At 39.8% G+C, this 57,157-nt stretch carries 61 protein-coding genes and 1 pseudogene (1 of these 62 only partly in view); 23 read left to right on the forward strand and 39 right to left on the reverse strand.

The annotated features are described in order from the left end of the window. From HMPREF0013_RS24320 to HMPREF0013_RS08390, 3 genes and pseudogenes are all read right to left on the reverse strand, one after another. Positions 1 to 172: pseudogene (locus HMPREF0013_RS24320) on the reverse strand (alkyl hydroperoxide reductase); the annotation flags it as partial. A 175-nt stretch (positions 173 to 347) separates the two neighbouring features. Further along, entirely contained in the window at positions 348 to 869 is a 522-nt protein-coding gene (locus tag HMPREF0013_RS08385; RefSeq protein WP_002114296.1) for a chromate transporter, read from the reverse strand. After that, positions 869 to 1,429, reverse strand: coding sequence for a chromate transporter (locus HMPREF0013_RS08390; protein WP_001017026.1), 561 nt, complete (start codon positions 1,427 to 1,429; stop codon positions 869 to 871). Before HMPREF0013_RS08390 ends, HMPREF0013_RS08385 begins: the two co-directional genes overlap by 1 nt. Before the next feature lie 101 nt (positions 1,430 to 1,530). Between HMPREF0013_RS08390 and HMPREF0013_RS08395 the strand changes: the two genes are divergently transcribed. Further along, on the forward strand, positions 1,531 to 2,448 hold the full coding sequence (locus HMPREF0013_RS08395) for a LysR family transcriptional regulator (RefSeq protein ID WP_002114463.1): 918 nt from the start codon (positions 1,531 to 1,533) through the stop codon (positions 2,446 to 2,448). 40 nt (positions 2,449 to 2,488) lie between these two features. Here the strand turns inward: HMPREF0013_RS08395 and arsH are convergent, their stop codons facing one another. Genes arsH through HMPREF0013_RS08415 form a run of 4 tightly spaced genes read right to left on the reverse strand, consistent with a single transcriptional unit; the run spans position 2,489 to position 5,053 of the window. Continuing rightward, complete coding sequence (arsH, locus tag HMPREF0013_RS08400; protein ID WP_002114162.1) at positions 2,489 to 3,202, reverse strand: arsenical resistance protein ArsH; 714 nt, start codon at positions 3,200 to 3,202, stop codon at positions 2,489 to 2,491. Further along, positions 3,189 to 4,235 (reverse strand): ACR3 family arsenite efflux transporter, encoded by a 1,047-nt coding sequence (gene arsB / locus HMPREF0013_RS08405; protein WP_002114266.1) that lies wholly within the window; start codon positions 4,233 to 4,235, stop codon positions 3,189 to 3,191. Before arsB ends, arsH begins: the two co-directional genes overlap by 14 nt. A gap of 10 nt (positions 4,236 to 4,245) precedes the next feature. After that, entirely contained in the window at positions 4,246 to 4,719 is a 474-nt protein-coding gene (locus HMPREF0013_RS08410) for an arsenate reductase ArsC (protein WP_002114427.1), read from the reverse strand. 4 nt (positions 4,720 to 4,723) lie between these two features. Beyond that, positions 4,724 to 5,053, reverse strand: coding sequence for a metalloregulator ArsR/SmtB family transcription factor (locus HMPREF0013_RS08415; protein ID WP_002114199.1), 330 nt, complete (start codon positions 5,051 to 5,053; stop codon positions 4,724 to 4,726). Between the two features lie 84 nt (positions 5,054 to 5,137). Here HMPREF0013_RS08415 and arsC point away from each other — a divergent pair, with 84 nt between their 5' ends. Beyond that, positions 5,138 to 5,566, forward strand: a complete 429-nt coding sequence (gene arsC, locus HMPREF0013_RS08420) for an arsenate reductase (glutaredoxin) (protein WP_002114534.1) — start codon at positions 5,138 to 5,140, stop codon at positions 5,564 to 5,566. A 69-nt stretch (positions 5,567 to 5,635) separates the two neighbouring features. On the opposite strand, the gene HMPREF0013_RS08425 is transcribed toward arsC, so the two are convergent. From HMPREF0013_RS08425 to HMPREF0013_RS08435, 3 genes are all read right to left on the reverse strand, one after another. Then, positions 5,636 to 5,797, reverse strand: a complete 162-nt coding sequence (locus tag HMPREF0013_RS08425; RefSeq protein WP_000784879.1) for a DUF1427 family protein — start codon at positions 5,795 to 5,797, stop codon at positions 5,636 to 5,638. A 56-nt stretch (positions 5,798 to 5,853) separates the two neighbouring features. Further along, positions 5,854 to 7,728: an amidohydrolase gene (locus HMPREF0013_RS08430; protein WP_002114254.1), complete on the reverse strand. Its 1,875-nt coding sequence runs from the start codon at positions 7,726 to 7,728 to the stop codon at positions 5,854 to 5,856. 109 nt (positions 7,729 to 7,837) lie between these two features. Continuing rightward, a complete protein-coding gene (locus tag HMPREF0013_RS08435; protein WP_001043290.1) occupies positions 7,838 to 8,524 on the reverse strand; it encodes a hydrolase in 687 nt (228 codons plus the stop codon). Positions 8,525 to 8,720: 196 nt separating this feature from the next. Here HMPREF0013_RS08435 and HMPREF0013_RS08440 point away from each other — a divergent pair, with 196 nt between their 5' ends. After that, positions 8,721 to 9,611, forward strand: a complete 891-nt coding sequence (locus HMPREF0013_RS08440; RefSeq protein ID WP_005802433.1) for a LysR family transcriptional regulator — start codon at positions 8,721 to 8,723, stop codon at positions 9,609 to 9,611. Positions 9,612 to 9,661: 50 nt separating this feature from the next. Here HMPREF0013_RS08440 and HMPREF0013_RS08445 read toward each other — a convergent pair whose 3' ends face one another. After that, the gene (locus HMPREF0013_RS08445; protein WP_002114346.1) at positions 9,662 to 10,402 is read right to left on the reverse strand and encodes a GntR family transcriptional regulator; all 741 of its coding nucleotides are present in this window, start codon (positions 10,400 to 10,402) and stop codon (positions 9,662 to 9,664) included. A gap of 401 nt (positions 10,403 to 10,803) precedes the next feature. Here HMPREF0013_RS08445 and HMPREF0013_RS08450 point away from each other — a divergent pair, with 401 nt between their 5' ends. Both HMPREF0013_RS08450 and HMPREF0013_RS08455 read left to right on the forward strand, forming a co-directional pair. Continuing rightward, positions 10,804 to 12,273: an NCS1 family nucleobase:cation symporter-1 gene (locus HMPREF0013_RS08450; RefSeq protein WP_002114512.1), complete on the forward strand. Its 1,470-nt coding sequence runs from the start codon at positions 10,804 to 10,806 to the stop codon at positions 12,271 to 12,273. Then, entirely contained in the window at positions 12,270 to 13,004 is a 735-nt protein-coding gene (locus tag HMPREF0013_RS08455; protein ID WP_002114327.1) for an aspartate/glutamate racemase family protein, read from the forward strand. Before HMPREF0013_RS08450 ends, HMPREF0013_RS08455 begins: the two co-directional genes overlap by 4 nt. A gap of 69 nt (positions 13,005 to 13,073) precedes the next feature. On the opposite strand, the gene tauD is transcribed toward HMPREF0013_RS08455, so the two are convergent. Genes tauD through tauA form a run of 4 tightly spaced genes read right to left on the reverse strand, consistent with a single transcriptional unit; the run spans position 13,074 to position 16,674 of the window. After that, entirely contained in the window at positions 13,074 to 13,955 is an 882-nt protein-coding gene (gene tauD / locus HMPREF0013_RS08460; RefSeq protein ID WP_002114263.1) for a taurine dioxygenase, read from the reverse strand. A gap of 8 nt (positions 13,956 to 13,963) precedes the next feature. Next, entirely contained in the window at positions 13,964 to 14,833 is an 870-nt protein-coding gene (gene tauC / locus HMPREF0013_RS08465) for a taurine ABC transporter permease TauC (RefSeq protein WP_002114284.1), read from the reverse strand. Then, positions 14,830 to 15,624 carry a taurine ABC transporter ATP-binding protein gene (locus HMPREF0013_RS08470; RefSeq protein ID WP_002114189.1) on the reverse strand — a complete coding sequence of 265 codons (795 nt, stop codon included), beginning with the start codon at positions 15,622 to 15,624 and terminating at the stop codon, positions 14,830 to 14,832. Before HMPREF0013_RS08470 ends, tauC begins: the two co-directional genes overlap by 4 nt. A 9-nt stretch (positions 15,625 to 15,633) precedes the next feature. After that, a complete protein-coding gene (gene tauA / locus HMPREF0013_RS08475; RefSeq protein ID WP_019767837.1) occupies positions 15,634 to 16,674 on the reverse strand; it encodes a taurine ABC transporter substrate-binding protein in 1,041 nt (346 codons plus the stop codon). 441 nt (positions 16,675 to 17,115) lie between these two features. On the opposite strand from tauA, the gene HMPREF0013_RS08480 reads away from it, so the two are divergent. Beyond that, a complete protein-coding gene (locus HMPREF0013_RS08480; RefSeq protein WP_002114368.1) occupies positions 17,116 to 18,300 on the forward strand; it encodes a hypothetical protein in 1,185 nt (394 codons plus the stop codon). A 61-nt stretch (positions 18,301 to 18,361) separates the two neighbouring features. Here the strand turns inward: HMPREF0013_RS08480 and HMPREF0013_RS08485 are convergent, their stop codons facing one another. From HMPREF0013_RS08485 to HMPREF0013_RS08500, 4 genes are all read right to left on the reverse strand, one after another. Beyond that, positions 18,362 to 19,828, reverse strand: coding sequence for an MFS transporter (locus HMPREF0013_RS08485; RefSeq protein ID WP_002114231.1), 1,467 nt, complete (start codon positions 19,826 to 19,828; stop codon positions 18,362 to 18,364). Between the two features lie 194 nt (positions 19,829 to 20,022). Then, entirely contained in the window at positions 20,023 to 21,414 is a 1,392-nt protein-coding gene (locus HMPREF0013_RS08490) for an LLM class flavin-dependent oxidoreductase (protein ID WP_002114461.1), read from the reverse strand. 173 nt (positions 21,415 to 21,587) lie between these two features. Beyond that, entirely contained in the window at positions 21,588 to 22,883 is a 1,296-nt protein-coding gene (locus tag HMPREF0013_RS08495; RefSeq protein ID WP_002114418.1) for an acyl-CoA dehydrogenase family protein, read from the reverse strand. Between the two features lie 134 nt (positions 22,884 to 23,017). Next, entirely contained in the window at positions 23,018 to 23,836 is an 819-nt protein-coding gene (locus HMPREF0013_RS08500; RefSeq protein ID WP_002114561.1) for a hypothetical protein, read from the reverse strand. A 643-nt stretch (positions 23,837 to 24,479) separates the two neighbouring features. Here HMPREF0013_RS08500 and HMPREF0013_RS08505 point away from each other — a divergent pair. The 5 genes from HMPREF0013_RS08505 to HMPREF0013_RS08520 all read left to right on the forward strand — a co-directional run bounded on the left by HMPREF0013_RS08505 (position 24,480) and on the right by HMPREF0013_RS08520 (position 29,609). After that, the gene (locus HMPREF0013_RS08505) at positions 24,480 to 25,925 is read left to right on the forward strand and encodes a cytochrome ubiquinol oxidase subunit I (protein ID WP_005802444.1); all 1,446 of its coding nucleotides are present in this window, start codon (positions 24,480 to 24,482) and stop codon (positions 25,923 to 25,925) included. Then, entirely contained in the window at positions 25,918 to 26,925 is a 1,008-nt protein-coding gene (cydB, locus tag HMPREF0013_RS08510) for a cytochrome d ubiquinol oxidase subunit II (RefSeq protein ID WP_025464095.1), read from the forward strand. Before HMPREF0013_RS08505 ends, cydB begins: the two co-directional genes overlap by 8 nt. A gap of 14 nt (positions 26,926 to 26,939) precedes the next feature. After that, a complete protein-coding gene (locus tag HMPREF0013_RS0105115; RefSeq protein WP_005076466.1) occupies positions 26,940 to 27,074 on the forward strand; it encodes a hypothetical protein in 135 nt (44 codons plus the stop codon). A gap of 98 nt (positions 27,075 to 27,172) precedes the next feature. After that, positions 27,173 to 28,591 carry a PLP-dependent aminotransferase family protein gene (locus tag HMPREF0013_RS08515; RefSeq protein ID WP_002114425.1) on the forward strand — a complete coding sequence of 473 codons (1,419 nt, stop codon included), beginning with the start codon at positions 27,173 to 27,175 and terminating at the stop codon, positions 28,589 to 28,591. 100 nt (positions 28,592 to 28,691) lie between these two features. Beyond that, entirely contained in the window at positions 28,692 to 29,609 is a 918-nt protein-coding gene (locus HMPREF0013_RS08520; RefSeq protein WP_002114202.1) for a LysR family transcriptional regulator, read from the forward strand. A 54-nt stretch (positions 29,610 to 29,663) separates the two neighbouring features. On the opposite strand, the gene madM is transcribed toward HMPREF0013_RS08520, so the two are convergent. The 11 genes from madM to HMPREF0013_RS08575 form a co-directional block, all read right to left on the reverse strand. Then, a complete protein-coding gene (gene madM, locus HMPREF0013_RS08525; RefSeq protein WP_002114328.1) occupies positions 29,664 to 30,425 on the reverse strand; it encodes a malonate transporter subunit MadM in 762 nt (253 codons plus the stop codon). Between the two features lie 43 nt (positions 30,426 to 30,468). Next, complete coding sequence (madL, locus tag HMPREF0013_RS08530) at positions 30,469 to 30,870, reverse strand: malonate transporter subunit MadL (RefSeq protein ID WP_002114391.1); 402 nt, start codon at positions 30,868 to 30,870, stop codon at positions 30,469 to 30,471. A gap of 53 nt (positions 30,871 to 30,923) precedes the next feature. After that, positions 30,924 to 31,856, reverse strand: a complete 933-nt coding sequence (gene mdcH, locus HMPREF0013_RS08535) for a malonate decarboxylase subunit epsilon (protein WP_002114337.1) — start codon at positions 31,854 to 31,856, stop codon at positions 30,924 to 30,926. Between the two features lie 12 nt (positions 31,857 to 31,868). Beyond that, positions 31,869 to 32,477, reverse strand: coding sequence for a malonate decarboxylase holo-ACP synthase (locus HMPREF0013_RS08540; RefSeq protein WP_002114470.1), 609 nt, complete (start codon positions 32,475 to 32,477; stop codon positions 31,869 to 31,871). After that, positions 32,468 to 33,295 (reverse strand): biotin-independent malonate decarboxylase subunit gamma, encoded by an 828-nt coding sequence (gene mdcE / locus HMPREF0013_RS08545; RefSeq protein WP_002114453.1) that lies wholly within the window; start codon positions 33,293 to 33,295, stop codon positions 32,468 to 32,470. Before mdcE ends, HMPREF0013_RS08540 begins: the two co-directional genes overlap by 10 nt. Beyond that, positions 33,292 to 34,143: a biotin-independent malonate decarboxylase subunit beta gene (locus tag HMPREF0013_RS08550; protein ID WP_002114329.1), complete on the reverse strand. Its 852-nt coding sequence runs from the start codon at positions 34,141 to 34,143 to the stop codon at positions 33,292 to 33,294. Before HMPREF0013_RS08550 ends, mdcE begins: the two co-directional genes overlap by 4 nt. Further along, positions 34,136 to 34,435 (reverse strand): malonate decarboxylase subunit delta, encoded by a 300-nt coding sequence (locus tag HMPREF0013_RS08555; protein WP_002114504.1) that lies wholly within the window; start codon positions 34,433 to 34,435, stop codon positions 34,136 to 34,138. The genes HMPREF0013_RS08550 and HMPREF0013_RS08555 overlap by 8 nt, the downstream gene beginning before the upstream one ends. 2 nt (positions 34,436 to 34,437) lie before the next feature. Then, positions 34,438 to 35,322, reverse strand: coding sequence for a triphosphoribosyl-dephospho-CoA synthase (locus HMPREF0013_RS08560; protein ID WP_002114265.1), 885 nt, complete (start codon positions 35,320 to 35,322; stop codon positions 34,438 to 34,440). After that, positions 35,322 to 37,001, reverse strand: coding sequence for a malonate decarboxylase subunit alpha (gene mdcA, locus HMPREF0013_RS08565; protein ID WP_002114334.1), 1,680 nt, complete (start codon positions 36,999 to 37,001; stop codon positions 35,322 to 35,324). Before mdcA ends, HMPREF0013_RS08560 begins: the two co-directional genes overlap by 1 nt. Before the next feature lie 166 nt (positions 37,002 to 37,167). Next, entirely contained in the window at positions 37,168 to 37,761 is a 594-nt protein-coding gene (locus HMPREF0013_RS08570; RefSeq protein WP_002114164.1) for a GNAT family N-acetyltransferase, read from the reverse strand. A gap of 42 nt (positions 37,762 to 37,803) precedes the next feature. Beyond that, positions 37,804 to 38,439, reverse strand: a complete 636-nt coding sequence (locus HMPREF0013_RS08575) for an FMN-binding negative transcriptional regulator (RefSeq protein ID WP_002114412.1) — start codon at positions 38,437 to 38,439, stop codon at positions 37,804 to 37,806. Between the two features lie 114 nt (positions 38,440 to 38,553). On the opposite strand from HMPREF0013_RS08575, the gene HMPREF0013_RS08580 reads away from it, so the two are divergent. Further along, positions 38,554 to 40,044: a PLP-dependent aminotransferase family protein gene (locus HMPREF0013_RS08580; protein ID WP_005076496.1), complete on the forward strand. Its 1,491-nt coding sequence runs from the start codon at positions 38,554 to 38,556 to the stop codon at positions 40,042 to 40,044. A 7-nt stretch (positions 40,045 to 40,051) separates the two neighbouring features. On the opposite strand, the gene HMPREF0013_RS08585 is transcribed toward HMPREF0013_RS08580, so the two are convergent. Both HMPREF0013_RS08585 and HMPREF0013_RS08590 read right to left on the reverse strand, forming a co-directional pair. Further along, entirely contained in the window at positions 40,052 to 40,741 is a 690-nt protein-coding gene (locus tag HMPREF0013_RS08585) for an LrgB family protein (protein ID WP_002114481.1), read from the reverse strand. A gap of 12 nt (positions 40,742 to 40,753) precedes the next feature. Further along, complete coding sequence (locus HMPREF0013_RS08590; protein ID WP_002114274.1) at positions 40,754 to 41,185, reverse strand: CidA/LrgA family protein; 432 nt, start codon at positions 41,183 to 41,185, stop codon at positions 40,754 to 40,756. A 110-nt stretch (positions 41,186 to 41,295) separates the two neighbouring features. Between HMPREF0013_RS08590 and HMPREF0013_RS08595 the strand changes: the two genes are divergently transcribed. The 3 genes from HMPREF0013_RS08595 (at position 41,296) to yghU (ending at position 43,823) form a co-directional block, all read left to right on the forward strand. Beyond that, positions 41,296 to 42,201, forward strand: a complete 906-nt coding sequence (locus tag HMPREF0013_RS08595; protein WP_002114497.1) for a LysR family transcriptional regulator — start codon at positions 41,296 to 41,298, stop codon at positions 42,199 to 42,201. 113 nt (positions 42,202 to 42,314) lie between these two features. After that, on the forward strand, positions 42,315 to 42,941 hold the full coding sequence (yfcF, locus tag HMPREF0013_RS08600) for a glutathione transferase (protein ID WP_002114315.1): 627 nt from the start codon (positions 42,315 to 42,317) through the stop codon (positions 42,939 to 42,941). A 33-nt stretch (positions 42,942 to 42,974) separates the two neighbouring features. Beyond that, positions 42,975 to 43,823 (forward strand): glutathione-dependent disulfide-bond oxidoreductase, encoded by an 849-nt coding sequence (yghU, locus tag HMPREF0013_RS08605; RefSeq protein WP_005802452.1) that lies wholly within the window; start codon positions 42,975 to 42,977, stop codon positions 43,821 to 43,823. Positions 43,824 to 43,890: 67 nt separating this feature from the next. Here yghU and HMPREF0013_RS08610 read toward each other — a convergent pair whose 3' ends face one another. Continuing rightward, entirely contained in the window at positions 43,891 to 44,298 is a 408-nt protein-coding gene (locus tag HMPREF0013_RS08610; RefSeq protein ID WP_000460598.1) for a DUF2000 domain-containing protein, read from the reverse strand. Positions 44,299 to 44,453: 155 nt separating this feature from the next. On the opposite strand from HMPREF0013_RS08610, the gene HMPREF0013_RS08615 reads away from it, so the two are divergent. Then, positions 44,454 to 45,056: a LysE family translocator gene (locus HMPREF0013_RS08615; protein ID WP_002114301.1), complete on the forward strand. Its 603-nt coding sequence runs from the start codon at positions 44,454 to 44,456 to the stop codon at positions 45,054 to 45,056. A 38-nt stretch (positions 45,057 to 45,094) separates the two neighbouring features. Here HMPREF0013_RS08615 and HMPREF0013_RS08620 read toward each other — a convergent pair whose 3' ends face one another. Further along, positions 45,095 to 45,913 (reverse strand): AraC family transcriptional regulator, encoded by an 819-nt coding sequence (locus HMPREF0013_RS08620; protein WP_002114483.1) that lies wholly within the window; start codon positions 45,911 to 45,913, stop codon positions 45,095 to 45,097. A 59-nt stretch (positions 45,914 to 45,972) separates the two neighbouring features. After that, the gene (locus HMPREF0013_RS08625) at positions 45,973 to 46,875 is read right to left on the reverse strand and encodes a LysR family transcriptional regulator (RefSeq protein ID WP_002114210.1); all 903 of its coding nucleotides are present in this window, start codon (positions 46,873 to 46,875) and stop codon (positions 45,973 to 45,975) included. Positions 46,876 to 47,000: 125 nt separating this feature from the next. Between HMPREF0013_RS08625 and HMPREF0013_RS08630 the strand changes: the two genes are divergently transcribed. From HMPREF0013_RS08630 to HMPREF0013_RS08650, 5 genes are all read left to right on the forward strand, one after another. Beyond that, on the forward strand, positions 47,001 to 47,738 hold the full coding sequence (locus HMPREF0013_RS08630) for an SDR family oxidoreductase (RefSeq protein ID WP_002114398.1): 738 nt from the start codon (positions 47,001 to 47,003) through the stop codon (positions 47,736 to 47,738). A gap of 238 nt (positions 47,739 to 47,976) precedes the next feature. Next, positions 47,977 to 48,486, forward strand: a complete 510-nt coding sequence (locus HMPREF0013_RS08635; protein ID WP_002114262.1) for a rhodanese-like domain-containing protein — start codon at positions 47,977 to 47,979, stop codon at positions 48,484 to 48,486. An 18-nt stretch (positions 48,487 to 48,504) separates the two neighbouring features. Next, positions 48,505 to 49,446, forward strand: a complete 942-nt coding sequence (gene epsC, locus HMPREF0013_RS08640; RefSeq protein WP_016803288.1) for a serine O-acetyltransferase EpsC — start codon at positions 48,505 to 48,507, stop codon at positions 49,444 to 49,446. Between the two features lie 240 nt (positions 49,447 to 49,686). Continuing rightward, complete coding sequence (locus HMPREF0013_RS08645; protein ID WP_002114358.1) at positions 49,687 to 50,619, forward strand: family 2A encapsulin nanocompartment shell protein; 933 nt, start codon at positions 49,687 to 49,689, stop codon at positions 50,617 to 50,619. Further along, entirely contained in the window at positions 50,594 to 52,555 is a 1,962-nt protein-coding gene (locus HMPREF0013_RS08650; protein WP_002114417.1) for a family 2A encapsulin nanocompartment cargo protein cysteine desulfurase, read from the forward strand. The genes HMPREF0013_RS08645 and HMPREF0013_RS08650 overlap by 26 nt, the downstream gene beginning before the upstream one ends. 629 nt (positions 52,556 to 53,184) lie before the next feature. Here the strand turns inward: HMPREF0013_RS08650 and HMPREF0013_RS08655 are convergent. Then, on the reverse strand, positions 53,185 to 53,823 hold the full coding sequence (locus HMPREF0013_RS08655; RefSeq protein WP_002114256.1) for a LysE family translocator: 639 nt from the start codon (positions 53,821 to 53,823) through the stop codon (positions 53,185 to 53,187). A gap of 91 nt (positions 53,824 to 53,914) precedes the next feature. Between HMPREF0013_RS08655 and HMPREF0013_RS08660 the strand changes: the two genes are divergently transcribed. After that, the gene (locus HMPREF0013_RS08660) at positions 53,915 to 54,850 is read left to right on the forward strand and encodes a LysR family transcriptional regulator (RefSeq protein WP_002114422.1); all 936 of its coding nucleotides are present in this window, start codon (positions 53,915 to 53,917) and stop codon (positions 54,848 to 54,850) included. A gap of 76 nt (positions 54,851 to 54,926) precedes the next feature. Beyond that, the gene (locus HMPREF0013_RS24330; protein WP_002114211.1) at positions 54,927 to 55,046 is read left to right on the forward strand and encodes a hypothetical protein; all 120 of its coding nucleotides are present in this window, start codon (positions 54,927 to 54,929) and stop codon (positions 55,044 to 55,046) included. Between the two features lie 50 nt (positions 55,047 to 55,096). On the opposite strand, the gene HMPREF0013_RS08665 is transcribed toward HMPREF0013_RS24330, so the two are convergent. The 3 genes from HMPREF0013_RS08665 to HMPREF0013_RS08675 form a co-directional block, all read right to left on the reverse strand. Then, the gene (locus tag HMPREF0013_RS08665; protein ID WP_002114386.1) at positions 55,097 to 55,963 is read right to left on the reverse strand and encodes a cysteine ABC transporter substrate-binding protein; all 867 of its coding nucleotides are present in this window, start codon (positions 55,961 to 55,963) and stop codon (positions 55,097 to 55,099) included. An 83-nt stretch (positions 55,964 to 56,046) separates the two neighbouring features. Continuing rightward, on the reverse strand, positions 56,047 to 56,907 hold the full coding sequence (locus tag HMPREF0013_RS08670) for a transporter substrate-binding domain-containing protein (protein ID WP_002114178.1): 861 nt from the start codon (positions 56,905 to 56,907) through the stop codon (positions 56,047 to 56,049). Positions 56,908 to 56,937: 30 nt separating this feature from the next. Then, positions 56,938 to 57,157, reverse strand: partial view of an amino acid ABC transporter ATP-binding protein gene (locus tag HMPREF0013_RS08675; protein WP_002114432.1) — the end only. It continues 512 nt past the right edge of the window; 220 of the gene's 732 nt are visible here — the last part of the coding sequence; its start codon lies off the right edge, out of view; the stop codon is at positions 56,938 to 56,940.

Consider the following 57,157-nt stretch of genomic DNA (forward strand, 5'->3'; position numbering starts at 1 on the left):
TGTTTCCGTCAAAACGGGCAGTGACTTGGTCAGATAGTTCAGCAATTTCTGTCACTAACTCTTTAATTTGAGCCGCTTTATCTGATTCATCTAAAGCAGCAACTAATTCGATTGGACTTTCTAGACGTTCTAAGTAAGCTTTTAATTGAGTTTTAATGTTTTGATCTAACATCTGTTTTTACTCCAATGCATCCAAATTCTTTCAATAGATGCATAGTACGTGAAAACACAAAATAGGTAAAACAGTATGTTTTTATAGATTTGATCGGTTTTTTAGATTTTATTATTTCCGCAATTAAAAAAAGCCGACCTGAACTCATCCAGCGCAGGTCGGCAAACTGGTTAAACTAGAGTAAGACCACACCAAATACAGCCCCAGCAATCAAAACATGCAAGGGATGAACTTTTTTAATTAAAGATAATAAAGTTGCAATGACTACCATAATAATGAGTAAAGTATTTATTGCCGCTGCCTCAGAGATAATCCAAGCACTGGCAAGCACCGTTCCAACAGTGACAGGTTGTAAAGCAAGCTGTAAAACACGGCGCCATTTCTTATCTTTAAATTTCGACCAACCTCTCATTACAAACACAGTAATAATCGATGAAGGTAAAAATTTAGCGGTAGAAGTCACAAGTAGACCTGACAACCCTGCTACATGCCATCCCACCAAAGGTACAATCATCATGTTCGGACCAGGGGCAGCTTGAGCCATGGCGAACAATGCACTGAATTCTTGTGCCGTCATCCAGTGATGAATATCAACTACTTGGCGTTGCATCTCAGGCAAAATTGTATTCCCGCCACCAAATGCAATAAGAGACAATTGAGTAAAAATAATCGCTAAAGTAAGTAGAACTGCACCCATTACACACGTCTCCAAATGATAGCTGAATAAAATGCCAACAAAATCAGCATCGTCACTAGTAAAGAGATTTTTAGAAAAGCAATACTGATAATTGCAGCAACAACTACGCAAATCGCTAATGGATTACGTAATAATGGCTTAAGCATTTTCAAACCTGTTGCAACCAGAAGTCCTGCTGCTGCTGCCGCTAAACCTTCGAAAAGATGCTTAACCATTAAATTATCTTGGAACTGCTCATAGACATAATGTAAAAGTACAACAATTATCGTAGGTGCAAGGATCAGACCAATGAGTGAGCTCACTGCCCCACGAACACCGCGAAACTCCATGCCAATCGCAACCGATAAATTAATAATATTGCCGCCTGGTAAAAATTGACACAGACCAAGTAACTCAGTGAATTTTTCAGGGCTTAGCCACTGTCTCTGCTCTACAATAACTTTACGGGCTAAAGGCAGCACGCCACCGAATCCAATTAAACCTAATGTTAAAAAACCTAAAAATAACTCTGTGCAGGTCGGGACACTCTCCTTCTGCACGGCAATCTCAACATGGTTCATTTTCGTTACTTTTCACTTTATCTGACCAAGATAGAATGATACTTTTGTGGTATATCTACAAATGCTTTTATTTTCATTAACCATACCATAAAGGTATTCCTATGCTCGATTTACATAAGCTCCATGCCTTTGTTGTGGTAATTGAAGAAAGGAATATTACGCATGCCGCAAACCGGTTATTTATTCAACAGCCGCCTCTAACGCGTTTACTTAAAAAACTCGAAGAAGAACTTGGTACACAATTACTTATTCGCCAGCCTCGAGGAATTGAACCAACTGAGGCTGGTTTAGCCTTATTTAAAGAAGCACAGTTTTTATTAGAACATGCGCGCCATATTCCAAAATTAGTCCAAGATGTTAGCCAAGGTAAAACTGGACAACTCAATATTGGTTTTACAAGTTCCGCAGGTTTGCATCCGCTTATTTCACTAGTATTGCGCTCATATCGAGAAATATATCCAAAGGTACAAACCAAACTTGAAGAAGCAGGCAGCCAAAAACAATTAGATCGATTAATCTCCGAGAAACTTGATATTGCTTTTTTAAGAGCACCGATCAGCCGTGATATTGGGTTAAAACATCACCATATTTTAGATGAGCCAATGATGGTGGCATTGCCTATAGGCCATCCACTTACACAAAAAGAAAAAATTAGTTCAAATGACTTATCAAATGAAAATTTTGTTTTATACCGTCGTTCTTCAGGACAAGGTTTATATGACAATATTTTATATAGTTGCTACCAAGCAGGTTTTAGTCCACGCATTATTCAAGAAGCGCCTCGACCTACCGCTACATTAAATTTAGTCGCTGCTGGAATTGGTATAACGATTGTGCCAGCCTCAATGCATAATTTTTGGGAACATGAAATTGTGTATCGCGATTTTGATGATTCAATAAAAATGAATGCGCCTATTTACTTGATTACACGAGAAAATGAGAGCTCTGCCAAAGTTTCAAACTTTATTGAACTATTGCAAAAACTTTTACCCAATGGCCTGAGTGTAAAAGCAAAGTAATAAAAAGTGCCCCGAATGGAGCACTTTTTTATGAAACTGTTTATTTTTGATTTACTCGTTTTGACAGCTCTTCTGCCGATTCTTTGCGCTCAGAATAGCGATCTGTCAAGTATTGTTTTTGCCCACGTGTTAATAAAGTGAACTTATACAACTCCTCCATTACATCAACGATTCGATCATAGTAAGAGGATGGTTTCATACTGCCATCTTCTTCAAACTCTAAAAAAGCTTTAGCAACTGAAGACTGATTTGGGATGGTAATCATGCGCATCCAACGCCCTAAAATACGCATTTGATTGACCGCATTAAACGACTGCGAACCACCACTAACTTGCATGACTGCTAAGGTTTTACCTTGAGTTGCACGGATTGCTCCAGCTGCCAAAGGAATCCAGTCAATTTGGGCTTTTAAAATTGAACTCATCGCGCCATGACGTTCAGGTGAGCACCACACCATACCTTCTGCCCAAGCCAAAAGCGCGTGTAATTCTTGAACTTTCGGATGATCTGTTTCTGCATCCTCAGGTAAAGGTAAACCTTTAGGATGAAAGATTTTGACTTCAGCACCTAAGTATTCAAGAATTTGCCCAGCAGTCAGCACAGCAAAACGACTATAAGAACGTTCGCGATTAGAACCATATAGCAATAAAATGCGAGGTGGATGCTCAAGCTGCTGCGCTTGCACTTGCTCAAATGTAGGTTTATCTAGAAGATCTAATGCTACATTTGATAAATCATTATCAAGACTGTTCATCTGAGAAATACTTTTTCTTTAACCAAAGAGAAACGGTAACGAGTGAAATTAAAACGGGAACTTCAACTAATGGTCCAATCACTGTGGTAAATGCCACAGGTGATGCCAGACCAAATGTTGCAATGGCAACCGCTAAAGCTAACTCAAAATTGTTACCAGCCGCAGTAAACGAAATAGCAGTGGTACGTGGATAATTATTTCCCATACGTTTACTCATAAAGAAGCTAATGAAGAACATCACCACAAAGTAAATCGTGAGTGGAATTGCAATACGCAATACATCTAAAGGTAAGCTCACTACATCACCACCTTTTAGGCTAAACATCGCCACGATGGTAAAAAGTAAAGCAAGTAAACTAATTGGGCTGATTTTTGGTAAAAATTTAGTTTGATACCATTCCACCCCTTTCGACTTGACTAAAACCAAGCGCGTCAAGAACCCCATTAAGAATGGAATACCTAAGTACACCAAAACCGCATGTGTGATAGTCCAAAAATTCACATCAATGACTTGCCCTGCCACACCAAAATACGGAGGTAAGAAGGTTAAGAAAAGCCAGGCGTAGGTACTAAAGAACAAAATTTGGAAAATACTGTTAAAGGCAACCAAAGCTGCAACGTATTGGTTATCACCACAAGCCAGACCATTCCACACCAAAACCATTGCAATACAACGTGCCAAACCAATCAAAATCAGACCTGTCATGTATTCCGGATAACTATGCAAGAAAACTATCGCAAGTACGAACATTAAAACTGGAGCAATAATCCAGTTCTGTACCAACGATAAAGTTAAGGTTTTCTTATCTTTAAATACTTCTGGTAGCGTAGCATAATCAACCTTTGCTAAAGGTGGATACATCATCAAAATTAAGCCGATTGCGATCGGAATATTAACGTTATCTACACTCATTCTGTTCAAAGAAACCGAGGCTTGAGGAAAGAACACCCCAATTGCCAAACCTAAAGCCATGGCAATAAAAATCCATAGCGTCAGGTTACGATCTAAAAAAGAAAGCTTTTGCTTAGTCATCTCGGCTCTCTTACTCAATATGAGAGATTTTATTAATCTCAGCAATCAAATGTGAACGGCTTAAGTTCGCAACATCAAGTGCAAACAATGCATCTAAACGACGGTTGATATGATCTACAGTCTCTTGGAATGCTTTAAGCTTTTCTTCTTTCGGCAAGTCTAAGTGAGATGGGTCACTTAAACCCCAATGTGCTTTGATTGCACCACCTAAATATAGTGGGCATGCTTCTTGTGCAGCAGAATCACATACTGTAATCACAACATCTGGTTGATACTGCTCGCAGTCATCAATCGTTTTACTCCATAGCCCATCTGTTGAAAGACATAAGTTTTCAAGTGTTTCAATGGTTAATGGATGTATCTGTCCTGATGGTTTACTACCAGCGCTATAAGCTTTCCAACCTTTTGGTGCACGGCTGTTAAATAAAACTTCTGACAAAATGCTACGGCAACTGTTTCCAGTGCATAAAAATAAAAATTTCATGGCCTCACCCACAATAGGTAGAAATAGAAGAAAACTGTGAAGATGATTGATTCACTAAATTTTCATCTTGGTTTGCTATAGTTTTCAAAACTTCAACAGCCCAATTGGGTAAATCTGGATTGACGCTGTAATACACCCATTGCCCCTGTCGTGCATCAAGTAAAATGCCATGAGTTCTTAATAAGGCTAAGTGTCTAGAGATTTTCGGTTGGCTCAACTCAAGCTGTTCAGTTAACTCACAGACACAAATATTTTGTTTGCTAAGAACTAGCTTAAGAATGTTTAACCGAGTTTGGTCAGATAGACATTTAAAGAAATCGACTTGGTTGATCATATCTTCAACAGAGCATATTCGTTATTGCAAATATACGGATATCCATATATAAATGCAATATCTTAATTTGATAATAAATTTACCATGACTGAGCTAGTAAAGATTTACCATAACCCTGCTTGCGGAACCTCACGCAATACATTAGCGCTTATTCGTCATGCTGGGTTTGAGCCTATCGTTATTGAATATTTGCAAACTCCACCTAGTAAAGATGAATTAATTCAACTCATTAAGGATTCAGGCTTAACTGTACGTGAAGCAATTCGTAAAAATGTTGATCCATATAAAGAGTTAGAGTTGGAACAAGACCATTGGACCGATGAACAGTTAATTGATTTTATGGTTCAGTACCCAATTTTAATTAATCGCCCATTTGTGGTTACACCAAAAGGCACGCGACTTTGCCGCCCTTCTGAGATTGTATTGGATATTTTAGATTCACAAAACTTAAGCTATTTTACAAAAGAAGATGGCGAAGTAATCATTGATGAACAAGGCCGCCGTATAAAGTAATTGAAGATATTTATTAATATAAAAAGCTAAATGGCATGGCGCCATTTAGCTTTTTCTGAATGAAACGGATTAAAAATAGGATTTGATAAAAGGAAGCAGTTGCTCTCCTATTACCATGCCTAATAAACCGACTAATGCAACAAGAGGTGGAGCTGGTGACTTAACATTTAAAACATAATATAAGACACCAACAAGCAACCCTACAGCCAAAGATAACAAGTACATTTTCATCGTACATACCTTAGAGAATCAAGCCATTTAATCAGCAGGTTCCCATACTGTTTTATTTAAAATGCAAAACACGAGCACCCAAGTGCGCCCCAGAAAGATTTTTTGTCCTTATCATTTACAGGAACATCAAGCATCCAAGCGTGGCTGTGTCCATGCATTCCACAGCTGCTAGCACATGCACACAATGCACTTTGTGACTGTAATGATTGATTGGAAGGAGCATTACGGTTTTCAGATAAACGCCACTGACCACCGAAGCGTTTTACCGGCGACCATGTTGGAGATGCTGGCGGTAACGGCGGATCGTCTTGCTTAAACTCTGCCCCTGCGTACACCACTTTGCCGCCTAAAACAGTGAGTACAGACTCAATCCACTGGATATCTTCTGCTTCAACTTTGAAGTAGTCATCTGACAACACAACTAAGTCGGCAAGTTCCCCTGCTGTTAGTGAACCTTTGACATCTTTTTCACCTGAGAACCAAGCTGAACCTTTAGTCCAGAGTTTAAGTGCTGTTTGACGGTCTAATAGATTTTTTTCATCATAGAGTGGTAAACCACCGACTGTTTTACCAGTACTTAGCCAATACAAACACACCCAAGGGTTATAGGATGCAACACGAGTCGCATCTGTTCCCGCACCCACAGGAACACCGAGTTCTAACATTTTCTTAACGGGTGGCGTTGCCTGAGCAGCCTCAGCACCGTAGCGTTTTACGAAAATCTCACCTTGATATGCCATACGGTGTTGAATGGCAATACCGCCCCCCAACGCACCAATACGTTCAATATTGCGCTCAGATACAGTTTCGGCATGGTCAATAATAAATCGTGTCGCAAATGGCTGTTTTGAATTGACGCGCTCAAATACATTGAGCAGCCGATTAATACTTTCATCATAAGTTGCATGAATACGGAATGGCCATTTCTTTTCAGCCAAGTGTTCTACAATGGCTTCGAGTTCGCCTTCCATTTTTTCTGGTAAATCTGGACGTGGCTCATAGAAATCTTCAAAGTCACCCGCTGACCACGTCAGGTTCTCACCTGCTCCATTCATTCTAAATAGCTCATCACCATCACCCGGAAATGTCATTTCTGTCCAGCGACGATAATCATCAAGCTCTTGGCCTGCCTTCTGAGCAAATAGGTTATAAGCAATACGTACGGTCATTTGATTTTGATCGTGTAATTGCTTAATCACATCATAATCTTCAGGATAGTTTTGACCGCCACCGCCCGCATCAATTGCTGAAGTAATACCTAATCGGTTCAACTCACGCATGAAATGTCGAGTTGAATTGACTTGGTCTTCAACTGGCAATTTTGGTGCTTTCCCTAAGGTCGAATATAAAATCATAGCGGATGGAGTTGCGAGCAAGAGACCTGTTGGCTCACCTTTTTCATTTCGTACAATCTTGCCACCAGGTGGGTCAGGTGTATCTTTGTTAAAGCCTAATACATCAAGTGCAGCTCGGTTCAACAAAGCACTGGCATATAGATGTAAAACGAATACAGGAGTATCTGGTGCAGCTTTATTAATTTCCTCTAAAGTCGGTAAACGCTTTTCGGCAAACTGGAATTCAGTCCAACCGCCTACTACACGAACCCATTGTGGAGCTGGCGTATTATCTGCTTGTTCTTTGAGTAAGCGTAATGCATCTGCAACAGATGGTACACCTTCCCAGCGCAGCTCCATATTGTAATTTAGGCCACCACGAATAATATGCAGATGACTGTCATTTAGACCCGGTATAACGCGACGGCCATTTAAATCTACAACTTTGCTTGTTGGTGTTGCGAGCTTCATAACCTCATCATTTGTACCCGTGCGTAATACTTTACCATCTGCAATCGCAATTGCTTGTACTTCTGGACTTTTGGGGTCTAATGTTGTGATTTTACCGTTTATGAGTATGAGGTTTATTTCGGTCATTCTGAACTCCATTCTTGTGAATTATCGTTCTAAAAAATAAAGGCATATCTGTATTAATATCACTTAAATATTGAATACTAGACATGCCTTTACCTAAATCAGTAGTGTTTTATTTTGCAGGAACTGGTGCAAGTACTTCATGTTTTGATGTTGTACGCTCAGGTGCCTTATGTACCATTGTATAGGCATAGTCCACACCCATACCGTAAGCACCAGAATGCTCACGTACAATTGCCATAACTGCATCATACGTATCACGGTGTGCCCAATCACGCTGCCATTCAAGTAATACTTGTTGCCAAGTTACTGGAACAACACCCGCTTGAATCATGCGTTGCATGGCATAGTCATGAGCCTCTTTCGATGTACCACCTGAAGCATCCGCGACCATATAAATCTCATAATCCCCTTCAAGCATCGCACCAAAAGCAAAGGTGTTGTTGCACACTTCAGTCCACAAACCTGAAACAATCACTTTTTTACGATTATTTTTTGCAAGCGAATCACGTACTTTTTGGTCATCCCACGAATTCATTGAAGTACGTTCTAGTAATGGAGCATCTGGAAATACATCTAAAAGTTCTGGATAGGTATGACCAGAGAAGCTTTCAGTTTCAACCGTTGTAATGGTGACAGGAATATTGAATGTTTTAGCTGCTTTTGCTAATCCTACAGTATTATTCTTTAATACTTGGCGATCTATTGACTGTACCCCAAAAGCCATTTGTGGCTGATGATCAATAAAAATAACCTGACAATTGGTTGGTGATAGTTGTTCTAAAAGTGATTTATTCATGGGTAAACTCCATTATTCCTTATGAGTAATGCATTAAAATTGCTTACTGGTTATTATGAAAACAGATAAAAATGTAAAAGCATAGACAGCAAATCAGCACGAATCTGTATTCTGTACGAATACAATCAAAACAATGATTGCTTTTTAATTTTTATAGTTTAATCATTGATATATATTTTTTACCTTTCGCTTATCCATGGATCGATTAGACTGTATTTCCACTTTTGTAAGTGTTGTAGAACATGGGAATTTTAGTAGCGCAGCCAGAGCACTCGATATTTCTCGCGACTTAGTTGCCAAACGTGTTTGCTACCTCGAAAATGACCTCAGAACCACACTTTTAACTCGAACAACAAGACAGATGAACCTCACCTCTTGTGGGGAAAAGTTTTATCAACATAGCAAAGTCATTTTAAGTGAGTTCGAATGGGCTGCATATGAAATTAGCTATAATCAGCAGTACCCTGAAGGCGAACTCAAGCTCAATACACCAATGTCTTTTAGCAACATTTTTCTTCAACATATCATTTCGGACTTTATAGAGAAATATCCCAGCATCAAAATTGATTTATTCATGACTGATCAGCTATTAGACATGAATAATAATAAATTTGATTTAACCATTCGTGTAGATGGCTCTCCTCCTAATTTGGCAAATAGTAAAATATTAAATACCTATCAACGATATTTGTATGCAACACCTGAGTATTTTAATCAGCATGGATTGCCAGATTCATTAGAAGAACTTAAAGAACATAAGTTTCTAATTTACTATCAAGATAGTCGACATAAGAAGTTGATCTTCCAAAAAGATCAAAAAGAAGTGTCCTTTAATTGCTTCCCTGTGATGACCTGTAATAATGGTGAACTATTATTAGATATGTGCTTGAAAGATCACGGTATTGTTTTTCTTCCAGAGTTTATTGCAGAGCCTTACTATAAAGAAGGCAAATTACAGAAATGTTTGGAGGACTACACCAGTCAGCCGCTTCACCTATATGTTACATGGCCAAACCGTAAGATTTTATCGAAGAAAGTAAAACTATTTATTGATTTTTTAACACGTCAAATCGTTCCCATAAAATAACTAATCTGGGCCTTTTCCAGAAGAATTGGCCCCATTATTTTTTAGTTAGTTTAAATGGATTCAATCTTCTTATTTTTAAATAAATTTAATAAATTTTGTTCTGCTGACGCTGTGCTGTCTTCTTCAATAAATGTCGTCGCGTAGTGTTCTAAATGCTCTTCCATCAATTGAGTTGCTCGTTTTTCATCGCCTTGTTCAATCGCATCTAAAATTGCACGGTGTTCATCTGCCGAACAATTATTATGTTTTGGAATTTCATATAAGCCAATTAATAATGAAGTCCTTGCAATAAGCGTCTGCAAATAACTGGTCATAATCGTATTTTGATTTGCTTCAATCAGCTTTAAATGAAATTGCCCCGATAGCTTAATCCACTCGGCCCAATTGCCAGCTAAACGCTCATGAGACTCTTGATCTACTAAGCCTCGAAGCTCACTAAAATCTAGGTTATGTGACTTTTGAGCGAGCTTTTTTACAGTGGCGATTTCAAGCATGCTGCGTGCTTCAAAGACCTCTTTTGTCTCATGAACGCTATGCTTTGCGATGAGTGCCCCACGATTGGGCTGAATTTCGATAACCTTATCATGGGCAAGTTTCACGAAAACACGTCTTAACACTCCTCGCGTTACCCCGAATGCTTCACACAAAGGTGCTTCAACTAAACGTGCGCCAGGGGCAAGTTGCCTATTTAAAATAGCATCTACAATAGCGTTATATATATGGTCATCAATTTCATCATTGCTCATTTCTAAGACTTTTTTTGGTGCATTCGATGGCATTGATTTCTCCATTTTTATTAACGCCTCCTCTTTTTAAAACTTTATCTAATAACTGTAGTGTAAGTTTAACTTAACTTTTTGGGAATATTACTCTCATTTCCAAAACACTAATGTTGAGCTAAACAATTCAATATTAGACTTCTAAATATCCACTTATACACCTAACTTTACTTACTTTTTATAAAAAATTAAGCACTTCTCATTTTAAAAATTTGTCTCTTCATATCCAAAATTCATACCAGTTTAAATAACTCATAAGCGCTACTTCTTAAATTTGGCATAACTTTTGCTAAATTAAAATTGTGCACAATATAAATATCATATTGTGCACAATTTTAATTTCATTCTTTTAGCCAGAATTTCAAGCTGCTGAAGAACGTGCCAGCCCAACATAAGGGAAGTGAGTGTTCAAGATGAATAATACCGAAGCAATAATTAAACCTTCTTATGATGCAAAACTGACAAATCAAGACTTAGCTCCTTTAAAAAAGCAAACATGGGGCGCTTATAATATTTTTGCTTTCTGGATGTCTGATGTTCATAGTGTCGGCGGTTATGTCATGGCTGGGAGCCTTTTTGCACTCGGGCTGAACAGCTGGCAGGTACTTTTATCTTTACTCATCGGCATTGCCATAGTTCAGTTTTTTACAAATCTGATTGCCAAGTCTAGCCAACAAACAGGCACGCCCTATCCTGTTATTTGTCGTGCCACTTTCGGTGTGCTTGGTGCAAATATTCCTGCTGTTATTCGGGGTCTTATCGCTGTCGCGTGGTATGGCATTCAAACCTATTTGGCCTCAAGTGCATTCTTATTAGTCATTTTAAAGTTCTTTCCAGAATGGTCACCCTATGCTGATGTTTCAACTTACGGCTTTCTTGGGCTTTCCTATTTAGGATGGGTTGGCTTCATGCTGCTTTGGCTACTACAAGCGATTGTTTTTTGGTCTGGCATGGACAGCATACGTAAATTTATTGACTGGGCAGGTCCAGCTGTCTATGTTGTGATGTTTGCGATGGCAGTATGGCTGATCTGGAAAGCTGGCTGGCAAAATATTGATTTAAACTTGAGCGGTGTTCAATACGATGGTTTTGCGGTTGTACCAGTCATGATTGGTGCTATTGCGCTTGTTGTTTCATATTTTTCAGGGCCTATGCTGAATTTTGGTGACTTCTCTCGTTATGGTAAAAGTTTTAATGCCATTAAAATGGGCAACTTTCTTGGCCTACCGATCAATTTCTTAGGCTTTTCTTTACTTACTGTGGTTTGTATTGCTGCAACGCTTCCAGTGTACGGCAAGCTCATTACAGACCCTGTCGAGATGGTCGGTAAACTGGATAACACATTTGTAGTCATTTTAGGTAGTTTGACCTTAATGATTGCCACCATTGGGATTAATATTGTCGCTAACTTTGTTTCACCTGCCTTTGATTTTTCCAATGTTTCACCGAGCAAAATTAGCTGGCGCATGGGTGGAATGATTGCAGCAGTTGGATCGATTTTCATTACCCCATGGAATTTGTTTAATAATCCTCAAGTGATCCATTACACCATTGATATTTTAGGTGCATTTATCGGTCCACTTTTTGGCTTATTGCTCGCCGATTTTTACCTCGTTAAAAAACAAAAAATCGTGGTGGATGATTTATATACATTAGATACCAAAGGCTTGTATTGGTACAAAAATGGTTATAACCACTCTGCCTTTTATGCCTTAATTCCAGCTTCATTAATTCCTATTCTCTGCGTACTTTTACCACAACTGTCTGGGCTGGCTAATTTCACATGGTTTATCGGTATGGGATTCGGTTTTGTCATTTACCGATTTCTTAACCAACCGCTTGCCCATGTTAAATCGGCAATGACTAAGGTAAAAGTACAATGAAAATTAAAATTATTAATCCCAATACTACTCAAAGCATGACAGACAAAATTGCTGCATCAGCAAAGATAGTCGCAGGTTCTGGTACTCAAATTATTGCAGTGAGTCCTCAAATGGGCCCTGCAACAATTGAAAGTTATTATGATGAAGCCCTAAGTGCAGTAGGTGTGCTAGAGGAAATTCGCCAAGGTGAATTTCTAGGTGTAAATGCTTATGTTATTGCCTGTTTTGGTGACCCTACGCTTTATGCTGCCCGTGAAATGACTTCAGCACCTGTGATTGGGATTGCCGAAGCAGCTATGCGAACTGCAAGTTATGTCAGTAATGGTTTTAGTGTGGTCACAACCTTACAACGCACAGTGAATATGAGTTGGCATCTGGCTCATCGCTATGGGGCTACACCATTTTGCAAAAATGTTCGAGCTTGTGACATTGCAGTTGAAGAGTTAGAGCTTCCTGACTCAGATGCTTATCGAACCATACGAGATGAGTGCAAAAAAGCACTCACAGAAGATAAAAGCGATGCGATTGTTTTGGGCTGTGCAGGTATGAGTGATTTATGCCTAAAACTACAAAACGAATTGGGAGTGATTGTTATTGACGGCGTTGCAGCAGCAGTTAAACAAGCTGAAATGTTAGTTCAGTTAAATTTAAAAACCAGCAAAGTTGGTGATTGGGCCTCACCTCCTGTAAAGAGTTACACAGGCATACTGTCAGGATTTGGAGCACATTAGAAATAAATTACTGTTTCAATTCCAACTCAAAACGCTGCGTTGGAATTGAAACTGCTGTAAACCAAAGAATTAAACTTCGGCTAACTCTGGCTGTTGTTCATTTTTATAAAATGGCACATCACCGTTAATAGTTGCACGGTGCATGATGCGATGAGCATCGCCATAATCAAACAATGCTTTATGTTGCGTACAACGGTTATCCCAAATCGCGATATCACCATCTTGCCACTTCCAACGCAAATGAAATTGCTCTTGGGTCGCATGTTTAAACAAGAAATCAAGTAATTGCTCACTTTCTTGTTCAGGTAACTCATTAATGCGAGTGGTAAAGCCCTCACTTACAAACAACAAAGGCTCACCTGTAACAGGATGGGTACGCACCACTGGGTGAACCACTGGTGGGTTACGCTTAAATGTTTGCAAAAGCTTTTCACGCTCTTCTTCGTTATGGGCAAAACGTTCAAGTGGAAAAGACTTACGAATATCGTGTGTTGCAGTTAAGCCACGTAGTTTTTGCTGTAACTCAAGCGGAAGCCCTTTAAAAGCTGCTGTGTTGCTCGACCATAATGTATCTCCGCCTACAGGTGGAATTTTAATGGCTTGCAACACACAACCTAAAGGCGGGGTTTTACTAAAAGTTACATCTGTGTGCCAAAGTTCATTGTCACGCAAATCTTGTTTCCAGCTATCGAGTACCATCACTTCAGGTACATCTTCAATTGAAGGATAAATCGGGTGCACATGTAAGCTACCAAAACTGCGTGCCAAGTCTGCTTGTGCTTGCGGTGCTAATTGTTGCTTTCGAAAAAAAATGACCTGATGGTCAAGCAAAGCCTGCTGGATTTGTTGCGTTGTCTGTTCATTTAACGCATTCAAATCAATATCGTGAATAATTGCGCCAATGGTAGGCTTGATCACTTCAATATTTAAGTTTGCTACTACTGTATTCATCTTCTTTACTACAACTGCTGACCATACCAAGGAGAAAACTGTTTTTGTAACCAACGTAAAAACAGCTCAAAACTAACTGCGACAATCGCAATCACAATAATGCCCAGAATCACCGTATCGGTAATTAAGAACTGTGCTGCCGATTGCACCATAAAACCAATACCACGATCCGCTGCAACCAACTCTGCTGCAACTAATGTTGACCAGCCCACCCCGAGACCAATACGAATACCGGTAATAATATGAGGTAAAGCTGTTGGTAAAATGACATGCCAAAATACTTGAGCCTGACTTGCCCCTAGCGACAATGCTGCACGCTCACGATTAAGCTGATGGCTTAACACACCATGCGCGCTACTAATAATGACAGGTGCCAAAATCGAGAAGAAAATCAAAAGTACTTTTGTGGTTTCGCCAATACCGAACCAAATCACGAGTAAGGGTAAATAAGCTAACGGCGGAATTGGACGTAATAATTCAACCAAAGGATCTAGAACAGCGCGAACCCATTTGTTCAGACCCATCCATAAGCCCAGTGGTACACCAATCACTACGGCAGCAATCAAAGCCAAAAACACACGCGAGATACTAGCGGCCAAGTGTTGCCACAAAGTAGCCTTCATAAAGCCTTCTTGGCTGACCGATATAAATTTTTGCCAGACTGCCTGCGGACTCGGTAAAAACAGTTCAGGTACGACATGCAAAGCAGTAATGAGAAACCAGAGTGCAACCACACTTCCCACACTAATTATGCTAACTGCCAAAGTGCGATGCTTCTCAAAAAATGACGATAGAAATGAAGCATTTTCTGTTTGCACATCTGGCTTAAGTTTTAGCCCTGCTTTGTCATATTCATAGACGTTATCTTTAGTACTCATGTGGTTAACGCCTCCTTACCGCTTTGTTTTTGTGCTCTTAAACTTTCAAACAGCTGCTCTCTGAGCTGAATAAATTGAGGGTCCGATTTAATTGAGCGAATAGACTCGCCCTGACGATATCGATTAGCAAAATCGAGATGTAGAGTTTCTACAATTTTGCCTGGATGCGCTGTCATCAGAACTAACTGATTGCTGAGCAATAATGCTTCTTCAATGTCATGAGTAATTAAAAAGAAACTTTTATTTTGTTGAATCCATAAATCGAGCACTAACTGCTGCATGTTTTCACGTGTAAAAGCATCTAATGCGGCAAAAGGTTCATCTAATAAAATAAACGGCGCATGACTGATCAAAGCTCTGGCAATACCAACACGTTGTTTCATACCACCGGAAAGTTCCCAGATATTGGCTTTTTCAACGTGACTTAAACCTACAATTTTTAAAATTGCGTTTACTTGTGTTTCGATCTCTGCGCGCTTTAAACCTTTTAACTGCAAAGCGAAGCCAACATTATCTGCAACATTCAACCAAGGAAGGAGTGCATGATCCTGAAACACCACAGCGCGGGTTACATCTGGTCCAGTTACCACTTCATGATTTACAAGCACATCACCTGAACTCGGCTTTTGAAAGCCTGCCAAGATATTAAGCAAAGTCGTTTTGCCGCAACCTGACTCGCCTAAAATCACGGTTAAAGAACCTTCTTCAATCGTTAGATTAATGTCTTGTAAAACTGGCTTTTGCTGTTTAGGAAAAGTCAGATGAATATGTTTGGCTTCTAATACACTCATGACAACTCCTTAAGGCTGCAAAAATGAAGAATTCACATTGCCTTTATAATCGGCTTTAAGTTGATCGACCTTACCCTGACCTTTTAAGAACTTCGCTGTATCAAAAATATTTTGCGCGAATTCACCATCTAACGTTTGTTTTTGCTGAGCGTAGTCAAGGTAGATGTTTCCACTTAATAAAAGTGGGATATCTTTTGGATTAGAACCTGTAAGCTGCGCAATTTTTTGCACGTTATCGGCATCTTTAACGTAAGCGGCTGGATCTTGATTATATTTTTCAAGCTGCTCAAGCGTAGTTTTAACAAAAGCTTTTAAGAAATCAGGGTTTTTCTCTGCAAAATCTTTACGTACAACCCATAAGTCATAAGTTGGAGCACCCCATTCACCGACTTGTTTCGAGTCAGTTAAAACCGTACCAGATGCTTTAGCTTTACTTAATGCAGGTTCCCAAACATAGGCAGCATCAATATCACCACGTTCCCACGCCGCTGAAATTTCAGGTGGACGCAAGTTAATAATTTTTACTTTGTCTTCTGGAATGTTCCAATGTTTAAGTGCAGACAAAAGGCTGTAATGGGTTGTTGAAACAAAAGGTACAGCAATGGTTTTGCCAATTAAATCTTGAGGGGTTTTAATGCCTGATTTATTACTCACCACTAATGCTTCAGACCCACCAAGTTTTGAAGTAATTAAGAATACTTCAATTGGTAAATCACGGCTTGCCGCAGCAGCAAGTGGGCTTGAACCAATATTACCAAGTACCACATCACCTGAAGCAAGTGCATTAACTACATCTGAACCCGCATCAAATTTTTTCCATTGAATGGTACGTTGACTATGTTTTTCATAATCTCCGTTAGCCTGCGCAACTTTGCTTGGGTCCACCCCTGTTTGATAAGCAATCACGACAGGTTTGTTATCACGAACTGAAGCACCCGTATTATTATCTTTCTTATTTTGCCATACGATAAATGCAACAATTGCTACAACCACAATTGCCGTGATAATCAACGGTTTGGTCTTTGTGCTCATAATTTCATGATCTTTCAATAATATAAGCCCATGGTATGCAGCCGGCTTTATAATGAAAAATAAAAAAATATGAGTTGCTTATCTAATTTTTATAAATAACTTTTCCTTATAAGTTTTTATCTTTTGGTAAAAAGCAAGTTCTAAGTAAACTTACAGATTAAAATAAAAATTAAAATACTTATATATCAATAACTAAAAATGATATTCACAAATCATATGATTAGGAAAACCTGACAGACACCCTCTAAGTATTTTATCCTCTCCTATTTGATCATTTTTATTTTTGCTTATTGCATCCAGAGTTTTGCATCTAATTAATTTTTACTCTTTTATATAAAGTTCAGATTTTATTATCTTTTTATCTTAAATCTTCTGCAAATATTGAGATTTGGGCAAATCTTTTTCTGGTTTATACATGACGCAAATTTAATTTTTATTTTTAAGAGGAGAAAAATTCTTTTGTTTAAACATTCTCAAATTTTGAAAAAAACATTAATTACAACGTCTTTAATTACATTCAGCCTCTCAAGTCATGCAGCGCTTACCTTTGGTAATGCTGAAGAAGGTCAGCTTAAAGTAAGCGGTACTGTTCGAGCTAAATATGTTTATGATTTTGACTCTGATCCCACTACAAGTAAATTTTCTTTTAATGACGCGGTCTTATGGCTGGACTACAACTCCCCGAAATGGATTGGTCGCCTAGATTATCGGGTTTATGAATATTACGGACGTCTAGGCGATGCCAATTGGCTTACCGATGCGTGGTTGGGTTATAAAATTAATGACAACAGTAAAATTATTGCTGGCTTAAACCCAGTTCCTTTTGGCTTGGGTCGCTTTTGGGGAAATACTTATTATTTAGGCATTGCCAATAGTGCAGGTTGGGAAGATGTACATAACCTTGGGGTGAAATATGATTTCAATGATGGAATCAATGAAGCACAACTCGCCTTTTATCCTACCGATGGTGGCACCTATAGAGGTAAAAGCAAAGACTCGAGTCGATTTAGTATCAATCCTGTCAATGCGGATGACTCTGTACCACAAGGTACCAATACTAAAGAAAAGAACTCCATTGTTGTTCGCGGTGCTCATACCTTTAAAAATGTCTTAGGCCAAGAAAATTTCTCTACCCAAGTGGGCGCCTCTGCGTGGTATTCAACTATTGAAAACAAGCGTTCAGGGCAAGATGGAGATCGCCAAGTCTATTCGGTTTTTAGCAATACCAATTATAATCAATGGAATTTACAGCTTTTGGCTGGTTATCAAGACATTGATAATGCCGACACTGAATATAAAGATCATCTGACTTTGGGCGGTTTCGATTATTCATTTAACTCCGCAACCAAAGGTCAGATTTATTCAGCCGAACTGAGCTATTTATTTCCTCAGCAATTTGGCCCCATTACCTCTGTTCGCCCATACTTGAACTATAGTTCTTATCGAAAAGAACAAGATGGGTTTAAAGACTCTACCCGTTTTATTCCCGGCATTGCCTTTAACTATCAAAAATTGACAGTACAAGCCGAGTTGCTGATGGGTAAACACGACCCATATCTAGGAGACAGTGAGGGCCTTGCGGCTGGTGGAAGCAATGATAAATGGAATAAAAAAGCATTTGTAATTTTTGCTTATTACTTCTAATTCTTAAAACAAAGGCCAACAGATGTTGGCCTTTGTTTTTATCTAGATATTTATTTTTACTCTAATCGATTACTGGTGAATTATTGAGAGGAAGTTCTGTTTTATCTTCATCAATCACATCGACATCTTGGGCGGTAGGCTCAAACTTAATCAGTAGTCCAATCACAATTAAAGGAATAAACGCAAAAATAGAAATAATCAGGTAAACATCAGTTTTATATCCCGCCATCCAGATTGGTAAAACAAACAAAGCAATTGCTTGAGCAACACCCGTTACTGCACGGTTAAAGCCAACACCAACACCACGAATCGAAGCTGGATAAGCCATAGTTGGATAAACCATCATTTGTGCCCCTGGCCCAAAGCCTTCGGCAAAAAGCCATAAACCTAGCATGCCAATTGCGGTGTAGAGTAAAAAGCTATTATCCGGTTCACCAATGAATGCCAAGGCAATGAGGGCTATAAACTGGAGTAAAAAGCCTGTAAGCAACACATGACGAGATTTAAATCTGCTAGCAACAAATACGCCTAACAGTCCGCCCGTAAATGCAAACAGCAAATTGAGTCCGAGTGTTGTAGTAATGGTCGTCAAGACATCGGTATGAAAGAAACGCGTTAAAATAAAAGGTAAAAAGAAGGCAATGGTCGTGTACTGAAATGCCACCGAAATGTGAATCACAATTGCCACAATCGTTCTTGGCAAATAGGTTTTATTAAATAAAACTGCAAAACCCTCGCGCTTTTTCTTTTCAGCAGTTCTTTCTACTTTTTCAACTGTAGCGACTGCATTAATTGCATAGGATTCTTGTAGAACTTTAGCCGCCCCTTTTAAATCGCCTTGGTTTGCAAGCCAAATGGGTGACTCAGTTAAATATTTACCGCGAATAAAAATAATGAGTAACGCTGGCACTGCTCCGAAAATTAAAGATGCTCGCCATAACCAATTGCTATGCTCAGGGGGTAAAAGAAAATAAAGCGCCAGAACTAGGCCAAAACACACCGAAGAAGCGGCATACCACATTGGGCACCATGCGGCTAAACGCGCTGCCTTATTGCTACTACCATTAAATTTGGAAAACTCAGATAAGTATGACATTGCCACAGGCAAATCAATACCAACACTAATTCCCATAATAAATCGGGCTAAAATCAAAACCCATACATTCGGCGCAAAGCCTGCGACAATTGCCGCAATGACAAAGAGCACCATGTCCGCCATGAAGACCCGATAACGGCCAATTTTATCTGTCAGCCATCCACCAATCAGATTACCCACAATGGTTCCGCAAACAATTGCTGATGCCACCACACCGGTCATGACTGGGCTTAAGGAAAACTCTGAGATGACTTGCTCAATACCAAAGGACAGCGTTGTTAAATCATAGGCATCAATAAATACTCCAATCAGTGCCAACCAAATAACTTTATTCGATTTACCCTTCCCTGCAAATTTGGAAATTAATTGTGAAACATCATCGGGAGATTTAATTTCATAACGGTGGTTATGATCGAGTTCTTGTGTGCTCACTTAATAATTCCTGTATTTTAATCACAGAAACAAAATAATGATTATTCACACCATACAAAAACAAATTAATCTGATGTTTTAATCTAATTTATAGAATTATCTTTTCATTATTAACTCAGCAATAAAATCGATATAAAAAGACAAAATAAAAGCTGGCATTTAACCAGCTATTTATTTAAAGGATTTTTAAAATATTAACTCGCCTCAGCAAGTTTTAATTCTTTTAAATTACGATATTTTGCACCGCGGTGATTTTCAGGCAAATATGGCCCAGCACCAAATAGTTTTTCTCTTAATGTTCCTTGTGCATATGAGGTTTGATATACCCCACGTTTTTGCAACTCAGGCACAATAAACTCAACTACATCGGCAAAGGTTTGATGCGCCAAAATGTAGGCAAGGTTAAAGCCATCGACATCGGTATCTTCAACCCATTGCTGTAGAGCATCCGAAACGGTTTCTGCCGAACCTACAAGAACAGGTCCATTACCACCTAAACTGTTCCAGTTTGCAATTTCTTCAATGGTCCAGACTCGTTCTGGATCTGCATTTACATAAGAGTCTAATAAAGATTGAATCGCGTTGGTTTGAATATATTCAACTTTGTCCGTTGGCTGGTATTGCGAAAAATCCACACCCGACCAGCCTGACAATAATGTTAAAGCCCCATCGTAGCTTCCATAGCTTTGATATTCTTTAAACTTAGCCTGTGCTTTTGTATCGGTTTCATCAGTGACAATCGACAAAAGTGCATAAATTTTAACTGAGTACGGATCGCGGCCTTCTTGAGCCAATTTTTGGCGAATACCCTGTACCACTTTTTTAGTGGCAATTTTAGACGGCGCTGCGATGAATACGCACTCGGCATTTTGACTCGCAAACTTCTGGCCACGTGAAGATGCCCCCGCTTGATAAAGTACAGGTGTTCGTTGCGGTGATGGTTCACAAATGTGGATGCCGGGTACAGTAAAGTATTTACCCTCGTGCTGAATTGGATGCACTTTTTTATGGTCAGCAAAGATACCGTTTTCACGGTCACGAAGTACCGAACCCTCTTCCCAAGAACCTTCCCAAAGTTTGTACAGGACTTCTAAATATTCATCGGCAATATCATATCGATTGTCATGGTTGACCTGAGTTTTTAGGCCCAAGTTTTTCGAACCACTTTCCAAATAAGACGTCACGATATTCCATCCAACTCGCCCTTTGGTTAAATGGTCTAGCGTACTAATACGTCTAGCAAAAGGATACGGATGTTCAAAGGAAATAGAGGTCGTGACACCAAAACCCAAGTGCTTGGTGACTGCGGCCATCGCTGGCACAATCTGTAGCGGATCATTGACTGGAACTTGTACTGCACCGGTTAAGGCGTGTTCAGCACTTTGATGATAAACGTCATAAATACCAAGCACATCCGCAATAAAAATACCGTCAAAAAAACCACGCTCAAGAATTTGTGCTAAATCTGTCCAATATTCTAGATCTTTATATTCAACAGATCGGTCTTGAGGATGTCGCCATAATCCAGGAGATTGGTGTGCAATACAATTCATTTCAAAAGCATTAAAACTAATTTTCTTAGTCATAAAATATTCGCCAGCATTTTATTTATTTTTATACTAAAGCAATTTTTAGGTTTTCTTTATAATATAAATCCCAAACAAAATATGATTTTATTCTAATAGGTTTTTATAATTTATTAAAAAAATAAACAATATTAAGCCGCTAAAAATAGCAGCTTAATATCTAAAACTATAATTTATTGTTTAGCAACACTCCCTATTCGCCATTGATACGGAGGTAATGTGCCGTTTACACTAAAATCACCGACAATTCGATTTTTAAATACTCTCGGGTTATGTGAAGATAAAGTTCGTACATTACGCCAGTATCGATCTAGGCCTAAATCTTTGTCTGTTGCAGAAGCACCTAAAGCATCAAATAAAATTGTAGAAGCATTTAAAATTAGATCGGTAATGACCGTTTGAGACTGCGCACTTTCAAGTTCGGCAAGTGCATTTTGCTCCTCTTCAAGCTGCTCATTATTTTGAAATGCAGCCAAGTAAGCACGTTGTAAGCTTTGTGCAACTTTTTCAACAATCGCTCCTGCACTGTAAGCTGCACCACGGATTTGACCTACGACTTGTAAAATTTGCGGATCCTGTTTTACAAATTGGGCATTCGCATGCGTATAGTTTCGGGTACGTTTAGCAACAGCTTGAGAAACATCATAGGTTGCAGCGCGTCCTAGACCTGTAATGATTGCCAGTTGGACCAGTTGATAGTAAGCCGCTGAATATTTAAAACGATCATCATCAGGTAAAATTTCAGTTTCATCGACCAACACATTATGGAAATATGCTGTACCACTCGCGGTAAGTTGCTGACCAAAGCCATTCCAGTCATCAACAATTTCGACACCTTCATCTTCACGGCGAACAACGACCGAGCCAGATTCACCCTTTAAATCTGTTACACCAACATCCACCCAGTCTGCATATAGGCTACCAGTGGTGTAATATTTTTTGCCTTTAACGCGAATTTTTCCTTCACTGTCTCGATACAAATGAGTTTCGAACTGATCAATTGACTCTTTCCCGCCTTCAGACCATGCACTACCGACTGTTTCCCCATTTGCAATTCGGCTAAGCCAACGCTGTTGAAACGCTTTGTCTTTACTTACCAAGACATCTTCAGTGAAACCAAAATGCACACGCAAAGCTTGCGGTAAGTTTGAATCGGCCTCGGCAAGTTCAATGAGCAATGCAAATAATTCAGGAATGGTTGCATCAAAGCCACTATGAGCTTTGGGAAGTCTTAAGCGCGTAAAACCAACATCTTTGAGCCACTGAAGCTGTTCATAGGGCAAAATATGCTGCTGCTCACGGATTAAAGCCCCTTCTTTAATACGGGCAAAAGTTGGTCTGAAATTTTTTGCCAATTCATCATAACGCTCAGTTGGCCCTTCACCCCACACGCGAGAAATGATTGAAGCCTGACTGAGTGCTGCATGCGTTAGTGAACCGAGATGATGCTCAAAATTTAAATTTGTCATGTAAGTAAAACCAGTATTGCTTTGCTTTTACCATAAAATATTTATTTCACATGAAAACGATTATTTTTTTATAACTGTATTCATTCTTTATATAAGAACCCAAACACAAAGATAAAAAGCCCATCTCCCAAGCCCTAAGATAGTTCTTTTTGTCTAATGCTCTGCTGGCTTTGTAGAAGTGTTTGTATATATTCTGAATAGACAGATAATTTTTCGAAAATATGCTCTGAATAAAACATGTCGTCAATTAAATGCGTCATTTGAGGCGTCGTGAAAGTGTCACAGAGTCCTACCAACTCAGCATTCATTTGAGCGAATTTCGCGCATAGTTTTACATAAGTTTCATCTTTATTTTTGAATAATAATTTCCGCATTTCTAAGCCATTTAGGTTTTTTAAGTCATCATCTTTTGTGTTTTTAATCCAATAAATTTTGATCTTTAAAAATTGCTCCAGTGCTTTTAAATGCTCGACATCTACGTCTAAACTCGTAATTAAAAAAACTGTAGAGAGATCACTTCGGCACAGTGCCTTGATTAGGCTTAAATAAATAAACTCAACCTCATTAAGCTCTGCAAGCTCCAAATCTATATAAATTTTTAGACTTTCTAAAACGTCATCTACTTTAAAGAGTACTTTCTTCTCAGCTTGGTAATATTTATTAAGAATAGAAAGCACAGGCGCAGTTGCAGGCGTTGTATAAATAGCGGCCTTATTTAAGTTAGCAAAAATAAATGGTGAAAATAGATAAGCCACACTACTTTGCTGTGGTTCAATATGAGCTTGGATTAAATATACAGTTTCAGATTTAGAAAAGTCTCTGAGTACTTTCGCTCTTAATAAAGTAGCTTCAAAATTAACATAGGTTTGCTCTAACTGAGCCAATATAGAAACAGGAATAGGCTGATTTTTAATAATTTTATGCAGGACATTGAGTTGAGAAGTAATAAACATTTTTTAACATCCAAGCTATTTTAGAAGAGCTACACTTAAATCAGGTCTTTAATAACCTACGTAACAACCAGACCTCACGCAAAACAACAAAGGAATAAAAGAGAAGAAACTATTCTGCGCTTATTACCCAAAGTCGCATTCGCTGTATTTTGGAGAGTGATTTTGGCCATTCGTAAATCTTGTTCATTTATTTTGGACTTTTGAAGAACGGATACATAGCTACAGATAATTGAAAAAAAACTATAGCACACCTCATGACTGCTCCAGACTGTTATAGTTTTATAAAAAATTTCTGTATCTACATATACAAAAATAGTAAGTGCATGATTAAGGAAACTTCTTAAGGTAGGTAGTTTTCATGAGACGATCTATTGCATATCACCAGATATTTCATCAATGTTTCAATGCAACATGCATTTTTACAAATGCAACATCAAGCATAAACTTTGTTAACAGATTGAGAACAATCAATCAGTCTATTCTCTTGAAATATCAAGCAATTATGTTGCTTAACCCTGTTGGCATTTTACTTGCTAAGAAGATCTATCACAGAAGTAAGTTTAATCGCCAAAATACTTTGTTGCCTGAAAATAAGTATTTAACTCATTTAACCATCATCAGCTAGTTCACAGGGGGAAAGTTTATGAGCCTCGGTCTAACCGCTCTAGAATTAGCGCGAATACAATTTGCTTTTACAGTATCCTTCCATATTATTTTTCCGGCCACCTCCATCGGTCTTGCATGCTTTTTAGCAGTGTTAGAGTGGAAATGGTTAAGAACCCAAAACCCGATTTATAAAGATCTATTTAAATACTGGATTAAGATCTTTGCCGTTGCCTTTGGTATGGGTGTGGTCTCGGGCGTGGTCATGAGTTACCAGTTCGGTACGAACTGGAGTGAATTTTCACGTGTCGCCGGAAGTATTACTGGCCCTTTACTTACCTATGAAGTCTTGAGTGCCTTCTTCTTAGAAGCAGGTTTCTTAGGCATTATGTTATTTGGTTGGGGACGTGTTGGTCCTCGAGCCCATTTCTTCGCAACACTTATGGTTGCCATCGGAACATGTATTTCCATGTTCTGGATTCTATCTTCAAATAGTTGGATGCAGACACCTCAAGGCTTTGCCATCGAAAATGGCATTATTGTGCCAAAAGACTGGTTTGCAATTGTCTTTAACCCATCCTTCCCTTACCGCTTTGCCCACATGGGTGCTGCCGCCTTTTTGGTTTCATCATTATTGGTCGTCGGAACATCTGCATGGCATTTAGTAAAAGGCCGTCGTGATGAATTGGTGAAAAAATCGTTCTCGATGGGTCTCTGGATGGTGCTTGTGACTTCATGTTTACAAGTGGTAATTGGCGATAACCACGGTTTAAACACCCGTGAACATCAACCAGCCAAACTTGCAGCAATGGAAGGACACTGGGAAACCAATCACAATGAGCCGATGCCATTATTGCTATTTGCAATTCCCGATATGAAAGAAGAACGTAACCACTTCGAAGTGGGTGTTCCATATTTAGGTAGCTTAATTTTAACGCATAGCTTAGATGGCCAAGTGACAGGTTTAAAAGATTTCGCACCTGAAGACCGTCCAAATTCAACCATCGTTTTCTGGAGCTTCCGTGTGATGGTGGGTCTTGGTGTACTCATGGTCACTCTGTCACTCATTGCACTTTGGTTACGTAAGCGTGGAAAACTCTATGAAACATCATGGTTTCATAAATTTGCTGTAGTGATGGGGCCTGCGGGTTATGTGGCAATGCTGGCTGGTTGGATTACTACCGAAGTAGGCCGTCAACCGTGGGTTGTATACGGCATTATGCGCACTAAAGACGGGCTTTCACATACCGTTTCGGCAGATCAGGTGGGTCTGAGCCTGTTTATTTTTGTGGTGGTCTATACCATCGTTTTTGGTAGCGGTATTTACTACACCTTAAAACTCATTAATAAAGGCCCTGTATTTATCGATACACCAAATATTGAAACTGGTGGCGTTGGACACTTTAAAACACCAATGCGTCCACTCAGTGCGGTCGATGAAAACATTGACAATAATCAAAAATCTGGGGAGAAACATCATGATTGATCTTTCTTTAATATGGGTCGGTATTATCGGTTTAGGTGTCATGATTTATGTGGTCATGGACGGCTTCGACTTAGGAATCGGGATTATGTTCCCCTTCATTAAGAACAGCCTAGAACGTGACGTGATGATGAATACCGTGGCCCCTGTGTGGGATGGTAATGAAACGTGGATGGTACTCGGTGGCGCTGGTCTATATGCTGCATTCCCACTAGTCTATTCAACAGTTTTATCAGCACTATATTTACCGATCATTTTCATGGTGATTGCCCTGATTTTCCGTGGCGTGGCGTTTGAATTCCGCTTTAAAGCTCATCGCACCAAACATCTTTGGGATTTAGCCTTTATCTGGGGTTCAATTTTAACCAGCTTTCTCCAAGGGATTATTTTGGGTGCTTATATTCAAGGAATCAAAACCGAAAATGGTATTTTTGCTGGTGGGTCTTTTGATTGGCTTTCCCCATTTACCATCTTTACAGGTATTGGCGTAGTTGCCATGTATGCCACTTTAGGCTGTGGATGGCTGATTTTAAAAACCGAAAAAGGTTTGCAGCAACGTATGTATGAGCTTATGCCAAAGCTGATTATTGCACTGCTCATTATTTTTGGTGGCGTGAGTTTATATACGCCGTTAACGCATCCTGAAATTGCAGATCGCTGGTTCTCGTTACCAAACCTGTTCTATTTTAGTCCTGTACCAATTTTGGTCTTGTTATTTGTTGGCCTGATTTTATCGGCATGTAAAAAGCAGGATCATGACCTCAAACCATTTGCATATACATTGGCGCTCGTTTTCCTTGCATTTACTGGTTTTGTGATTAGTTTATGGCCATATATTATTCCGCCATCAGTCACCATTTGGCAGGCTGCAGCACCGCAATCAAGCCAGATGTTTGCTTTGGTCGGTGCACTTATTTTAATCCCGATCATTATTGCTTACACCATTGTCTCTTATTGGGTATTCCGTGACAAAGTTCGTGTAGGTGATGAAGGCTATCATTAAGTATGGAGGGTTTTATGAAAAAGTCATCCGTTAAACTCAATCAAACCCAATGGTTTATTCTGCTATGGATCGGTGGTTTTTTAGCCTTAGCTGTGATTGCGGGATTGTTTAAAGTTATCTTGATTTATGCAGCCCCTTACTTAAAGTAAATCTATTGTTCTAAACAAATGCCGTTTGTAGATTCTGCAAACGGCATTTATTATTGATTAAGTGCTTCTTTCATTTTGTTATTTCGTGCAGCTCATACATGTATAAATCAGAACAACTCGCTCATAGCATTCGCCAACTCATTGAGAGCGGTACTTTAAATGCACATGAAAAATTGCCGTCATTGAGAGATCAGGTACAACGTTCTGGTTTTAGTTTAATGACTGTCATGAATGCTTATCAGGAGCTTGAATCACAAGGTCTGATCTATTCAAAAGAAAAATCTGGCTACTTCGTTGCCGAGCAAATTGCACTTAAACCTTTAGAGCAATATTCAGTTGTTTCACTAAACTCTAAAATTGAAATTAATTCATTAGTTTTTAAATATCTTAAGTCAATTCAACATGAATCTGTCGTACCTTTTGGTTCAGCTTTTCCAGACAGTCAGCTTTTAACAGCACCCAAACTTATTCAAATTATGGGGCAACTTGCGCGCCAAAGACAAAGTTATGACCAGACCACAAGCTTACCTCCTGGTAATTTAAACTTAAGAAAACTGATTGCTCAGCGCTACTGTATGCAAGGCATACAGACCGATCCAGATGACATTGTCATTACATCGGGAGGTTTAGACGCACTGAACCTTTCGCTACAAGCGGTCGCTCAACCCGGCGATTATATTTTATTACAGCAAACCGTGTTTTATGGGGCGTGGCAAGCCGCTGAGCGTTTAGGACTTAAAGTGATTACTATTCCTGAACATCCGCAACATGGTTTTGACCTAGAGGCTTTTGAACAAGTCATTCAAACCTATCCTATCAAGGTCTGTTGGCTCATGCTGAATGCCCATAACCCGATTGGTTTTACCGTCAGTGATGACATTAAATATAAAATTGCCAAGTTGCTTCATGAGCATCAAATTTATTTGATTGAAGATGATGTCTATGAAGAGCTTTTTTATGGCGGCCAAAAACCACTTTCAATGAAGTATTTTGATCAACAAAATTTGGTGCTTCACTGCTCGTCTTTTTCTAAAACATTAGGTGCAGGTTTTCGGGTCGGTTGGGTTTATGCGGGTAAGTTTTCAGATCATATTCAACACTTGCAGCTTATGAGCACCATTTCAGTAAATGCACTTATTCAAAATGCATTGGTTGAGTTTTTATCTCATCATCATTATGAAAAGCACTTGCGTACACTTAGACTTTCACTTGAGCGTTATAAAAAGCAGTTTTATCACTATTTAAAGCAACATTTACCTAGCTCTTGCGAAGTGTATTACTACCCAAGTGGCTATTTTCTATGGGTCAAACTTCCTAGTACGCTGGACAGTATGCAAGTTTATGAAGAATTGATTCAGCAAGACATTGGTGTTGCGCCAAGCCCTTTGTTTAGTGTTTTACCCGCACAGCAGCATTATTTGAGAATTAACTGTTCTTTTGAGTGGAACACTAAAATTCAAAGCGCATTACATCAAATTATTAAAACCATTCAACAAAGAGTTGAAGCAAGTCTCTAAAGAAATGCTTCGACCTAAGCACAATTTTATGGCCTTTATTTTGTGGTAACTTTATAGCTCAAATCTATAGTTTTAAGGGAAACCGGTTCAAGGAATTAATATGGAAATTGATGAAGAACTCACCCTTAAAAAAATACAGATTTTTTTAGCTTTTATGCGCTGTGGAAATTTGTCTAAAACAGCCACAGAAATGCAGTTGAGTAATGTCAGTGTTCATAAAGCCTTACATTCTTTAGAAAGTGCTTTACGTTGCCCTCTTTTTAAAAATGAAGGCCGTAACCTCATTCCTTTAAAAAGTGCTTATGTCTTTGAAGAACGGGCACAAAAAATCGTACAAGACATTTTTATTACCGTAAATAAAACCAGAGAAGCTGCTGGTTTTGCGGCTAAGGTTTTACATTTAGGGTCTCTTTATTCTTTAACTGTAAATACGATTCCAAATGTGATTAGCGGTCTTAAGCTCCGACGTAGTGAACTGGATATTCAACTGTTGCTGAGTTCAAATCAGGATTTGGTGAAAAAGCTTAAAGCAACTGAGCTTGATGCGATTATCGTGGCTTTAAATGAAACCACACAAGATGATGACTTTGAAATTTTGCCAATGTTTTCAGATGACATTTTTTTGGCCGTCAATAAAGATTCAAAATATGCCGATTTTAAAGATATTGATTTAAGCCTTTTAAAAGAAGAAACTTTTTTAACTTTAACTAAGGGTTTTGCAACTCATAACGACAGCGACATTATTTTTAAAAAAGCAGGTTTTTCACCAAAAGTTGCTTTACAGGTCAATGATATTTTTACCTTAATTAGTATGGTTAGCTCAGGTGTCGGTTTTGCTCTACTACCCGGCCGTATTTCTGCAGTTTATGAAAGCTCAGTCAAACTCATTCCGCTAAAACAGCAATATCATATGCAGCAAGAAATCGGTTTGGTCTTTCTAAAAAGCAAAGAACGAGACCCAAACTTACTTGCTCTGATTGCTGAATGTCGCATGTTCGCCTCTAATTTTAAAAGATAAATATCGGCAACTTATTAAAGAATAATGAGTTGCCGTTATAGGATTTTCAAAAATTTATCCAAAAATCGCATTAACCGTTAAGAAAAAGACAGAAGGTCCAAGTAAGCACCCTAGTCCTGTATAGAAGGTTGCAACTAAAGCGCCATAAGGTACCAATCGTACATCTGTACCTGCCAATCCCGCAGCTGTACCACTGGTTGTTCCTGCCAAACCGCCAAAGACCATGGCAGAGCGTGGACTTTTTAGATACATAAATTTCGCAAGAAGTGGCGTACCGACCATAAAGAAAACTGACTTGATTAAACCAATTGCAATAGAAAGTGCGATGACATCAGAACTCGCGCCAATTGCAGTGCCAGTAATTGGACCTACAATATAAGTCATTGCGCCTGCACCGATCGTTGTCATCGAAATTGGATCTCGATAGCCCATAACCCATGCAACCATAACCCCAATTGCAAAAGGCACAACACAACCAAGCATTAATGCAATTAGACCAATTTTGCCTGCTTTCTTCACTTCTTTCACATCAACTTCAAATGCAGTTGAAGCAATAGCTAAATCACGAATCATGGCTCCGCCCAACAGCGCAAAACCAGAAAAAATAGCGATGTCAGAAACGCCTTTGGTTCCTTGCGTATAAACCCCTGCGAAGTAAGCAACAACCAAACCTAAAGTAATCGCGATTGCAGAGCTTTGTAATTTTCCCTTCGTCAAATATTTTGAGAGTAGATGGGAAACGAACATCATTAAACCCGTTACGGCAAGAGCAGTAACTAATGCATTTTTTGATAACACAGCAATTATAGCGTCCATCATTTAAATCCTTTTTGATTGAACTTTTTGTAGTTTATGTTGCTTAGGCTATTTTTTCCTTGGATTCTATCGTCCATTCATAGGTTTCATAGTCGCCACTAATTCTATTTAAATAACGGATGACTAAAACCGTGCCGATTAACGATGCAATAGAGACAATCAGTCCTAACATGCCCCCTGATAAAGCGGCAACCACATTTTGACCTGCTGACATCGCAACTACGATCGGAATATACATACCTGACCAATACAAGACGCCAAATTGTGTGACTTGAGGTAAGTAACCTTTTTTTGCCAATAACTCTTTAGATAAGATTAACAGAATCATCGAAATAGCCACTCCACCGACATTCGCTTTAACGCCTAATACCATGCCTAAGGTGTTGCCAAGATAGTCACCTAATAAATGGCAGATCGCTAATATTGCTGTTCCATAAATAATCATTGTAAATCCCTCATATCCTTGGGTTATTACTCAATTTTTAATTTGTATTGTAATTACAAAGAAGCATTATTTTCGTTTTGCATTGCCAATTGAATGCTGTCTAAACGTGTTCCCTGAAATGACAATACAGTTCCTTCTTTAAACGTTCGACGTGCAAGTGTAGTAAGTACCGTTCCCGGCAAAGCTTCTATCTGTAACCTTACACCTCGCTCCCATGCAGCTTGGATGGTGCTTTCCCAATCTACAGTTCGACTCATATTAAAAGCCAAGTCATCACCAATTTGTTCTGGCCTGCCAAGCGTACGAGCCGTTGTTCCACTTAAATAACGTATTTTAGGCTGCTTTAAAGTCACTCCCTCCATAGATGCTGCAAGTTGCTTTGCTTGCTGGCTTAATAATTCACAGTGCGATGGTACCGATACATCTAATTTTTTTGCCACCACGCCTTGTTGCTTTGCCAAAACAGCAACTTGGTTCATGGCTTCAAAGCTTCCTGAAATAACGATCTGGTTATGTGCATTAATATTTGCGACAAAAACCTTTGGCGTTATTTCATAAATCTGTTTGACCCATGCATCGACAGCTGAACGATCTGTACCAATCAGAGCTGTCATGCCATATCCAGCGGGGTAAGCGTTTTGCATAAGTTCACCTCGATAGGCAACCAAACGAACGGCATCCTCAAAGGCTAAAACTTCTGCTACAACCGCAGCCGACCATGCACCAATTGATAGCCCCGCTACATAATCAGGTTTTAAGTTTTCAGCCATTAATAGAGCTGAACTCACCACACCAGAAATCAGTAAGCAAAGCTGTACTGCACGTGTCGATTGCAATGCAGCCGAACTATCCAACATCAAGACATCTTCTTTGAGTGCATCCGATGCACGCTCAAGGTATTCTTTAGCTAGAGCGTTTTGAGGTAAGTCGTGCAGCATATTGCTTCGTTGCACACCTTGTCCCGGATATACCCAAATTGAAGCCATGATAACTATTCCCTAATTCCATGGGTTTTCTACTAAAACAGCGCCATCAGGACGTTTTAATAGAACTTTTCCGCTATTCCTGGCCCATTCTTTTAAAGCCAAACCACCTTGTGGAAGTTGTAGCTGTATATCTACATTGAGCCCTGCTTGCTGAAAATTTTCGAGTAGCTCAACTGCCTGTTTTTTGGCAAAAGGCTGTTCAGCTCGAATCAACAAATCTATATCACTTTGCTGAGTTACCGTTTTAATACCAGTTGCCAGCTCAAACCCGAAACTTCCTGTATATCCCCAACATCCTGAAAAGTTTTTCATAATGCTGGAAATGCTTTGTAAACGTTCTGCCAAGTGTGCAAACTGTTGCGTATCTATGCGAGTCAGCGCTTCTGGCTTAAGCTGTCTGCTAATCGCTGATCGTGGTATTTGAGCTGCATATCGTTGATGACGAAATTGCCCTCTTACACCCACAGCCACCTGATCTACAGGAGTAATTGCCCGTCGAACTACAACAGGATCACCTCGTTGCAATACCTCTCTCACCCAATGCGGAGCATCATCGGCCAAGCAATCGACCGTCATGCCCCACAGTAAATCATGGGCTTCAAGCTTAAGTTTCATGACCATTGCTCACGCAATAACTCACGGACTTTTTTAGACATTTGACGGTTTTGGCCGTGAAGTCTGTGTTCCAATCCTCTAGATTGATCAGCATTAATTTCTTTAAATGCTTCTACAACTGCCTGTTTCGCTAATAAAAGATCATCATTTGTCGGTTGTTCAGGGTTTTCAACAGATAACAGTTCGGATAACAAACCAAGCGTTGCATAACTTTCAATGTCATAAGCCATTGGTGGAATGCTTGAGGCCAATTGCTCTAACTCATCAACCGACCGTAGCGTGACTCGTGCAGCAGATTCTTTACCCATTGCATGCACCATAACACCTGAATCTTTTAAGGCAATAATACGATTGGCTTGGTATCCATGCGCCAAGAAAGCACCCGACATTGACTTACCAACCAATAAACTCACAATAGGATGGCCTGCCAATCTGGCTCTAGCATAGCTATCTACTGCACCCGCTAAAGCTTGATGAATACCTAATAGTTCTTCACGGCGTCCATAGGCCTGACTTGGGACATCAACCAAGCATAAAATGCCGCGTTTAGTTTCAGCCTGTACATCAGCTCGAATCACTTCATCGACTGCTTTTGCCAAACCCCAACCTTCTAACAGTCCAACCTCACCTTGTTTTGCCCGTGGGAATAGATTATTGCTGTCTTGAACAACTGCGATCACACGCACCGCTTGCTGATCGATCTGACCATCAGCCACCCAAACTGAACTTGGAAAACCTTCAACTGTTTTAAAGCTTTGCGTGAGTGCGTTAAACCAATGTGCACCCCGAGTAGATGCTTTTAATGTATCAATGGCGATATTCATGCTTGCTCTCCTTGATACAAAGCTTGAACCTGTGCTGGAGTAATTTGCTCAGCAGTGTCGACTTGTTGTAACTGTGCTAAATAGAATGAGTAATTTGAACTACGGTGCTGCTGAGGCAAGCCTTGAGTTAAGTAATCGATGACTTGCTGACGAATTTTCTGACGATCATCGTCTACATAAGCATCTGCCAAACCACTCGCGAAGAGCTGATTACCACCCGTAATACTCCATATAAATGGACGATCTTTGGCGTTATATTCTTGTACACCAGCTTCTTGTTCTATCACTTGGGGACCATTCAAACCTAAACGCCCTTCTTGTGTCATTACAATATAGCTACATAGACCAGCCGCAATTGACATACCGCCGAAGCACCCTACACTGCCTGCAACCACAGCAATCACAGGTTGGTACTGACGTAAGTTCACAATGCTAGCCTGAATTTCAGCAATTGCAGCCAAGCCTAGATTTGCTTCTTGTAAGCGAACGCCACCCGTTTCCAACAATAAAATTGCAGCTGTTGGAATGCCTTTCAGGTTGTCTTCAACTGCAAGCTCTAAGGCTCCCGCAATTTTGGCACCGCCCACCTCGCCTAAACTTCCACCTTGAAATAAGCCTTCAATTGAAATTAAAACCACTGGGCGCTTTTGAATAGATCCTTTTGCAATCACTACACCATCATCGGCTTGTGGGACAATATTTTGCTGAATCAACCAAGGCGACATAACACGGGAAAATGGGTCGAGTAACTCTCGAAAAGTCCCTTCATCTAATAATGCTTTAGCACGCTCTCTGGCGCTGAGTTCAATAAAATCTTGTTTATTTAACAAGCTCTCGATATCAGTCATGAGCAATCTCCTCTAATGCTTGTTCCAGACGTAAGCGCACGACACCGGGAGTTGCACCAAAGTCATGAATATCAATATTGACGGCAGGTGGTATTTTCGCAGTAAAAATTCGTTCAAAAACATTGTGCCAACGTGCTGCACTGCCATCTACCGAAGTCACTACATGAATAGAAGCTTTTCCAGTTTCACCAGGTTCCATCAAAATTTCTAAATCGCCAGAGCCGACACATCCTACCAACGCTTTTTTTACAGGTGGCTCTGTCGCCACAAATTCAAAATGAAGTGTTTCCATCATCAAAATCCCTCTTTATTTTTTAAAGATGACTGCTGAGCACGATCTATAAACAAGGTTGCTGCCAACAAATCTGCGGCACCACCAGCAGAAGCCTTCATCCGAAGCAGGTCAATCTCTAAAAGATGCAAAGCACGTCGACCTTCCAAGCTTGAGCTACCACCCAAATCCAATACTTGCTGAGCACCTTGTTGCATACGCTTTAAACCAGATGTGCCAGAGCGATAAAGCACACAGGTATCGGTCAAATCTGTCATCATGGCAAGTAAGGCATCTAAGCGAGCGAACTCTTCTTTCATGGGTTTACTACGACTTTGATAAAGTTGCTTTAACCCAAAATTCACAATAGTTGGAAAGCCTTGTTGAGCCTGTTCTTTGGCACCTAAGATGCCTAATTTCTTTTGTACTTGTTGACCATGACTCAAGGCCTGATTTGGAATAAAACGATCTTCAAGCTGAGCAATCTGGCCTGCTAACTGGCATAGCTCAACAGCCGATAAATATTGTTGATTACTGCGCGCCAATGCTGCTGCCGTAACCATTAAACCTAACGCCCAAATTGCACCGCGGTGTGTGTTGACACCATCTGTCGCCAACATCATGGTCTTTTCACCTTGGCGGCCAATTTCTCCAATGTCTTCACGTAAAGCTAAACAAACCTCACCATGATGTATGGCTGCTTGAGCCATTTCTTCAAACATGGATCCTAAACTTTTTGCAGAGCTCTCCATTAACTCCAATGTCAGGTCATCATGAGCACCACTACCACGACGGTCTACCAAGGCGGGCTTAGGAGTCAGATTAACTTCATCAATTAACGCTTCGACTGCCATATCTGCCAAAAGCTGACTATCGCTGAAAGTTTGATATTGAACTTGTGCCATCATTACCAACTCCTAAACTTTGCAGGGGGTTGATATAGACCATCTGACCATGTCACCAAGTCGGCAATATTTTTTGCAGCTAAAAGTTCACGTGTTGCATCGGTGCGGCGAATACCTAAATCTTCAGGAAATACCACCAAACCTTCACGTCTTAAACGTGCTGTTGTTTTCGGGTCTTGGTTTAAACCAATGCTAGTCACACCTGCCACCGCAGCAATCATGGCTTGGCGCTCTTCTTGGCTGCTTGCTTTATATAAATAAGCAATGCCTTCTTCAGTCAGTAGATGGGTGACATCATCGCCATAAATCATGATTGGTGCTAAAGGTAGGCCTGCTGTTTTAGCAACATCAATGGCATCGAGACGATTCACAAAAGTCGGCTTACCGCCCTCTTGGAAAGTTTCCACCATTTGCACAACGAGTTTTTTACCACGTGCCAAATAAGTTTCTGTTTCATTAGCACCTTGTAAACGCATATCTAACCATGCTGGCGTATCGTGACGACGTCCGCGTGGATCATGTCCCATATTTGGTGCACCACCGAAACCAGCTAAACGGCCTTTGGTGACAGTCGAAGAATGTCCCATACCATCAACTTGCAAAGTTGCGCCAATAAATAGATCAACGGCGTACTGACCTGCAAGCTGACACATCATGCGGTTAGAACGTAAAGCACCATCACGACCTGTAAAGAAAACATCAGGACGAGCTGCAACATATTTTTCCATACCGAGTTCGGTACCAAAACAATGCACGCTTTCAACCCAACCTGTTTCAATCGCTGGAATTAAGGTTGGATGCGGATTTAGTGTCCAATTTCGGCAAATTTTTCCTTTTAAACCTAAAGACTCACCATAGGTCGGTAAAATCAGTTCAATTGCCGCAGTGTTAAAACCAATACCATGGTTTAACGATTGCACATTATGCTTTTCATAAATTCCGCGAATTGCTATCATCGCCATAAGCACATGCACTGGCTTGATATGTTTCGGGTCTCGAGTAAATAACGGTTCGATATAAAATGGCTGATCTGCCACCACTACATAATCCACCCAAGAAGCAGGAATATCAACACGTGGTAAATCTGAAACGTCATCGACCAGCTCATTGACCTGAACAATCACAATACCATCACTAAAAGCAGCAGGTTCAATGAGTGCTGGAGAGTCTTCGGTACTTGGGCCTGTATAGATATTGCCTTGACGGTCTGCCATAAAACCCGCCGAGAGTACCACATTTGGAATGAGGTCGACCACCAAACGTGAATACAATTCGATATAGGTATGAATGGCGCCGATTTCTAACAAACCATCTTCAATTAACTGGCTAATACGTAAGCTTTGTGGGCCAGCAAAAGAAAAATCGAGTTTACGCGCAATGCCTTTTTCAAACAGATCAAGATGTTCTGAACGCCCTACGCTTGGCATGATCATATGCAAATCATGCAAAATATCTGGATTGGTTTGAGCCAAAGAGCGCGATAAAAAATCAGCCTGTTTTTGGTTATTCCCTTCGAGTACAACTTTGTCACCCGGTGTAATTAAGGTTTCCAAAACTTTAATAATGTCTTGAGTTGGAATCACCACACCATCGGTATATCGATTTGCCATCTCTAGTTTTAGTTGTTTGGCATGACGCCGCTTTGTCCATAACCGTTCTTTATTCTGAACTGAGCCTTCCATGTGTTTACCTATAGATCGCAGTTTTGTTCTGAATCTATAAAAACGCTTTATGGAGTTTCGATCAATCAACCTAGATGAGTTGTTATTAACTTCAGGTTAATGATTGCCGCAGCTTCTCTCTTCTGGCTAAGCCAAAAAAGAGAAAAGCAGGTTGTTTAAATTCTTTTTAACGCGGTTTGCTCAATAGCCATTCTAGATTTTGACGGACCGCAGGCCACTCATGTTTCAAAATGCTATAAACATGAGTGTCCCGCAAAATATCATCTTTCACAATTTGATGACTTCTTAGCACACCATCGAGTTTTGCACCTAAGCGTACAATCGCGGCTTGACTTTGAACATTTAAAGAAGATGTGCGTAACTCAACCGCAATACAGTTTAAAGTCTCAAATGCATGAGCCAATAGCAGCTTTTTACATTCAGTATTTACAGGCGTACGTTGTGCAGACTTTCGATACCACGTCGAACCAATTTCTACACGGCGATGAGCTTCTTCAATATGCATGAGAGTGGTCATGCCCAGTGCTCGCCCCGTTTTTCGGTCTTCAATATAAAATGGCAACATAGAGCCGGCTTTTTGCAAATCAAGACGTCTTTCAATTTCAGCAGTCATTTGTTCAGGTCTTGGCACACGGGTATACCAAAGATTATAGAGTTCCCCATCGCAAACGGCCTCTTTGAGCGCTTCAGCTTGAGTTACATCTAGCGGCTTTAAAATAACGTGCTCACCCACTAATTCAACAGGTGTAGTCAAAGACATCTTTTTCTCCTCAATTGATATTAAGCTTTTATATTTTCAAAATTATTTATTTAACTCAGCCACACTGTACATGGCATTCGCTATAGTTTGATGACCAGATTTCGATAGGCCATCTGCCGCGCCTAAAATGTCCCGGCGTTCTTTGTTTTGCCCAAGTTTTGATTTTCCTTGCAGCTTGGTAATTTCAATCTCAATACCTACAATGGCTTTTAACATCGGTTCAAGATAATCCTTTGGTGCATCGGACATTTTCCATGGTTCAGGTTGAGATGCTTCATGAGTGCGGGTTAAGCGAGCTACTACACCACGAACATAACGCTCATCATCCCGAATTGTCACTTTGCCATAAGCATGCACAACCCTATAGTTCCATGTCGGTACTTGTCTGTGCTGTTCATGTTTAGATGGATACCAGTTTGGTGAAATATAAGCATCGCTTGCTTGGAACACGACAATTACCTCATCTCCACTTTTAATATCCTGCCAAACAGAATTATTTCGTGACACATGCGCATGTAGCACACCCAAGTTCCCTTCGCTTGCCTGTAATTCGAATGGAAGATGATTTGCATCTAAGCCATTACTTCCATGAGTAAAAAGCACTCCAAATGGATGTTCTGCAATAAGAGAATGCAATACATCCAAACTGTTTTCTGCAAAATCATCAGGGATATACATGGCTAAAACCTCACTGTAAATATCAGGGTTATTTATATTTTGTGTTGTAAATTTTCTGGTTTATGTGGTTTATTAAAAAGAACCACTTTGTATTTTTTTAAGTAGACCAGAATTATGGCAAGAATGGCAAAAGTTGTTGAACTTCCGTCTATTGCAAAGATTGATAAAAGCCAAGGAAAGATAAGTGCTCAACTGACTCAAGCTTTACGCGAAGCTGTACAAAGTGGTGATTTACAGCCTGGCGATCCATTGCCTTCTTCACGTGAATTGGCTTTAACCCTAGGTGTCGCTCGCGGAACCATTATTGAAGCTTACGATCAGCTTTTAGCTGAAGGTGTGTTTGACTCTCAACCACGAACTGGCACTTATGTGTCTCATTCTTTGGTTAAAACATCTGTAATACAACACTCATCAAAAGAAAATAAACCTAACTCGATATCTTTGACCAAATCGGCACGTTCTTATGCCAAAGTGCTTGATGAATTTAAGCCACTTCCCCATGTTCCTTTTGCGGTATCTGTCCCCGTTGGACGGACTCAACCGAGCGACATCTGGCGTAAATTTGGTAATAAATTTAGAGCTCGGGGTGCAGGTGCCCCTTCGGGTTATGGCGAACCTCAAGGCGTGTTATCACTAAGAGTCGCTATAGCAGACTATGTCCGACGGTCACGCTCTGTCCACTGCGAACCTGACCAAATTGTGATTACACCTGGCATCCAGCAATCACTTTATATTTGCAGTCAGATTTTATTTGAAGCAAAAGATGAAGTCTGGATTGAGGATCCGGCTTATCGGGGTACAACGGCTATTTTTGAACATGCTGTACAAAACATTCGGATGGTACGTGTTCCTGTTGATGAAGAAGGCATTCAGGTTGAAACTGGAATTAAGCTTTCTAAACATGCACGTGCTGCTTTTGTAACCCCATCTCACCAATATCCACTTGGCATGCCGATGAGTCTAGCAAGACGCACTGCTTTATTGGCTTGGGCAAAACAGCAAAATGCATGGATCATTGAAGATGACTATGACAGCGAACTCCGTTATAACGGTCAGCCCTTCCCATCTTTACAAGGCATGGCACCCGACCAAGTCATTTATCTGGGTACTTTCAGCAAAGTACTATTTCCTTCCCTTAGACTTGGCTATGCAGTATTACCTAAAGAATTGGTAGCACCTTTTTGTGGGCTTAGAGTCTTAATTGATCGACACCCACCTGCTGCCGACCAGCACGTTTTGGCTGCTTTTATTCAAGAAGGCTATTTAGAACGGCATATTCGACGCACTCGAAATGTCTATGCAGAAGTCCGCGAATACATTATTGGTTTGATTGAAAAATACATACCTCAAGAGCTGGCTTGGTTACAGCCAGGCGATCAAGGCATGCATATGGTGTTATGGCTTGCTCAGCATATTAATGATATTGACGTTGCAAGTTCGGCAATCGATGCAGGCATTGCCATCAAAGCAATTTCACCGACATTTTCAAAAGAGCGGCAACGTTCGGGTTTAATTGTCGGCTTAGGCGATTTTGAACCCGAACTGATGCAACAAGCCATAAAAAAACTATCAAAGATTATTCAACAATATGACAAGCCGACTTAGACAAAGCCTACAATAACAGCCATAGATGAATCGCAAATGGCCCAATCAGTACCATTAAAATACCTGCAATGACCATGGTTAAACTGGCAATCACTCCTTCTTCACTATTTCTTTGCTGTGCTCTCACTGTACCAAAACCGTGGGCTGCATTTCCGAAAGCTGCCCCATTGGCCACATTTGAACGAATTTTAGTAATCGCTAAAATTGCGTCACCACAAATCATACCGACCAAACCAGTAATAACGGTAAATAGTGAAACCAATGCTGCCGAACCATGAATATCTTCGGCTAAAATCATGGCAAAAGGTGTTGAAATAGAACGTGCCATTAAACTGTTGGTCACTTCTGGGCTAAAGTGGAACCACTGAGCCATCTCATAGGCTGACATCACACCTACACTCATCCCCACAATAATCGCAATTGAAAGGACTCCAAGGTTTTTACGAATCGTTTCCCGATAACGATAAATCGGTACAGCAAACGCAACCGTTGCAGGCCCTAATAAATTAACAATCCACTGCGTATCTTCTGAATAAGTTTGGTATGAAATTCCAAAAATCGTCATCAAAATGATGGTGAGTACAGGCACACTAATCGCGGGTGACAACCAAAGTTTTGGATTTTTCTGATAGATCCGCTTTGCCACAATATAGGCTGCCAAAGTCCAGATCAGACAAAGAATTGACCAGATATTCATGTCGTTTGCTCTTTAGATATGCTTATGTTGAAGACGTTTTCGAGCCTGTAAATAAGCTTTCAAACGATTGTAATAGTGAATCGTCAGGCACGTACTGAGCATGACCGAAATGGTCCCAACCGCAATGCTCAAGACAATTTGCCACCCTTCGGTCATAAACAAGGTTTTATACTGAACTACGGCAACGACTACAGGCACAAAAAACAGTAATAGCTCACCTAAAACCACAGTTGCTCCCATTGCCACCTGATCCATTTTGATAATTTTAAAGAACAGGCATAAAAGTAATAAAAACATACCTAAAATACCTGCCGAGACAGGTACACCGAGCTTTTGATGTAAAAGATACCCGATCCACCAAAATCCAGCCAAAATCAAAATTTGTTTAACTAAAACTAAAAGTGAAGGTTGTTTGGGTGTTCCAGAAGCAGATTCAGTACTCATTTTGCGAAATTAGATGGTTAACTACACTATTATGCTAGCTTGGTTAGACCTGCTAAATATGAATTATTTATGTTAATATTATTCCAAAATGGAATAATCTATTCTTTATTATGCTTTCTCTAAAATCATTACAGTGCTTTGTTACTCTGGTTAAAACTAAAAGTTTTACCCGTACTGCTGAAGAGTTGTATCTGACTCAACCCACTATTAGTAAAATATTACAGCAGCTTGAAGAGCAACTTCAGGTACAGCTTTTGGTTAAACCCGATCATGGCCGTAAAAGACAAATCGAGTTAACTGAAATTGGAGAGCGCATTTATCAACATGCAATCGAGCTTCTTCAGGCAGAACAGAACATCTTTCTTGAAATTGAAAACTACCATCAATTAAAAACAGGAACTTTAAAACTTGGCGTTCCGCCTTTAGGTTCGCAGCTTCTGACGACTGCCCTGTTTGATTATCATCAGCAATTACCAGATATTGAATTGGCTTTTATGGAAGTTGGTTCACGCGGTATTGAGCAAGCTTTGCTTAATAATGAGCTAGACGTTGGTGTTTTATTGCAGCCTTTTGATGAACAAACTTTTAATAGCATCGAGTTATGTAACTACCCTTTAATGGTCCTTTTACGCCGTGATGCCACTTGGGCAACCCGCAAAAAAATAAATCTAGAAGAGCTACAACACCAATCATTTTTAATGTTTCCTGAAAATTTTTCTTTAAACAGTATTATTCTCGATGCATGTAAGCAGCATGGTTTCTACCCAACCATTGCGTGCCGGACCAGCCAATGGCACCTCTTAGCAGACATGGTGTTACAACGTATGGGGATCGCGCTTCTTCCTCAATATTATACCGACATGCTTGACCCGACTTTATTTGCAGCAGTGCCACTCGAAAAACCAAATATTCAATGGCACTTAGTCATGGCTTGGAAAAAAAATCTTCCTGTTTCACCAGCAGTACAAGCTTGGCTTAGCATTGTCCGTCAACATTTTCAGCACATTAAGCCCTAACGTTGAAATAGCTTAATTCAAAAACCGATAAAGCTTTTCCACAAAAAAGCTACCCAATCTTGAATCAGCTCACTTAGACTAGATCCGATTGTTTTATGACATGGACAATAACAATGAATAATGAACATTTTAAGCTGTACACAGATTCACAATTTCTAAGCCCCTATGCGTTTACAGTTTTTGTAGGGCTACATGAAAAACAAATTCCATTTGAAATTGCGACCATCAACTTAGGCCAACAAGGCCAGTTTGAAAAATCTTATGTAGCAAAGTCATTAACTGCCAAAGTGCCTGTACTCGAGCATAACGATTTTGCCTTATCAGAATCCTCCGCCATTTTGGAATATCTTGAAGAGCTTTATCCAAACACATCTATTTATCCAAAAGATATTCAAGCACGCGCAAGAGCAAGACAGATTCAGGCATGGCTCCGATCGGACTTAGTTGCACTAAGAACTGAGCGTCCAACCGATGTTATTTTTATTCAGCCCACCTCCACTCCACTTTCAGAAGAAGGTCTAAAAGCTGCGGAGAAACTTTTCTTTGTTGCAGAAAAACTTCTTGCGTCTGATGCCGAATTTCTTTTTGGTTCATGGAGCATTGTGGATGCTGAACTTGCATTAATGTTGCAACGCCTTATTCAAAATAGTGATGCTATACCAGAACGTTTAAAAAACTATGCATTACAGCAATGGCAAAGACCGACCGTACAAAAATGGCTTGCCTTGCGACATAACTAAACCCTTATATTTACACCAAACATGAGATAAAAAATGAGTGATTCAAACTATATTCCTCCACAAGTTTGGCAATGGACTGGAGAAAAAACCGATTTAAACCAACCTACTTCAGGCCCTCGCTACGATCATACACTTCCTGTAGGGAAACATCCGCTCCAGCTCTATTCTTTAGCAACGCCTAATGGTCAAAAAGTCACTATTTTATTAGAAGAGCTTTTAGCTCTAGGACACCAAGATGCTGAATATGATGCATGGCTGATTAAAATTGGTGAAGGACAGCAATTTGGCAGTGGTTTTGTAGAAGTTAATCCAAACTCTAAAATTCCAGCGTTAGTTGACCATAGCCAAAACCCGCCATTAAGAGTATTTGAGTCTGGCTCAATTTTGCTTTATTTAGCTGAAAAGTTTAAAGCATTCATTCCGACTGATATTGCTGCACGTACTGAATGCCTCAATTGGTTATTCTGGCAAATGGGCAGCGCACCTTACCTAGGTGGTGGTTTTGGGCATTTTTATGCCTACGCACCCGTTAAAATTGAATATGCGATTAACCGCTTTGCCATGGAAACAAAACGTTTACTTGATGTGTTAGATCAGCATCTGGCAAAAAACGAATATTTGGCTGGTTCTGAATATTCGATTGCTGATATTGCGGCATTTCCTTGGTATGGCGGTCTTGTTAAAAACTGGGTATATAACGGCGCGGAGTTTTTAGGTGTCGATCAATATAAAAATGTTCAACGTTGGGCAGATGCGATTTTAGCGCGCCCTGCGGTACAACGTGGTCGTATGGTCAATCGTACTTTTGGTGATTTAACTACGCAGTTGCATGAACGCCATGATGCGAGTGATTTTGAGACCAATACTCAAGATAAAGTTTAATTATTATTTTTAAATAAAACCCACTTTTGCTCAAAAAGTGGGTTTTATCATTCTTCCAATAAAAATCTTATTGATGCAAAGAAAGTCCTTTAATTGCCTTATCAACTGCTTTTTTAGGTCCTCTTAATGCTAGCCCAACCAAATTTAATTGATTCGCATCTTCGGCCAAAAATACAGCTCGATTATCCTCATCATTGCCTGTAGAAAACATGGCATGTACATAGGGAATTATCGTTAAATCTTGCTCTATTCCTTTGCGATGTGCTTTTTGTAGACCAGATAAATCCCCCTCAAATACCAACATCGGTTGCCCTAGCATGTTGCCATACTCATAGCCATTTGCATCGATATAAGGTTTCCCCAACATTTCAGGTACAGCAGAGGCAATCCCCGTTGCCAAAAAAGCCACCACATTTAATCTCTGCCACGTCGCAAGATCATTACGGACAATCAGCGCAATTTTTGTGTCAAACATAAATCTCTTTCCTGAATCATTTATTTTAGGTCGCTCATCATGACTCATTCGGATTTTTCTCGTCTTGTACGTTTGTGCAAGAGCCATCACAAACGTACAAGACCCTAAATTTACGAGTCACTATGCTGGGTTGTTTTTGTTTCAGTAGATACGTTATGGAAATCTTTTTTTATACCTTGAGTGTGATGTATAGCCCCGGTCCAGTAAATTTTATGGGGCTAAATGCTGGGCTTACCGGACAATTCAAAAAAACGATTTATTTTTTTATAGGCGTTGGTTGTGCAATGCTGATGTTATTCATGATTTTTGGATATCTTGGGGCTGCAATCATTCCACAAAATGCCTTGCACTATATTGCGTTGTTTGGTGCACTTTATACGTTTTATCTTTCATACCAAATGTTAAAGTCAGATATCGATCTGAGTAATGAGACCACTGAAGTTCAGGTGCTTTCGTTCTGGAATGGTTTTTGGATACAAGCTTTAAACCCCAAAGGGATTTTAGTCATTTTGCCTGTTACAACCATTATGTACCCTACTGCACATATCATTGGTGTACAAATCTTCTTCGTATCATTGCTCATTTCACTGGGTGCAGCTGGCGCGCCCTGCCTTTACTCTTGGGCAGGTGCTGTGTTAGGTAAAAAAATTAAAAATAAAATCTGGTTTAATCGTATAAACCGAGCCATGGGATTGATGCTAATCATTTCCGGCATATTTATGCTTTATGATTTTTTGAAAGGTATGCAGCTAATTTAAGATAAAGTCTATGTCAGCCTAAACAGGCTGGCTTTTGTTTATGAAGAGAGTTTATTGATCATCCGCCATCTGGCTGGAGTCAATCCAAATGCTTTTAAAAAATGACGTGTCATGTGGCTTTGATCAAAAAATCCTGCAATCAATGAAGCTTGAGTTAAGGACTCTCCATACATCAAACAGGACTTCACAACTTCCAGTCTGCGCATAGTCATATATCGATGTGGACTTGTACCAAATAGCAATCGGAAGTCCCGTGAAAGGCTCCAACGGTCTCGTCCCACATTTTTTTCAATATCATCTAAAGAGATATTTTCATATAAAGAGGCATGTATAAATTCTCTAGCACGCTCCGCTGCAATATAGTCATAAGAATGTGAGGTTCGCTGATGATTACCAGAAATTTCGTAAAGTGTGGTTGCAAGATCATATAAAGCATCTTGTTTTTCTAATGGATCAATATGGTGATCCATCCCTTGTAATAGAACATCAGTTGCTTTAAATAATCGAGGATCCTGACTCAACCCATTCTCAAAAAATGGTAAAGGTTTACCCTTCATAATTTCCTGTAGTGTTGCAGGTTCTACGTACACCATCCGATATCTAAAACCGTCTCGACTACCTGACTCGCCATCATGTTTTTCATCAGGATGCAAAACCATCGTCATACCCGGCAAGCTATGTTTCATCTCTCCACGATAATGAAAGCTTTGAACACCTGTTAATGTTCGACCAATGGCAAAAGTATCGTGGCGATGCGACTCATAAGCATGATCGGTAAAAAAGGCTTCGATTCGTTCGAGACTATTAGGGTCAGAATTTCTGACGATCCAATCATTTGCATTGGGTAATTCAATCACATATTCACCAAAATTTTATATGTGCTAGAGAGCATTCTACCTATACGTTTATGCTATCGTTATTTTGAAAAATAGCCTGTATATAACTCACTCAGCCAAGCGACAAAAACGCGTACGCGTGGCGAGAGCTGCCGATGCTGCGGATATAAAGCAGAAACTGACATCTTCGGGATTTCCCACTCCGATAAGACCTCAACTAGTTGCCCGTCTTTTAACTCATTTGCCACATGATAGCGTGGGACCTGAATTAAGCCAGCCCCTTGTAAGGCAGATAATACATAGTTTTCAGCGTCATTTACCGCGATCCAGCTTTTCAAAAAATAATCTTGTTTTTTGCCATTCACCATTAATTCAAATGGATAATTCCGTCCGCCTGATGTCGAGAAGAAATTAACACAATAATGTGATAACAAATCCTCTGGTTGCTGTGGCATTCCATGTTTATTTAAATAGTCAGGACTTGCACAAATCACTTGTGGCATATCGACCAAATGTCTAGCAATTAAAGTGGAATCATCCAAACGCCCCGCTCGCACCACGCAGTCTATCCCTTCCCTAATCAAATCAACCAAGCGATCACCCGTACTGATTACCAGTTCAATGTCGGGGTACAACTCGTGAAATTGATCAATATTAGGTAAAACAATTTTGGTCGCATGCGCACCGGATAAATCGACACGTAATAAACCACGGGGCTGTGCAATTACATTGCGTAAAGACGATTCGGCATCATCGAGTTCCGATAATATTTGTGTACAACGCTCATAAAATGCCTGCCCATCTAGTGATGGTCTTACATGCCGAGTCGTCCGCTCTAGCAAACGGCACTGTAAATTATTTTCTAACTCCTTAATGGCATTACTTGCTGTAGCGCGTGGGATATTCAGCTGATCGGCTGCCTGACTAAAACTACCCAGCTCTACAATGCGGGTAAAAAGTTGCAAGGTATCAAATTTATCCATGGTGCTCGCTTTTAACCCTGTCTATTATTAATAAATATGGAATTATCTTATCCAATTCTGATGATTTATCCCATATTTCTATATTATTAAAATAAGCCATACTTAATCAAATAGGCAATCTAAAAATGAATATTTCAAGAAAAACAGCTCTGGTTACTGGTGCATCACGTGGTATTGGCCGTGCTATTGCAGAACGTTTAGCTCAAGATGGTTTTTATGTGATTGTTAATTATGCGGGCAATAAGGTCCATGCCCAAGCCACTGTAGATCATATTATTGAGCAAGGTGGTCAAGCCTCTGCTATTCAAGCGGACGTCGCAAATGAACATGAAGTGAGTCGTTTGTTTCAAGAAGCTAAAGCCATTAACGGTCAATTGGATGTTGTGGTTCATAGTGCTGGTATTATGCCTATGGCAAAAATTACACCTAAAGGTCTGCCAGATTTCGATAAAGTAATTCATACCAATTTACGTGGTACTTTTTTAATATTGGCGTATGCAGCCGAAACAGTTCTGGATGGTGGCCGGATTATTGTCCTTTCAACGAGTGTAATTGCTAAATCTTTTCCGGCATATGGTCCCTATATTGCTTCAAAAGCAGGTGTCGAAGGCTTGGTACATGTGTTAGCAAATGAGTTATGTGGACGCAATATCACTGTAAACGCCGTTGCGCCCGGTCCGACAGGCACTGACCTTTTTTACAATGGAAAAACTGAAGAGCAAGTAGCGGCTATTGCAAAACTTGCTCCATTGGAACGAATCGGAACACCTGAAGAAATTGCTGGCGTAGTGGCCATGCTGGCTGGCCCAGATGGGGGCTGGGTAAATTCTCAAGTCATTCGTGTAAATGGTGGATTTGCTTAATTTTAAAAACCGTGCGGATTATTTTAATCTGTACGGTTTTTTACTAAATAATAAAATTTCTTAAATCTATTTTATTTTAATAACTTTATAAGATTAACTAATACTTTTTTATATAAAATATTCACCGCTCTTATTTATCAAAATAATATATATAAATAGATATTCCTTATTTTTGCTTATATTTAAAACCGCGTAAATTGAACCTTAACAATCTGAATCAAAGATAAGGATATATTCAATGAACGCTAAATTAAATACTGAAACTCCACAAAGTTTTATCTCAAATGGTTCAAATACATCCTTTTCAGCCGAAGAAATTCTTGCTAAAGCACAGCAATATGCACAAGAACACGAATTAAATTTTAGTGGCAGTTTATCACCTGTTGATGCATGGCAGCTCGTACAACAAGGCGAAGCTGTTTTAGTTGATGTACGTACCAATGAAGAACGTAAATTTGTGGGTTATGTCCCTGAAAGTGTTCATGTCGCTTGGGCAACAGGCACATCGTTTAACCGTAATCCACGCTTTTTAAAAGAACTTGAATCAAAAGTTGGCAAAGACAAAACCATTCTTTTGTTATGTCGTAGTGGCAACCGTTCAGCACAGGCAGCAGAAGCCGCATTTAATGCAGGTTTTGAGCACATTTATAACGTTCTTGAAGGCTTCGAAGGCGACCTAAATGATCAGCAACAGCGTAATCAGAAAAATGGCTGGCGCATCCACCAACTTCCTTGGCAACAAGACTAATACTTCAATCAATTTTCAGTGAATCAAGGTAAGCTTGTGACTCAATGGAACATTAATGCGGTTGTACAAGGTTTACAACAAGCAAGGCATGACTGGCGTCAGCAACAGCACAGAACAAAAGAATTTGGAGGCCGTGAACTTCCATCTAAAGAAGCTTTAAAAGTCATTTTAGATGACTTGTGTGGAATTTTATTTCCAATGCGTTTAGGCCCTGCTGACTTACGTCAAGAAACTGAAGATTCTTATATTGCCTATACTTTAAATCGGGTGCTGACAGCCTTACATGCTCAAGTGCAACTGGCTTTGAATTATGAAGCAAAACGTCATTTAGGTCATTCAAGCCCAGTGCAGCACCCACAAGAATTTGCTCAAACAATTGTGCAGGATTTTGCCAACACCTTGCCCTCTATACGACGTCTTTTAGACGGCGATGTGCGTGCTGCTTATGAAGGTGATCCAGCAGCACATAGTGTAGATGAAGTATTACTCTGCTATCCGGGCATATTTGCGATCATTTATCACCGAATTGCGCATCAACTCTATGCCCAAATACCTTTATTGTCTCGCATTATTTCCGAGTTGGCTCACTCTGCAACGGGTATTGATATTCATCCGGGTGCGCAAATTGGCAAAGGATTCTTCATCGATCATGGTACGGGTGTAGTGATTGGTGAAACTAGTGTCATTGGGGAACGTGTTCGTATTTATCAAGCAGTGACTCTTGGAGCAAAACGCTTTGAAACCAATGATGATGGCGCTTTGAAAAAAGACTATACACGCCATCCAATTGTTGAAGATGATGTCGTGATTTATGCAGGCGCCACTATTTTAGGCCGTATTACCATTGGCCGAGGGTCAATTATTGGGGGGAATGTCTGGCTTACACATAGTGTTGCTGCAGGTAGTCAGATTTTACAGTCTCCTAATGAGTCTTATCAAAAAAATCATATAGCCGGTTAAAAACTATAGATGTGAAATAAATAGATAAGGAGATAAATAAACAAAGAACGTGCAGATTAATAAAATGCTTATTTCTAGTTTAAATATATTTTTATTTAGAAAATAGATAACTCATTAATAAGCTCTCTATTTAAAAAATTTATAACGCTATTTTAATTTTAAAACCAGAACTAATTCTAGTTTATATGCATCCTAGAATTTTTATTTTCAAAAAGCCAATGTAATAAGGAAAAATGATTCATGGCGAAAAATACTGACAAAGCCCAACTTGCGCTGGGGGACCACGCAGCCCGTCAACTGGCCAATGCAACAAAAACAGCTCCCCAACTTTCTACAATTACTCCCCGATGGCTGACTCATTTACTGCAATGGATTCCTGTTGAAGCAGGTATCTATCGCCTAAACCGTGTCAATAATACCGATGATATTCAAGTGGCTTGCACACAACGTGATGAAGCAACTTTGCCACAAACTTTTGTCGATTATGATCCAGAGCCACGTGAATACTTTTTAAACGGTGTATCTACTGTTTTAGATGTACATACACGCGTTGCTGATCTTTACAGCAGCCCACACGACCAAATTAAAGAACAGCTCCATTTAACGATTGAAACCATTAAAGAACGTCAAGAAAGCGAGCTTATCAATAACCCTGAATACGGTTTACTGGCAAGTGTGACAGATGACCAACGTATTTCGACTTTAAATGGTCCACCTACTCCTGATGATCTTGACGATTTGCTACGTAAAGTCTGGAAAGAACCAGGGTTTTTCTTAGCGCATCCTGATGCGATTGCAGCATTTGGCCGTGAATGTACACGCCGTGGTGTACCGCCTCCAACGGTTAGCTTATTTGGTTCGCAGTTCATTACATGGCGTGGTATTCCACTCATTCCATCAAATAAAATTCCTGTAGAAGATGGCAAAACTAAAATCTTGCTACTTCGTGTTGGTGAAAAGCGTCAAGGGATTGTTGGTTTGTTCCAGCCGGGTCTTGCGGGTGAACAGTCACCAGGACTTTCAGTACGCTTTATGGGAATCAACCGTAACGCGATTGCGTCGTATCTAATCTCGTTATATTGCTCACTTGCAGTATTAACAGACGATGCTTTGGCAGTGTTAGATGATGTGGAGGTGGACAAATATCATGACTACCCAGTTAACTACAAGTAATCTGCAAGGTAGTCCAACGGGGCCTGAAGTGACTGGTGTTAACCCACCAGCCAACTTCCCTGATGAGTCCACTATTGCTCGACTTGCTAATGAGTTTTTTTCAGCATTACCAAGCTCAAGCAGTTCAGCTTCTCCATCGGGCCTTAACTTGGACTTACCTGTCGGAGCGCCACCGCACCCTCCACAACCGGGTGAACCATTCTCTGCTCTCAGTGGTCGTGCGCCCAATATCGCCTTTCAGAAAAGTCTAAATCCGGAATTTCCTGAACATATTCCAAATTTGCCAGACTACCCTGAACGCCGAATTTTAGCGTCTGCGCCTGTGGTTGGTGGAGCTAATTTGCCACGCCCACCATTTGAACCACATTTGCCACAAGTTGCTCATAGTGAACCCAACGTGCCACGCATTGAACCAAGCTTACCAACGGGTGCAGGTGAATCACCTTATTATTTTTTAAATGATTTTTCTGCTCCAAATGCAGTAGAACCGTCTGTTAAAGGTGTTGAAGATAATTATTCAGTTGCACAGTCTTTTCAATTGCCACATGGTGACCAACTGAAATCATTGCTGACGGAAGATCGTTTTGCAACGAACAAGCCTTCTCAAAGTTCGGTAAGCTCTGCATTTTATTTTTTAGACTTGCCTCAAACTGGACAAAGTTATAGTCACTATCAACCATCACAACCCACTTTTGTAGCAAGCAGTGCTCAACCACTCGATGTACATGCCATACGTCGCGATTTTCCAATTTTACAGGAACGCGTCAACGGTCAACCTTTGGTCTGGTTTGATAATGCAGCCACTACACAAAAACCGCAGCGTGTGATTGACCGGATTGCTTATTTTTATCAGCATGAAAACTCAAACATTCACCGTGCTGCACATGAGTTAGCGGCTCGTGCAACCGATGCCTATGAACATGCAAGAAATGTAGTTGCCCGATTTATTGGTGCATCCTCTTCTAAAGAAATTATCTTTGTTCGCGGAACAACCGAAGGCATTAACCTGATTGCAAAAACATGGGGTGAGCAAAATATTGGCGAAGGTGATGAAATTATTGTTTCTCACTTAGAACACCATGCCAATATTGTGCCTTGGTATCAACTCACTAAAAAAACTGGAGCAAAATTAAGAGTCATTCCTGTGGATGACACTGGGCAAATTATTTTAGAAGAATTGCCAAAACTGATTAATGAGCGCACCAAACTGCTGTCGATTACTCAAGTTTCAAATGCTTTGGGTACAGTCACACCTGTTGCTGAAGTCATTAAAATTGCGCATGCCAAAGGTGTTCGTGTTTTAGTTGATGGTGCTCAATCTGTTTCGCACATCCCTACCGATGTACAAGCTCTTGATGCAGACTTTTTTGTGTTTTCTGGACATAAAGTGTTTGGTCCAACAGGTATTGGTGCGGTCTATGCAAAACCAGAATTGCTAGAAAGTATGCCTGTTTGGGAAGGCGGCGGTAACATGATTCAGGATGTTACCTTCGAACAAGTAGTTTACCAACCTGCACCAAACAAGTTTGAAGCTGGAACTGGAAACATTGCCGATGCTGTTGGTTTAGGCGCTGCACTTGAATATGTCGAAAGTCTAGGCATTCATAACATTGCTCGCTATGAACATGATCTACTCGAATATGGTCAAAATGCGCTGAGTAGTGTGTCAGGTTTACGCCTGATCGGAACCGCACATCACAAAGCCAGTGTTATGTCCTTTACCTTACAAGGCTATTCAACCGAACAAGTGGGTAAAGCTTTAAATCAACATGGTATTGCTGTACGTTCTGGGCACCATTGTGCACAGCCAATTTTACGTCGTTTTGGTGTAGAACAGACCGTGCGTCCGTCTTTGGCTTTTTATAACACGACGGAAGAAATTGATTTATTGGTGTCGGTTTTACATCAACTTACGCGTAACAAGCGTACCAGTTAAATCTATTTTTGCAAAAAGGACTGCCTTCGAGCGGTCTTTTTTTATAATTAATTTGCCATCATTAAAATTCAATTTTTCAATGAGGAAACTATTAAAACTCAAATAGTCCTAGCACTATATTTACTCGAGCAAATGTCGTCTGCAACCTGCGTAGCATCAAAAAGATTCTGTTTCTGTGAAATACTAGTTAAATGAAATAAGTCGACAGGTTTTGCAGATGACAATGCTTTTGCTTACTTTGAGCGAAACCAAAGTAAGTCAAGCCGAAGGCGACTGAAGAAATTAAAACTTTAAGCGATAATACTCTGTCGTGCTATGCAATAGTTCGCAGATGACTTTAGGTTGAGCTAAAAATTATTAGTGGTTATCACGGCGGAGTCTTACCGTTTTATCTCCAAAGAAAGTAGCTAATTCCATTACTTTTTTAAAAAAGTAACCAAAAACTTTCTCATCCACAGAACCTGTTCTCTGTTTTCATTTTTCAAAAAATATTGCAAATACATTATCTTTATAAATTATGGGCAGGCTGTGGATGAAATTTAGCACGAGTGAATATAGGTATGAACGCCTTGAACACTATAAGCAATCTAAAATCGTACTTCTGTACCCCCATTAAATACTCACGGCAATTAAACAAACAATCCCCAAATCAATCTCAATGCAATTCCAATTAATAACGCTCCCATCACCCTCTCAAAATACACTCCAAACTCCAAAAACCGTTTACGTACAATAGGCTGTGCAAACAGTACACTCACCACCATAAACCAGATGGCATTGACCATACACATCCACACACCATAAAAAACCTGAACTTTCATTGGTGTGGTTGTACTTACAATCGTTGTAAAAATTGCCAGAAAAAAGATAGTGGCTTTTGGGTTTAATGCATTGGTAAGAAAACCCATAGTAAAAGCTTTAAATAAACTTGGCGTATCACCGTTTGCTTGGCCATTAATTTCAATATTAGTATTCGGCTGGCTACGTAAACACTGCCATCCTAAATAAATCAAATAAGCTGCCCCTGCTGTTCTGATCAGTGACATGAGCCATTCACTTTGCTGAATCAAAAAGCCAATACCAACAAGTGTATAAAACACATGCACTGAAATCCCTACACCAATACCAATTGCGGTTAGACATCCAATTAAGTAGCCATAACGTACACTTTGTCTTACAGTAACTACAAAATCTGGTCCCGGTAAAATCACCGCCATAAAGTGAATAAGAGCTAGCGTTAAAAACTCATGTCCATACAACTGCCACATAACAATTTAGTTTCCTGAAAATCACCTAAAAGATTGTATTGCGATTTTTTAGACGCGATAATCCAATCAAAATCCAAATAACTTTTGCCTCATGAGCACAAATCAAAGTCTGATTCTATTAAATGAAATGGCGACTTTCGTTAAGGTTGTCGAATCGGAAAGTTTTTCTGAAACTGCCCGCCAGCTTGGTACAACACCTTCTGCTGTTAGTCGTGCAATTGCTCGTTTAGAACGTGCTTTAGGCACTCGCTTACTCTATCGGACCACACGGAAACTTCGTTTAAGTGAAAGTGGACAACAAGTTTATCAACGTTGTTTAGATATGGTGAATGCTGCACAAGCAGTCATGGAAAGTTCAGGGCAATTTCATGTCGAACCAGAAGGTGTTATTCGCATGAGTGTTCCGAAAGCTGTGGGACATTTTATGATTCATCCGCATTTACCCGAATTTTTAAAACGCTACCCGAAAATTGATATACAAATGCTTTTAGAAGACCGTTATGTAGACCTGATTGATGATGGAGTTGATCTAGCACTTCGAATTACAGAGCAACCACCAGGTGGTCTTATGGGCCGAAAACTCATTGATATTGATCACTTGGTTTGTGCTACGCCTGAGTATTTGGCCAAGCATGGCATACCGAACCACCCTCATGATTTAAAGCAGCATGAATGTATTTACTTGGGTGAACAAGCCAGTGACTCAAAGTGGAAATTTCAGCAAGGAAATAAATCGATCAGTGTTGCCGTGCGTGGTCGTTATGCAGCAAACCATACAGGTGTGCGTTTGAGTGCCGCATTACAGCATTTAGGTATTGCGAGCTTGCCATACTTCGTTGCATGCCATGCTCTACAACAAGGTACCTTAGTGCAGGTTTTACCAGATTGGTATTTTAAGACCTATTATAGTGGTGGGCTGTGGTTACTCTACCCACCGACACGACATGTCCCGCCTAAATTGAGTGTGTTGATTCAATATTTGGCAGATAAATTAGCAGCAGAGCCGACTTTATTTAAGTTAAAGTAATATAAAGTCAAAGAATTAGCACGATTGAATCCAACCTTTTAACCTCTAAAGCAATCAGCTAATTCTGTTACTTTTTTTGAAAAAAGTAACCAAAAAACTTTCTCATCTACAGAACCTGACCACTGTTTACATCTATAAAAAATATTGCAAAAACATTATCTTTATAAATTATGGGCAGGCTGTAGATGAATCTTAGCTCGAGTAAATACTATCTAGAGCTCTAATCTTTAGAGGTTATTAGCACGATTACTCAACCAATAAATCTTTTGGATTAATCGTATCGCCATAGACTGGTTTTAAAGTCTTTTCATAAGCTTGATGAATCACGCCTTCTTTAGCCAGTTTCTCTAATTCTGGGTTCAACCAGTCCAGTAACTCTTTATCGCCTTTTTTCACTGCTGGTGCAATTAAGTCTTGCTCACCTAAATTGGTAATGCCAACAGTGTAATTTGGATTTTCTTTAGCCCACGCTAAAACCAGCAAGTTATCATGGGCAAGCGCAGCACCACGACCATCTTTTAAAGCATCAAAAGTTTCAGTGTTTTGCTCATATTTTTGTAGCTTAATTTCTGGATGAGTCTTGGTGAAGAATGAATCAGCCGTTGTACCTTTGTTTACCAATAAAGTTTTATCTTTAAGTTGAGCAACATTGGTAATCGGATGACTTTTAGGAGAAACCACCCCCAAAGCAACTTTCAAATAAGGCTTAGCAAAATCGACCACTTCCTTACGTTCTGGTGTAACAGTAAAGTTTGCAAAAATAATGTCCACTTTATTGGCTTTTAAATATTCGACACGGTTAGCTGCTTCAGTTAAAACGAACTCAACTTTGTTTTCATCACCGAGCAGATCTTTAGCAACATGCTTGGCAATCTCTACATCAAAGCCTTGGTTTTTACCTTGAACATCTAAATATCCAAACGGCGGTTTATCACTAAATACGCCAATTCGTACCACACCATTCTTTTTGATCTGTTCAATACTCGATACAGTTTGTGTGGTATTGGCCGTTTTTTCAGTAGATTGAGTTCCTTTATCACATGCAACCAAACCTAAACTCAGTAAAGACGCAGCTAAAATATGCTTCACGTTTTGAAATGTTAATGTTGTCATTATTTCACCCTCTCGTTCTTGTAAAAGTCTTATTTAAAAATAGCAGTGCCTAATTTTAGACACTGCTCTAGCGATATCAAAAATTATTGGCCTACATCTAAAAACACATTCGGATTGACCGAGTCGCCGTAAATTGGTTTCAAGGTTTCATCATAAATTTTCTTAATTTCACCACTTGTTCTGAGCTGCTTGATTTCAGTATTGAGCCAATTCAATAATTGGGTATTGCCCTTTTTCACTGCTGGTGCAATAAACTCTTGATCACCAATAGACTGAATACCTGCCACATAACTTGGGTTCTTCGCGGCCCATGCCAAAGCATAAGTACTATCTTGTGAAATCGCGTCACCACGACCGTCGGTTAAGGCTTTGAAGGCATCCGAATTTCTTTCAAACTTAAGTAAATTCACTTTTGGATAATGCTTGGTAAAGTAGGTATCTGAACTTGTGCCTTTATTTACAATTAAGGTCTTACCTTCTAATTGGGCAATGTCGGTAATCGGCTTGGCTTTAGGCGAGACAATACCAAACGCACCTTTTAAATAAGGCTCGGCAAAATCGACAACCTCTTTGCGTTCAGGAGTTACCGTAAATGTCGCGAATACAACATCAGCTCGATTTGATTTTAAAAACTCCACCCGATTTGAAGCTTCAGTCACAATAAACTCAACTTTCTTTTCATCACCGAGCAAATCTTTAGTCACTCGTTTTGCTAAAGCCACATCAAAGCCCTGATTATTACCCGCACTATCTACAAAACCAAACGGCGGATCATCAGCAAAAACAGCAACGCGTAGAACCCCATTTTTTTTGACTTGCTCTAAAGAATGGTCTGCTTGAGCATTACCTGCCTGTTCAGTTGATGGCGTTTTACTACATGCAGTTAATAAAACCCCAGCAACGGCAAGACTGCTTAATATTTTTATTGAATTACGTTTAAACATTCACTTCCTCATGATTCAAATAATAAAAATTTAGTACGACAAAATATTTAAGAAGGCTTTCGCTCGTTCTGTTTTTGGCTGTTCAAAAAATTCTTCTGGTGAAGCCTGTTCAATAATCTTGCCCTTATCCATAAAAATAATGCGATCGGCAACCTTGCGTGCAAAGGACATCTCATGTGTCACAATCAACATGGTCATTCCTTCATTCGCTAATTTGAGTACGACATCAAGCACTTCTCTGACCATTTCC

This window comes from Acinetobacter sp. SH024, assembly GCF_000163635.1.
GTDB classification, from domain to species: domain Bacteria; phylum Pseudomonadota; class Gammaproteobacteria; order Pseudomonadales; family Moraxellaceae; genus Acinetobacter; species Acinetobacter pittii.

Coding starts and splice junctions, on each gene's coding strand:
- yghU (WP_005802452.1), top strand. CDS start 42,975: ATGAGTGATTCAAACTATATTCCTCCACAAGTTTGGCAATGGACTGGA.
- HMPREF0013_RS08520 (WP_002114202.1), top strand. CDS start 28,692: ATGGAAATTGATGAAGAACTCACCCTTAAAAAAATACAGATTTTTTTA.
- HMPREF0013_RS08575 (WP_002114412.1), bottom strand. CDS start 38,439: ATGTATATCCCTGATGATTTTGCAGAAAACAGTTTGGATGTATTGCAT.
- HMPREF0013_RS08630 (WP_002114398.1), top strand. CDS start 47,001: ATGAATATTTCAAGAAAAACAGCTCTGGTTACTGGTGCATCACGTGGT.
- HMPREF0013_RS08570 (WP_002114164.1), bottom strand. CDS start 37,761: ATGTCTTTGACTACACCTGTTGAATTAGTGGGTGAGCACGTTATTTTA.
- arsB (WP_002114266.1), bottom strand. CDS start 4,235: ATGACTAAGCAAAAGCTTTCTTTTTTAGATCGTAACCTGACGCTATGG.
- HMPREF0013_RS08515 (WP_002114425.1), top strand. CDS start 27,173: ATGTATAAATCAGAACAACTCGCTCATAGCATTCGCCAACTCATTGAG.
- HMPREF0013_RS08495 (WP_002114418.1), bottom strand. CDS start 22,883: ATGACAAATTTAAATTTTGAGCATCATCTCGGTTCACTAACGCATGCA.
- HMPREF0013_RS08560 (WP_002114265.1), bottom strand. CDS start 35,322: ATGATGGCACAAGTTCAATATCAAACTTTCAGCGATAGTCAGCTTTTG.
- madL (WP_002114391.1), bottom strand. CDS start 30,870: ATGATTATTTATGGAACAGCAATATTAGCGATCTGCCATTTATTAGGT.
- HMPREF0013_RS08635 (WP_002114262.1), top strand. CDS start 47,977: ATGAACGCTAAATTAAATACTGAAACTCCACAAAGTTTTATCTCAAAT.
- HMPREF0013_RS08385 (WP_002114296.1), bottom strand. CDS start 869: ATGGGTGCAGTTCTACTTACTTTAGCGATTATTTTTACTCAATTGTCT.
- yfcF (WP_002114315.1), top strand. CDS start 42,315: ATGAATAATGAACATTTTAAGCTGTACACAGATTCACAATTTCTAAGC.
- HMPREF0013_RS08670 (WP_002114178.1), bottom strand. CDS start 56,907: ATGTTTAAACGTAATTCAATAAAAATATTAAGCAGTCTTGCCGTTGCT.
- HMPREF0013_RS08500 (WP_002114561.1), bottom strand. CDS start 23,836: ATGTTTATTACTTCTCAACTCAATGTCCTGCATAAAATTATTAAAAAT.
- HMPREF0013_RS0105115 (WP_005076466.1), top strand. CDS start 26,940: ATGAAAAAGTCATCCGTTAAACTCAATCAAACCCAATGGTTTATTCTG.
- mdcE (WP_002114453.1), bottom strand. CDS start 33,295: ATGAATATCGCCATTGATACATTAAAAGCATCTACTCGGGGTGCACAT.
- tauD (WP_002114263.1), bottom strand. CDS start 13,955: ATGAATACAGTAGTAGCAAACTTAAATATTGAAGTGATCAAGCCTACC.
- HMPREF0013_RS08645 (WP_002114358.1), top strand. CDS start 49,687: ATGGCGAAAAATACTGACAAAGCCCAACTTGCGCTGGGGGACCACGCA.
- HMPREF0013_RS08455 (WP_002114327.1), top strand. CDS start 12,270: ATGAAAATTAAAATTATTAATCCCAATACTACTCAAAGCATGACAGAC.
- HMPREF0013_RS08550 (WP_002114329.1), bottom strand. CDS start 34,143: ATGACTGATATCGAGAGCTTGTTAAATAAACAAGATTTTATTGAACTC.
- HMPREF0013_RS08615 (WP_002114301.1), top strand. CDS start 44,454: ATGGAAATCTTTTTTTATACCTTGAGTGTGATGTATAGCCCCGGTCCA.
- cydB (WP_025464095.1), top strand. CDS start 25,918: ATGATTGATCTTTCTTTAATATGGGTCGGTATTATCGGTTTAGGTGTC.
- HMPREF0013_RS08425 (WP_000784879.1), bottom strand. CDS start 5,797: ATGAAAATGTACTTGTTATCTTTGGCTGTAGGGTTGCTTGTTGGTGTC.
- HMPREF0013_RS08435 (WP_001043290.1), bottom strand. CDS start 8,524: ATGAATAAATCACTTTTAGAACAACTATCACCAACCAATTGTCAGGTT.
- HMPREF0013_RS08540 (WP_002114470.1), bottom strand. CDS start 32,477: ATGGTCATGAAACTTAAGCTTGAAGCCCATGATTTACTGTGGGGCATG.
- HMPREF0013_RS08595 (WP_002114497.1), top strand. CDS start 41,296: ATGCTTTCTCTAAAATCATTACAGTGCTTTGTTACTCTGGTTAAAACT.
- mdcH (WP_002114337.1), bottom strand. CDS start 31,856: ATGGCTTCAATTTGGGTATATCCGGGACAAGGTGTGCAACGAAGCAAT.
- HMPREF0013_RS08410 (WP_002114427.1), bottom strand. CDS start 4,719: ATGAAATTTTTATTTTTATGCACTGGAAACAGTTGCCGTAGCATTTTG.
- HMPREF0013_RS08555 (WP_002114504.1), bottom strand. CDS start 34,435: ATGGAAACACTTCATTTTGAATTTGTGGCGACAGAGCCACCTGTAAAA.
- HMPREF0013_RS08440 (WP_005802433.1), top strand. CDS start 8,721: ATGGATCGATTAGACTGTATTTCCACTTTTGTAAGTGTTGTAGAACAT.
- HMPREF0013_RS08580 (WP_005076496.1), top strand. CDS start 38,554: ATGGCAAGAATGGCAAAAGTTGTTGAACTTCCGTCTATTGCAAAGATT.
- HMPREF0013_RS08665 (WP_002114386.1), bottom strand. CDS start 55,963: ATGACAACATTAACATTTCAAAACGTGAAGCATATTTTAGCTGCGTCT.
- HMPREF0013_RS08655 (WP_002114256.1), bottom strand. CDS start 53,823: ATGTGGCAGTTGTATGGACATGAGTTTTTAACGCTAGCTCTTATTCAC.
- HMPREF0013_RS08445 (WP_002114346.1), bottom strand. CDS start 10,402: ATGGAGAAATCAATGCCATCGAATGCACCAAAAAAAGTCTTAGAAATG.
- mdcA (WP_002114334.1), bottom strand. CDS start 37,001: ATGGAAGGCTCAGTTCAGAATAAAGAACGGTTATGGACAAAGCGGCGT.
- HMPREF0013_RS08415 (WP_002114199.1), bottom strand. CDS start 5,053: ATGATCAACCAAGTCGATTTCTTTAAATGTCTATCTGACCAAACTCGG.
- HMPREF0013_RS08470 (WP_002114189.1), bottom strand. CDS start 15,624: ATGAGTGTATTAGAAGCCAAACATATTCATCTGACTTTTCCTAAACAG.
- HMPREF0013_RS08660 (WP_002114422.1), top strand. CDS start 53,915: ATGAGCACAAATCAAAGTCTGATTCTATTAAATGAAATGGCGACTTTC.
- tauC (WP_002114284.1), bottom strand. CDS start 14,833: ATGAGTACTAAAGATAACGTCTATGAATATGACAAAGCAGGGCTAAAA.
- HMPREF0013_RS08610 (WP_000460598.1), bottom strand. CDS start 44,298: ATGTTTGACACAAAAATTGCGCTGATTGTCCGTAATGATCTTGCGACG.
- HMPREF0013_RS08585 (WP_002114481.1), bottom strand. CDS start 40,741: ATGAATATCTGGTCAATTCTTTGTCTGATCTGGACTTTGGCAGCCTAT.
- HMPREF0013_RS08650 (WP_002114417.1), top strand. CDS start 50,594: ATGACTACCCAGTTAACTACAAGTAATCTGCAAGGTAGTCCAACGGGG.
- madM (WP_002114328.1), bottom strand. CDS start 30,425: ATGGACGCTATAATTGCTGTGTTATCAAAAAATGCATTAGTTACTGCT.
- HMPREF0013_RS08625 (WP_002114210.1), bottom strand. CDS start 46,875: ATGGATAAATTTGATACCTTGCAACTTTTTACCCGCATTGTAGAGCTG.
- HMPREF0013_RS08505 (WP_005802444.1), top strand. CDS start 24,480: ATGAGCCTCGGTCTAACCGCTCTAGAATTAGCGCGAATACAATTTGCT.
- HMPREF0013_RS08450 (WP_002114512.1), top strand. CDS start 10,804: ATGAATAATACCGAAGCAATAATTAAACCTTCTTATGATGCAAAACTG.
- HMPREF0013_RS08430 (WP_002114254.1), bottom strand. CDS start 7,728: ATGACCGAAATAAACCTCATACTCATAAACGGTAAAATCACAACATTA.
- HMPREF0013_RS08490 (WP_002114461.1), bottom strand. CDS start 21,414: ATGACTAAGAAAATTAGTTTTAATGCTTTTGAAATGAATTGTATTGCA.
- HMPREF0013_RS08390 (WP_001017026.1), bottom strand. CDS start 1,429: ATGAACCATGTTGAGATTGCCGTGCAGAAGGAGAGTGTCCCGACCTGC.
- HMPREF0013_RS08590 (WP_002114274.1), bottom strand. CDS start 41,185: ATGAGTACTGAATCTGCTTCTGGAACACCCAAACAACCTTCACTTTTA.
- arsC (WP_002114534.1), top strand. CDS start 5,138: ATGACTGAGCTAGTAAAGATTTACCATAACCCTGCTTGCGGAACCTCA.
- HMPREF0013_RS08395 (WP_002114463.1), top strand. CDS start 1,531: ATGCTCGATTTACATAAGCTCCATGCCTTTGTTGTGGTAATTGAAGAA.
- arsH (WP_002114162.1), bottom strand. CDS start 3,202: ATGAACAGTCTTGATAATGATTTATCAAATGTAGCATTAGATCTTCTA.